The sequence below is a fragment of the Rhodococcus huquni genome (assembly GCF_055231055.1).
Genome location: NZ_JBUYWE010000010.1, coordinates 1 through 56,688, shown reverse-complemented (window position 1 = coordinate 56,688; position 56,688 = coordinate 1). Strand labels below are relative to the sequence as shown.

General features: G+C 64.2%; 52 protein-coding genes and 1 tRNA gene (1 of these 53 only partly in view). 22 read left to right on the top strand and 31 right to left on the bottom strand.

Annotated elements, in window-relative coordinates; translation table 11 throughout:
* Positions 1 to 157 carry the end of an alpha/beta fold hydrolase gene (locus ACZI8R_RS17275; protein ID WP_463380887.1) on the top strand. The gene continues 695 nt to the left of window position 1, outside the view, so only the last 157 of its 852 coding nucleotides appear in the window; its start codon lies off the left edge, out of view; it ends in the stop codon at positions 155 to 157.
* A 166-nt stretch (positions 158 to 323) separates the two neighbouring features.
* Here the strand turns inward: ACZI8R_RS17275 and ACZI8R_RS17270 are convergent, their stop codons facing one another.
* The 4 genes from ACZI8R_RS17270 to ACZI8R_RS17255 form a co-directional block, all read right to left on the bottom strand.
* A complete protein-coding gene (locus tag ACZI8R_RS17270; protein WP_463380886.1) occupies positions 324 to 1,463 on the bottom strand; it encodes a patatin-like phospholipase family protein in 1,140 nt (379 codons plus the stop codon).
* Between the two features lie 26 nt (positions 1,464 to 1,489).
* On the bottom strand, positions 1,490 to 2,113 hold the full coding sequence (locus tag ACZI8R_RS17265; protein WP_463380885.1) for a TetR/AcrR family transcriptional regulator: 624 nt from the start codon (positions 2,111 to 2,113) through the stop codon (positions 1,490 to 1,492).
* 5 nt (positions 2,114 to 2,118) lie between these two features.
* Entirely contained in the window at positions 2,119 to 3,597 is a 1,479-nt protein-coding gene (locus tag ACZI8R_RS17260; protein WP_463380884.1) for an MFS transporter, read from the bottom strand.
* Positions 3,598 to 3,733: 136 nt separating this feature from the next.
* Positions 3,734 to 4,597 (bottom strand): GntR family transcriptional regulator, encoded by an 864-nt coding sequence (locus ACZI8R_RS17255; protein WP_463380883.1) that lies wholly within the window; start codon positions 4,595 to 4,597, stop codon positions 3,734 to 3,736.
* A gap of 96 nt (positions 4,598 to 4,693) precedes the next feature.
* On the opposite strand from ACZI8R_RS17255, the gene ACZI8R_RS17250 reads away from it, so the two are divergent.
* Together ACZI8R_RS17250 and ACZI8R_RS17245 are read left to right on the top strand one after the other, a co-directional pair.
* Positions 4,694 to 5,905: an FAD-dependent monooxygenase gene (locus ACZI8R_RS17250; protein WP_463380882.1), complete on the top strand. Its 1,212-nt coding sequence runs from the start codon at positions 4,694 to 4,696 to the stop codon at positions 5,903 to 5,905.
* A 53-nt stretch (positions 5,906 to 5,958) separates the two neighbouring features.
* On the top strand, positions 5,959 to 6,882 hold the full coding sequence (locus tag ACZI8R_RS17245) for an SDR family oxidoreductase (protein WP_463380881.1): 924 nt from the start codon (positions 5,959 to 5,961) through the stop codon (positions 6,880 to 6,882).
* 24 nt (positions 6,883 to 6,906) lie between these two features.
* Here the strand turns inward: ACZI8R_RS17245 and ACZI8R_RS17240 are convergent, their stop codons facing one another.
* Positions 6,907 to 7,263 (bottom strand): hypothetical protein, encoded by a 357-nt coding sequence (locus ACZI8R_RS17240; protein ID WP_463380880.1) that lies wholly within the window; start codon positions 7,261 to 7,263, stop codon positions 6,907 to 6,909.
* Positions 7,264 to 7,613: 350 nt separating this feature from the next.
* Here ACZI8R_RS17240 and ACZI8R_RS17235 point away from each other — a divergent pair, with 350 nt between their 5' ends.
* Complete coding sequence (locus ACZI8R_RS17235) at positions 7,614 to 7,859, top strand: hypothetical protein (protein WP_463380879.1); 246 nt, start codon at positions 7,614 to 7,616, stop codon at positions 7,857 to 7,859.
* A 2-nt stretch (positions 7,860 to 7,861) separates the two neighbouring features.
* Here the strand turns inward: ACZI8R_RS17235 and ACZI8R_RS17230 are convergent, their stop codons facing one another.
* Positions 7,862 to 8,488, bottom strand: a complete 627-nt coding sequence (locus ACZI8R_RS17230) for a TetR/AcrR family transcriptional regulator (protein ID WP_463380878.1) — start codon at positions 8,486 to 8,488, stop codon at positions 7,862 to 7,864.
* A 3-nt stretch (positions 8,489 to 8,491) separates the two neighbouring features.
* Entirely contained in the window at positions 8,492 to 9,253 is a 762-nt protein-coding gene (locus ACZI8R_RS17225) for an acetoacetate decarboxylase (RefSeq protein ID WP_463380877.1), read from the bottom strand.
* A 114-nt stretch (positions 9,254 to 9,367) separates the two neighbouring features.
* Between ACZI8R_RS17225 and ACZI8R_RS17220 the strand changes: the two genes are divergently transcribed.
* The gene (locus tag ACZI8R_RS17220) at positions 9,368 to 10,231 is read left to right on the top strand and encodes a 3-hydroxyacyl-CoA dehydrogenase family protein (RefSeq protein ID WP_463380876.1); all 864 of its coding nucleotides are present in this window, start codon (positions 9,368 to 9,370) and stop codon (positions 10,229 to 10,231) included.
* 4 nt (positions 10,232 to 10,235) lie between these two features.
* On the opposite strand, the gene ACZI8R_RS17215 is transcribed toward ACZI8R_RS17220, so the two are convergent.
* Positions 10,236 to 10,769 (bottom strand): GNAT family N-acetyltransferase, encoded by a 534-nt coding sequence (locus ACZI8R_RS17215; RefSeq protein ID WP_463380875.1) that lies wholly within the window; start codon positions 10,767 to 10,769, stop codon positions 10,236 to 10,238.
* Between the two features lie 268 nt (positions 10,770 to 11,037).
* On the opposite strand from ACZI8R_RS17215, the gene ACZI8R_RS17210 reads away from it, so the two are divergent.
* The 3 genes from ACZI8R_RS17210 (at position 11,038) to ACZI8R_RS17200 (ending at position 14,359) form a co-directional block, all read left to right on the top strand.
* The gene (locus ACZI8R_RS17210; RefSeq protein WP_463380874.1) at positions 11,038 to 12,309 is read left to right on the top strand and encodes a YncE family protein; all 1,272 of its coding nucleotides are present in this window, start codon (positions 11,038 to 11,040) and stop codon (positions 12,307 to 12,309) included.
* A gap of 129 nt (positions 12,310 to 12,438) precedes the next feature.
* Positions 12,439 to 13,824, top strand: coding sequence for a GntP family permease (locus ACZI8R_RS17205; protein WP_463380873.1), 1,386 nt, complete (start codon positions 12,439 to 12,441; stop codon positions 13,822 to 13,824).
* Positions 13,825 to 13,855: 31 nt separating this feature from the next.
* Positions 13,856 to 14,359: a gluconokinase gene (locus ACZI8R_RS17200; RefSeq protein WP_463380872.1), complete on the top strand. Its 504-nt coding sequence runs from the start codon at positions 13,856 to 13,858 to the stop codon at positions 14,357 to 14,359.
* On the opposite strand, the gene ACZI8R_RS17195 is transcribed toward ACZI8R_RS17200, so the two are convergent.
* Positions 14,360 to 15,079, bottom strand: a complete 720-nt coding sequence (locus ACZI8R_RS17195) for a FadR/GntR family transcriptional regulator (protein WP_463380871.1) — start codon at positions 15,077 to 15,079, stop codon at positions 14,360 to 14,362.
* Positions 15,080 to 15,144: 65 nt separating this feature from the next.
* Positions 15,145 to 15,789, bottom strand: a complete 645-nt coding sequence (locus ACZI8R_RS17190) for a GntR family transcriptional regulator (RefSeq protein WP_463380870.1) — start codon at positions 15,787 to 15,789, stop codon at positions 15,145 to 15,147.
* A gap of 208 nt (positions 15,790 to 15,997) precedes the next feature.
* Between ACZI8R_RS17190 and ACZI8R_RS17185 the strand changes: the two genes are divergently transcribed.
* On the top strand, positions 15,998 to 17,212 hold the full coding sequence (locus tag ACZI8R_RS17185) for a lytic polysaccharide monooxygenase (protein WP_463380869.1): 1,215 nt from the start codon (positions 15,998 to 16,000) through the stop codon (positions 17,210 to 17,212).
* A gap of 77 nt (positions 17,213 to 17,289) precedes the next feature.
* Here the strand turns inward: ACZI8R_RS17185 and ACZI8R_RS17180 are convergent, their stop codons facing one another.
* The 3 genes from ACZI8R_RS17180 to ACZI8R_RS17170 all read right to left on the bottom strand — a co-directional run bounded on the left by ACZI8R_RS17180 (position 17,290) and on the right by ACZI8R_RS17170 (position 19,853).
* On the bottom strand, positions 17,290 to 17,922 hold the full coding sequence (locus ACZI8R_RS17180; RefSeq protein WP_463380868.1) for a hypothetical protein: 633 nt from the start codon (positions 17,920 to 17,922) through the stop codon (positions 17,290 to 17,292).
* A gap of 36 nt (positions 17,923 to 17,958) precedes the next feature.
* A complete protein-coding gene (locus ACZI8R_RS17175) occupies positions 17,959 to 18,204 on the bottom strand; it encodes a hypothetical protein (protein WP_463380867.1) in 246 nt (81 codons plus the stop codon).
* Positions 18,205 to 18,269: 65 nt separating this feature from the next.
* On the bottom strand, positions 18,270 to 19,853 hold the full coding sequence (locus ACZI8R_RS17170) for an FAD-dependent oxidoreductase (protein ID WP_463380866.1): 1,584 nt from the start codon (positions 19,851 to 19,853) through the stop codon (positions 18,270 to 18,272).
* A 118-nt stretch (positions 19,854 to 19,971) separates the two neighbouring features.
* On the opposite strand from ACZI8R_RS17170, the gene ACZI8R_RS17165 reads away from it, so the two are divergent.
* From ACZI8R_RS17165 to ACZI8R_RS17145, 5 genes are all read left to right on the top strand, one after another.
* Entirely contained in the window at positions 19,972 to 20,553 is a 582-nt protein-coding gene (locus ACZI8R_RS17165) for a TetR/AcrR family transcriptional regulator (RefSeq protein ID WP_463380865.1), read from the top strand.
* Positions 20,554 to 20,725: 172 nt separating this feature from the next.
* A complete protein-coding gene (locus ACZI8R_RS17160; protein WP_463380864.1) occupies positions 20,726 to 21,472 on the top strand; it encodes a sigma-70 family RNA polymerase sigma factor in 747 nt (248 codons plus the stop codon).
* 105 nt (positions 21,473 to 21,577) lie between these two features.
* A complete protein-coding gene (locus ACZI8R_RS17155; RefSeq protein WP_463380863.1) occupies positions 21,578 to 22,792 on the top strand; it encodes an acyl-CoA dehydrogenase family protein in 1,215 nt (404 codons plus the stop codon).
* Positions 22,789 to 23,814, top strand: coding sequence for a phosphotransferase family protein (locus tag ACZI8R_RS17150; protein WP_463380862.1), 1,026 nt, complete (start codon positions 22,789 to 22,791; stop codon positions 23,812 to 23,814). The genes ACZI8R_RS17155 and ACZI8R_RS17150 overlap by 4 nt, the downstream gene beginning before the upstream one ends.
* A 224-nt stretch (positions 23,815 to 24,038) precedes the next feature.
* Complete coding sequence (locus ACZI8R_RS17145; RefSeq protein WP_463380861.1) at positions 24,039 to 24,953, top strand: hypothetical protein; 915 nt, start codon at positions 24,039 to 24,041, stop codon at positions 24,951 to 24,953.
* Positions 24,954 to 25,024: 71 nt separating this feature from the next.
* On the opposite strand, the gene ACZI8R_RS17140 is transcribed toward ACZI8R_RS17145, so the two are convergent.
* Positions 25,025 to 25,095: transfer RNA gene (locus ACZI8R_RS17140), tRNA-Gly, on the bottom strand.
* A gap of 73 nt (positions 25,096 to 25,168) precedes the next feature.
* Positions 25,169 to 25,528 carry a VOC family protein gene (locus ACZI8R_RS17135; RefSeq protein ID WP_463380860.1) on the bottom strand — a complete coding sequence of 120 codons (360 nt, stop codon included), beginning with the start codon at positions 25,526 to 25,528 and terminating at the stop codon, positions 25,169 to 25,171.
* Positions 25,529 to 25,567: 39 nt separating this feature from the next.
* On the opposite strand from ACZI8R_RS17135, the gene dcd reads away from it, so the two are divergent.
* Complete coding sequence (gene dcd, locus ACZI8R_RS17130) at positions 25,568 to 26,137, top strand: dCTP deaminase (RefSeq protein WP_463380859.1); 570 nt, start codon at positions 25,568 to 25,570, stop codon at positions 26,135 to 26,137.
* On the opposite strand, the gene ACZI8R_RS17125 is transcribed toward dcd, so the two are convergent.
* A complete protein-coding gene (locus tag ACZI8R_RS17125) occupies positions 26,134 to 26,988 on the bottom strand; it encodes a DUF559 domain-containing protein (protein ID WP_463380858.1) in 855 nt (284 codons plus the stop codon). The genes dcd and ACZI8R_RS17125 overlap by 4 nt on opposite strands.
* 164 nt (positions 26,989 to 27,152) lie before the next feature.
* On the opposite strand from ACZI8R_RS17125, the gene ACZI8R_RS17120 reads away from it, so the two are divergent.
* A complete protein-coding gene (locus ACZI8R_RS17120) occupies positions 27,153 to 27,872 on the top strand; it encodes an alpha/beta hydrolase (protein WP_463380857.1) in 720 nt (239 codons plus the stop codon).
* On the opposite strand, the gene ACZI8R_RS17115 is transcribed toward ACZI8R_RS17120, so the two are convergent.
* From ACZI8R_RS17115 to ACZI8R_RS17105, 3 genes are all read right to left on the bottom strand, one after another.
* Positions 27,873 to 33,359: an ATP-binding protein gene (locus tag ACZI8R_RS17115; RefSeq protein WP_463380856.1), complete on the bottom strand. Its 5,487-nt coding sequence runs from the start codon at positions 33,357 to 33,359 to the stop codon at positions 27,873 to 27,875. It abuts the gene before it with no gap.
* A 480-nt stretch (positions 33,360 to 33,839) separates the two neighbouring features.
* Positions 33,840 to 33,962, bottom strand: coding sequence for a hypothetical protein (locus ACZI8R_RS17110; RefSeq protein ID WP_463380855.1), 123 nt, complete (start codon positions 33,960 to 33,962; stop codon positions 33,840 to 33,842).
* A 239-nt stretch (positions 33,963 to 34,201) separates the two neighbouring features.
* Positions 34,202 to 35,596 (bottom strand): WS/DGAT/MGAT family O-acyltransferase, encoded by a 1,395-nt coding sequence (locus tag ACZI8R_RS17105; protein ID WP_463380854.1) that lies wholly within the window; start codon positions 35,594 to 35,596, stop codon positions 34,202 to 34,204.
* Between the two features lie 436 nt (positions 35,597 to 36,032).
* On the opposite strand from ACZI8R_RS17105, the gene ACZI8R_RS17100 reads away from it, so the two are divergent.
* Positions 36,033 to 36,371: a hypothetical protein gene (locus ACZI8R_RS17100; RefSeq protein ID WP_463380853.1), complete on the top strand. Its 339-nt coding sequence runs from the start codon at positions 36,033 to 36,035 to the stop codon at positions 36,369 to 36,371.
* Positions 36,372 to 36,374: 3 nt separating this feature from the next.
* Here the strand turns inward: ACZI8R_RS17100 and ACZI8R_RS17095 are convergent, their stop codons facing one another.
* From ACZI8R_RS17095 to aztB, 6 genes are all read right to left on the bottom strand, one after another.
* Complete coding sequence (locus tag ACZI8R_RS17095) at positions 36,375 to 38,714, bottom strand: glycoside hydrolase family 65 protein (RefSeq protein ID WP_463380852.1); 2,340 nt, start codon at positions 38,712 to 38,714, stop codon at positions 36,375 to 36,377.
* Positions 38,704 to 39,453, bottom strand: coding sequence for an HAD family hydrolase (locus tag ACZI8R_RS17090; RefSeq protein ID WP_463380982.1), 750 nt, complete (start codon positions 39,451 to 39,453; stop codon positions 38,704 to 38,706). The genes ACZI8R_RS17095 and ACZI8R_RS17090 overlap by 11 nt, the downstream gene beginning before the upstream one ends.
* 134 nt (positions 39,454 to 39,587) lie before the next feature.
* Entirely contained in the window at positions 39,588 to 40,757 is a 1,170-nt protein-coding gene (gene aztD / locus ACZI8R_RS17085) for a zinc metallochaperone AztD (RefSeq protein WP_463380851.1), read from the bottom strand.
* Positions 40,758 to 40,827: 70 nt separating this feature from the next.
* Positions 40,828 to 41,742 (bottom strand): zinc ABC transporter substrate-binding protein AztC, encoded by a 915-nt coding sequence (aztC, locus tag ACZI8R_RS17080; protein ID WP_463380850.1) that lies wholly within the window; start codon positions 41,740 to 41,742, stop codon positions 40,828 to 40,830.
* Entirely contained in the window at positions 41,739 to 43,025 is a 1,287-nt protein-coding gene (locus ACZI8R_RS17075) for a YncE family protein (RefSeq protein ID WP_463380849.1), read from the bottom strand. Before ACZI8R_RS17075 ends, aztC begins: the two co-directional genes overlap by 4 nt.
* A 32-nt stretch (positions 43,026 to 43,057) precedes the next feature.
* Positions 43,058 to 43,885, bottom strand: coding sequence for a zinc ABC transporter permease AztB (aztB, locus tag ACZI8R_RS17070; RefSeq protein ID WP_463380848.1), 828 nt, complete (start codon positions 43,883 to 43,885; stop codon positions 43,058 to 43,060).
* A 19-nt stretch (positions 43,886 to 43,904) separates the two neighbouring features.
* Here aztB and aztA point away from each other — a divergent pair, with 19 nt between their 5' ends.
* Positions 43,905 to 44,624: a zinc ABC transporter ATP-binding protein AztA gene (aztA, locus tag ACZI8R_RS17065; RefSeq protein ID WP_463380847.1), complete on the top strand. Its 720-nt coding sequence runs from the start codon at positions 43,905 to 43,907 to the stop codon at positions 44,622 to 44,624.
* Positions 44,625 to 44,769: 145 nt separating this feature from the next.
* On the opposite strand, the gene ACZI8R_RS17060 is transcribed toward aztA, so the two are convergent.
* A complete protein-coding gene (locus tag ACZI8R_RS17060; protein ID WP_463380846.1) occupies positions 44,770 to 45,288 on the bottom strand; it encodes an arsenate reductase/protein-tyrosine-phosphatase family protein in 519 nt (172 codons plus the stop codon).
* Positions 45,289 to 45,414: 126 nt separating this feature from the next.
* On the opposite strand from ACZI8R_RS17060, the gene ACZI8R_RS17055 reads away from it, so the two are divergent.
* Positions 45,415 to 46,737 carry a UDP-glucose dehydrogenase family protein gene (locus tag ACZI8R_RS17055; protein WP_463380845.1) on the top strand — a complete coding sequence of 441 codons (1,323 nt, stop codon included), beginning with the start codon at positions 45,415 to 45,417 and terminating at the stop codon, positions 46,735 to 46,737.
* A gap of 127 nt (positions 46,738 to 46,864) precedes the next feature.
* Entirely contained in the window at positions 46,865 to 48,169 is a 1,305-nt protein-coding gene (locus ACZI8R_RS17050) for an Hsp70 family protein (RefSeq protein ID WP_463380844.1), read from the top strand.
* Positions 48,170 to 48,173: 4 nt separating this feature from the next.
* Here the strand turns inward: ACZI8R_RS17050 and ACZI8R_RS17045 are convergent, their stop codons facing one another.
* A complete protein-coding gene (locus ACZI8R_RS17045) occupies positions 48,174 to 49,433 on the bottom strand; it encodes a YibE/F family protein (RefSeq protein WP_463380843.1) in 1,260 nt (419 codons plus the stop codon).
* Between the two features lie 622 nt (positions 49,434 to 50,055).
* Here ACZI8R_RS17045 and ACZI8R_RS17040 point away from each other — a divergent pair.
* Entirely contained in the window at positions 50,056 to 50,556 is a 501-nt protein-coding gene (locus tag ACZI8R_RS17040; protein ID WP_463380842.1) for a hypothetical protein, read from the top strand.
* A 2-nt stretch (positions 50,557 to 50,558) separates the two neighbouring features.
* Entirely contained in the window at positions 50,559 to 51,710 is a 1,152-nt protein-coding gene (locus ACZI8R_RS17035) for an MAB_1171c family putative transporter (protein WP_463380841.1), read from the top strand.
* Here the strand turns inward: ACZI8R_RS17035 and ACZI8R_RS17030 are convergent.
* From ACZI8R_RS17030 to ACZI8R_RS17015, 4 genes are read right to left on the bottom strand one after another with little or no spacing between them, the layout of a single operon-like run.
* A complete protein-coding gene (locus ACZI8R_RS17030; protein WP_463380840.1) occupies positions 51,686 to 52,102 on the bottom strand; it encodes a hypothetical protein in 417 nt (138 codons plus the stop codon). The genes ACZI8R_RS17035 and ACZI8R_RS17030 overlap by 25 nt on opposite strands.
* A complete protein-coding gene (locus ACZI8R_RS17025; RefSeq protein ID WP_463380839.1) occupies positions 52,099 to 52,809 on the bottom strand; it encodes a helix-turn-helix domain-containing protein in 711 nt (236 codons plus the stop codon). Before ACZI8R_RS17025 ends, ACZI8R_RS17030 begins: the two co-directional genes overlap by 4 nt.
* Positions 52,810 to 52,866: 57 nt before the next feature.
* Positions 52,867 to 54,147 carry a pyridoxal phosphate-dependent aminotransferase gene (locus ACZI8R_RS17020; protein ID WP_463380838.1) on the bottom strand — a complete coding sequence of 427 codons (1,281 nt, stop codon included), beginning with the start codon at positions 54,145 to 54,147 and terminating at the stop codon, positions 52,867 to 52,869.
* 57 nt (positions 54,148 to 54,204) lie between these two features.
* Positions 54,205 to 56,505 (bottom strand): FHA domain-containing protein, encoded by a 2,301-nt coding sequence (locus tag ACZI8R_RS17015; RefSeq protein WP_463380837.1) that lies wholly within the window; start codon positions 56,503 to 56,505, stop codon positions 54,205 to 54,207.
* Positions 56,506 to 56,688: the final 183 nt, after the last annotated feature.

The following is a 56,688-nucleotide window of genomic DNA, read 5'->3' as shown; positions in this document are numbered from 1 at the left end:
AGTGGTGGGCGACGCGACTGCCGACCAGCTCGGTCCAGTCGCCGATCACCTCACGAGCAGAGTGATACCCGACAGCGGGCACATCATTCCGCTCGACAAGCCCCGTGAACTGCTGGGGCTTCTCATCCCGTTCCTCGAAGGATCGCCGATCGAGTGATCTGCTGCGACCTTCCGTCGAGACCTCTGCGTGAGTAGCGTCGACAGATCCGTTTCCGTGGGATTCGCTGTTTCACTGGAAGACAGATCAGCTGATCTCATCTGGACCATACGATCGTGTGACGCCGCTAGTGCGGCGGCGCTTACCGTAGTTCGTCGACGTGCGCCTAATGCGCATGCCGCCCGTCGGCACGGCCCAGTGCCGCCGCGGGTGCCGTGAATGCCGGGTCGAAGAAGAGGAAGCTGAGCAGGTCTCCTCGATCGACGTCTTCCGCCCCGATCAACCGGGCCAGCATGCTCAGTTGGGGGTTCCGCAGCCGCCGCAGCCCGCGATATCGATCGAGGAACGCCTCGTGCGCCAGGACGGCGAGTGTGTCCGACTCCTCGAGCGGCGGGCCGGCGAACTCGACGTCGATGTGCCGAAACCGGGCGCTTTCGGGACCGTTGCGTGCCTGCGCATTCCGGGACTCGAGGCGATGTAGATCTTCGACCATTCGGTCGGCGAGCATGGCCCGCAGAATGACGCTTGCGGCATCGAACAGATCCGGCTCTCCTGTCCCGGCGCGTTGCTCGGACGGCAATCCCGTCGGCCAATACGGCGGTCTTGTGGCGACCACGCCCAGCTTGTCGACACCCATCTGGACTGCAGGTTTGAGCGGCATGTTCAGTCGCAGGCCGCCATCGACATACCAGCCCGCCCACGCCTGCGGGCTGTCGATCCGTATCGGCCGGAACAGTCCTGGGACGGCCGCGGATGCGAACACGTGTTCGGGGCGTAGTTCGGTCTCCACGTAACTGATGTTGCGGTTCGCGTCGTACGGCGGCAGTTCCACCGAGGAGTGTTTGTCGACGAACACGACTGTGCCCCCGGTGGCGACGGAGGTGGCGGCGACAGCCACAGCTGCGATGAGCCCGCTCTCGACGTTCTCGTGCACCTGCTCGAACGAGACCATGTCGGTGATCGTCTCGGACATGCGGGTGGTGTCGAGCAGGCTCGGTATTCGCACGCTCAATCCGGCTAGTTGCCCCAAGTATCTCAGGCTGCCGTGGATGCTGCTGCTGCTGACGACACCGAATACGTCATCGAGTCGGATCGAATCCCACAGTGTCACCACGTGTTCGGCAGCATGGTCGAAACCGAGCTGGGCGTTCGCGGCAAGGCCGATCACGTTCAGTGCACCGGCGCTGGTGCCGACCAATACTGTCGGCGGACGACCGAGGCGGGGTAGCAACGACGTGACGGCTCCGGCCTCGTAAGCGCCGCGAGCACCACCACCTGCGACCACAAGTCCCACACGCTCGGCCATCGCCCGACGATACGCCTTCGGGCTGCCTATCGGTGGGTCAGTTCGGACAGGATCTGAGCAACGTATTCGGTGCTCATCGGGTCCGCGGCGAGATGTTCCGCGCCGGGACGCAATCCAGCGACCATGATCGCCATGGTCCTGCGCCATCCGGTATCGGTCACCCCACGTGTCGTCGAAATGACGCCACGGACGGACCAGAAGACGAGATCGAGGTCGGCCTCTGCCGCATCGTCGCGGATGCGGTCGTGCATCTTGGCGCGTGCCAGGAGTTCGAACAGGATGCGCCGATACTCGTCCCGCAGCACTGCGGTCTCGTCGTCGTGCCACATGCGCGAAAGGCAGCCACGGTTCGACGCGAGGATGGCGCCGGTCGCATAGAGCACCGTTTCCAGGCCCTCGCCGCCGGCCACCTCGAGCCCCTCCTCGGCTGCGGCTACGAAGTCTTCCAGTACCTGGCGGACGAGCTCGCTGACCAGCGCATCTTTGGTGGGGAACCGTCGGTAGAGGGTTCCGATGCCGACACCGGCGGTATGCGCGATCTCGTCGACGCCGACGTCGAGGCCACGTTCGGTGAACAGGGTCGCTGCCGCGTCGAGAAGCCTCTGCCGGTTTTCTGCGGCGTCGCGTCGCAGCGTCTTGCTCGTGTTCACGTCCGTCATTGTTCCGACTCGTCGCCGACCAGAGTTCCGCCGGCCACCAGCGCGAGTTCGGGGTGTCGCAGTTCGGCCGATTCTTCGAGATGTGTGGTGTCGTCACGCTTCAGTGCCGGGATGAACAAGGCTGCGACGGCGCCGAGACCGACTGCGGCGCCCAGCATCATGAACCCGTTGGTGTAGCCGGATTCCTGCGGCATACCCGTAGAGGACGCGCCCGCGGTGACGACGCTGGCCATGATGGCGGCACCCAACGCGCCGCCGATCGTGCGGATGTTCGCGTTCATGCCGCTCGCGACGCCGGTCTGCTCAGCGGGTACGGCCGCCACCACCACGTTCGACATCGCGGAGAACGCCAGACCGAAGCCGATTCCGACCAACGAGGTTGCAACGTAGATATCCAGCTTCGTGTCATGCAGAAAAGCCACCACGAAGTATCCGGCGGCGCCGACCACCGACCCGGCGATCAACAGGTTTCGCGATCCGAACCGCTCGGCGAGGCGACCGGAGACGAGTCCGAGCACGAACATCCCCACGCTCACGGGAAGCAGCATCAGTCCGGATTCGGTGACCGAAGCGCCGAACCCGTAGCCGGCAGCGGAGGGTGATTGCAGGAACTGCGGAATGAAGCCGAACGCGGCGTACATGCCGACACCCATCAACAGTGCCAGCAGGTTGGCTGCCCAGACGCTCCGAATCCGCATCATCTTCATGTCGATCAACGGGTTGCTCGAACGCGATTCTGCGACAACCCACATCACCACGATGACTACGGCGGCCACTATCAGTCCGATGACGGCAGGCGAACCCCATCCCCACGTGGGTGCCTGGCTGACTCCGAGGAGCAGCGCCACGAGCCATCCGGAGAACAGTAGACCGGTCAGCCAGTTGATCTTGCCCGGGGTGCGAACCCGCGACTCGGGCACGAAGATCTGCGCGGCGACGCCCGCCAGGACGACCATGATCATGGGAATCCAGAACAACCAGTGAAAGCCGAGGACGCTGACGATGGGGCCCGCGAGAACGACGCCGAGGCCGGCTCCGACGGCGGTCAGTGCGGCGATGGTGCCCACGGCGCCCGTCACCTTGTCCTCGGGAAACTCGTCGCGGATGATGCCGAAGGCCAATGGCAGGACACCGCCGCCGATGCCCTGAATCACACGGGCCGCGATCATCACCCCGAGTGACGTGGCGACGGCTGCCAAGAGCGAGCCCACCGCCAGAGCGGCGAGCGCGATGACGAACACGCGCTTCTTGCCGTACATGTCACCGAGGCGTCCGATGATCGGGGTGAAGATCGATGCCGAGAGCAAGTAGGCGGTCAGCACCCAGGTGACGTTTGTCTGTGTCGTGCCCAAACCCTCTTCCAGGGTGGGCAGGACCGGCATGACCAACGACTGCAACAGGGCAAAGGCCCCGACACCGACAGTGAGGACCGAGAAGGTCAATTGATGATGCGTCCGCCGTGCAGCGGTGTTCATAAAATCTCCAATAAATGAATAAGCGGAGCGATCGCTCCGCATGGAGAAACGTATCACCGGAGTTGGTGGTCCCGCTCGTCGAGAGACAGGGATCACCCCTGCGAGCGGCGAGCGAGTCCAGGGACTCCTCAACCGCTCACAGGGGGCCGATGCCGTCGATGAAACGCCGTACTCCGGATTTCAGGAGGGTGTCCGGGTCGTACGGGTAGCCGGCTTCCATGATCCGATTCAGATTGGGGAACTTGTCGCGTGGAGCGAGACGCCTCAGTTCCACAGTTCTCGTGTCCATCCACTCGTCGCTGGTGAGTCCGGTCGCAGCGCGGTCGGCGAGTTCCGGCTCCAGGGTCGCGCCGATGCCGCGGATGAAGTTGAGCAGGCACAGGTAGTCGGTGAAGGCCTGCTGTGGATCGATGCCGGCGGCATGCAGGTTTCCGAGAATGAACTCGGACAGGGGCATCGCGTTCGGTATCTCAGCGGGCCTCGTCAAGGACAGTGCAGTCGCGAACCAGGGATGCTCCACCATCACGCGCCACATCGCGTGGGCTCCCGCTTCCAGGTCGATGCGCCAGTCGCCTGATGAGCGCGGCAGAGCGATCTCTCCCATCACTCGGTCGAGCATCGCGATCTCGAGGTCGTCGCGGCTGGGGACGTAGCGGTACACCGCCATCGTCGGAATGCTCAGAGCCGCTGCGAGTCTGCGCATCGATACCGCTGACAACGACTCTGCGTCGGCGATTGCGATCGCAACCGTCACCACGCCGTCCGCGGTCAGTACGGCGGGATCCGCGCCGTCGGGTGCCAGTACGACACTCCCGCTACCGGGCTTCGACTCGATCAATTTCGCGTCCTGTAACAGTGCGAGTACCCGGCTCGCGGTGGCCATGGCGACGTTGTGGTCGCGCATGATCGCCCGCGTCGACGGCACGGCGTCGCCCGGGCGCAACTGCCCCTCGGCGATGCGGAGACGCAGCACCTCGGCGATCTGCTCTGCACGAGACATCGGAATCTCCTTCGCCCGGGTGCACCAGAGCACTTTTAACAAAAATGCATGTGAACACCGTATCGCAGAGCGATTTGTACGGCGTACTTTCGCCCTATGAAACCTTTGAAGATTCTCATCAGCGGCGCCTCGATCGCCGGACCTGCGGCCGCTGTGCTCCTCGCCCGCCAGGGGCACGCGGTGACCGTCGTCGAGCGGGCGCCGTCGCTTCGGCCCGGCGGACAGACCGTCGACCTCCGCGGCGCGGGACGCACCGTTGTCGAACGGCTCGGTCTCGCCGCGAGCATCGACGCGCGCCTTCTCGATCAGCGCGGAATCGCGACGGTCGACGCGAACGGCAAACGCCGTAGCGGGCTTCCGGTGGAAGCGTTCGACGGGAACGGCATCGTCTCGACTCACGAGATCTTGCGTGGCGATCTCGCCGAGATCCTGGTTGGAGCAATTCCGGACTCCGTCGAGTTCATCTGGAACGACACCGTAGTTGCGATCGACGACTCCGACGACGGCGCCGTCGTCTCCTTCGAGACCTCTGCCGACCGCCGCTTCGACCTCGTGATCGGCGCCGACGGGCTCAGCTCGGCGGTGCGTCGTGCCGCGTTCGGGCCCGACGACCGGCACCTGCATCCGATCGGGCTGCGGTATGCGTGGTTCACCGCAACCATCGACGACGACCTCGACGGCTGGTATCTGATGCACACAGCGCCGGGTGGGCGCGTGGTCTCGGCGCGGCCGTCGCGCACCGACGGGACTGTGAAGGCATCGTTGGCCGTCCGGGGGAGTGATCCGGTGCCACTCCGTGACAAGGAAAGTCAGTGGCAGATGCTCGCCGACGCCTTCGGTGGAGTCGGCTGGGTGGCACCACAACTACTGTCGCAGATGCGCGACGCCGACGACTGGGCGTACGCGGATCTCGCGCAGGTGAAGATGGACCGCTTCACGAAGGGCCGGGTGGCGCTGTTGGGGGACGCGGGCTACTGCCCGACCCCACTGACAGGGCTGGGCACCACGCTTGCTCTCGTCGGTGCGTACGTGCTGGCGGGCGAGTTGGGGAGGTCGTCGGGTGACATCGATCCCGCACTTGCCGAGTACGAGCGCATCATGAAGCCGTTCATCACGCACACACAGCAGTTGCCGCCCGGGGGTGCGGCCGGCTACGCGCCCACGAGTCGAGCAGCGATAGCGCTGAGTCGGTTCTCGTACTGGTCGATGAACCGTTGGCCCGTCCGGAATCTCATGGCGGCACAGTTCGCGAAGGCGGACGGTATCGACCTACCCGACTACGAGGACGAAATGCACTTCAGTTCCTGACTCGTTTCTCGCGGTCACCTGCGGTGTTGTTCTGCATTTGCCAGACTCGGGGAATGACGGACCCATCGAAACCAGGCCGATTGCATGGACGTGTGGCCGTTGTCGCCGGCGCGACTCGCGGGGCTGGTCGCGGTATCGCCGCGGGCTTGGCCGAGGAGGGTGCGACGGTGGTGTGCACGGGGCGCAGTAGTCGCGACGGCGATCCTTCCATCACCTCCGACTACGCGCGCGGCGAGTGCATCGAGGAAACCGCCGAGTTGGTGAACGGCCTCGGCGGAACGGGTATCGCGATCCAGGTCGATCACCTGGACTCGGACCAGGTCCGGCGCCTTGCGGAGCAGATCGACGCCGACTTCGGCAGTATCGATGTTCTGGTGAACGACATCTGGGGTGCAGAAGTACTCAAAGGGCCGCCGTCCACGTGGAACACGCCGATCTGGCAGCACGACCTGGATACTGGTTTGCGCATCCTTCGGTCAGCGATCGACACGCACCTCATCACTTCCCACCACTTGTTGCCGCTGCTCATTCGACGTCCGGGTGGGCTACTGGCCGAAATCACGGATGGAACTGCGGAATTCAATGCCGAGAACTATCGGATCTCCGTGTACTACGACCTCGCCAAGGTTGCGGTCAATCGGCTGGCCTTCTCGCAAGGACACGAACTCGCACCGCACGGGTCGACGGCTGTCGCGGTGACGCCCGGATGGTTGCGGTCGGAGATGATGCTGGACAACTTCGGTGTCACAGAATCCAATTGGCGTGATGCGCTGGATGGCTCCGTCGAGGGATTCCCGGCCGCACCGGAGGGATTCGCCGGGTCCGAGTCGCCTCGGTACGTCGGCCGTGGCATCGCTGCGCTGGCAGTGGATCAGAATCGAGACCGTTGGAATCAACAATCGGTCAGTTCGGCCGATCTGGCGCGAGAATACGACCTCACCGACGTCGACGGCACGCGACCCGACTGTTGGGCGTAGTCGCGTGCCGACGGATGATCGCTTCTATCCCCAATGCGCTTCGTCGGGTATGCCCGTGTCGAAGATGTCGTAGAACCACTGACCGGGCATCAGCTGGTTCATGTTGTGCCAGTTGTTCCACGGGTCCTGCTGGTAGTAGCGCTCGATCCCGGTCCCGTCGTCGTAGCAAGCGATGTTCGAGGTGCCGAACGGGCTCCAGTAGGTCTTCTTGTCGTCCCTGGGAAACTCGACCGGTGTTCTGAACTGGTGGCTGCACGGCGTGATCACCGGGTCGTACACGGTCGGCTGCGCTGCGGCGGACGGCGCGAACCCGAGAAGGCCTCCGGACAGTGCTGCCGCTGTGCCGGTTGCAGCGAGTGCGCGGCGGACGGTGATACGCATATATGGCTCCCTTCGGCTGAAACTGATTCGACGGTTACGTCGATAGTCGCCGCGCGATCGTTACCCGGTTTGCCCCGCGGGCCGGCAATTCAGTCGGGAAACGCCCGGGACGAGAGAAGGCATCACATTCGTTGTTTCACACGGACTGCGACCGTTCGTGAATTGGAGGCACGAAGCAGTGAGCCCTGGTAAAAGGGGCTTTTCATGCTCGAGCAGCTGCGAAAATGCGGCGTGGGACGAATGTCGATGATGTCCGAATCGTGGGATCGAGTCGGCGGCGGGTCGAACGACCCGCCGGTATTGTGCGCCTACGTGCAGAAACGTAGACGTCAGGATCGGGGACCGAACAGATGTGGGTAGCTGCCGCCGTTGTCTTGATTATCGCCGCATCCGTGGCGATGTGGAAACGCAAATACGCCATGACGATTCCTTTGTTCATGGTGGCGGCCCTTGCGACAGCCGTCGCGACGGCCATGAGTTCACCCGGTGTGCCATCGGCGATCGTGGGGATCACGATTGTCGCGATTCTGTTGAGCCTCGGAATCGTTGGGGCGAAGAGGCATGACAAGGCCCCTGAAATGGTGAGCAGTCGCTGACTTCAGGCGTCCGGACGGGACAGGCCGGTGAGAACGCCGAGAACTGCTGCCCTTCGTACTTCGTCAGGGTGGTCGTAGGTAACACTCTGTCCGGCAGCGCCAACGTGGGCGGCGATCACTGCATGAGTGAAGGTTTCTTCTGCGATGGTCACAACGCGGCCGGCCTGAGCTACCGCCTCCAACAGTGGTGGCTGCAAAAGGGATCGGAGCTGGTCGGCGTGCTGCCGAAGTAGTTCGGCGACGTCGGGCCGGTGGTAGGCCTGGCTGACGAAGACGGCCCGGATCGCGAACCATGCCGCATCGACCGGCAGCGCAGCGAGGACCTCTTCTACGCTTTCTTCCAGAGTTCCCCCTGGTGCCCCACCGTTCACTCTGGCCAACGCCTCTTGCATGCGCTCGGCGATCTGAATGCTGTGCTCTTCGTAGAGTGCGAAGAACAATTCGTCGACGGTACTGAAGTTCGAATAGAAGGCACCGCGTGTGAATCCGGCCCGGGCGCAAATGGCTTCGACGCTGACGTTGGTCGACCGATTCTCTTCGAATGCCGCAGCCGCCGCCGCGACGAGTTGCGCACGTGTTGCGGTCCGGCGGCGGGTGGGGCGACTCGATGGCCCCGGTTCGACAGTCATTCGTTACTCCGTGTGGGAGGCACCGGCGTTGGCGAGGTAGTCGTAGACGGGCTCCACCGGTGCAAGGGTGAGATCAGTGATCACATGGCTGGCAGAGACTACTTCGAGCACCGGGAGATCTGCCATGGGGGCCATGACATGCTCGAACAGTTGCAACCGAGCCGGGCCGGTCCACGCTTCTTTCACGGTGATGTCCGTAATTTGGGTTCGGACGAGATGTGAACGAATGATCCCTTGGCTGAAGACATCCGGGACGATCTTGACCATGAACGTCGGGGCAGCGATCTGTGCCTTCGCCTCGTCGAGATCCATCGCCTGCCACTTGTAGGGCATCGTCGCAGTCGCCACGCGTTCCGAACCGCGGTCGAGGGTGCCGACGAGCGCGCTCGTATCGACAGTCAATCGCGGCGTTCCGGCAACCTTGGGAAATGCGCTGATCTCACGGCCGGCCACGGTCGCGGCGAAGTTGTCGAGGTACATCGAGGGCAGGTACTCGCCGTGCTCGCCCTCGAACTCGACAGCGACGGCCTGTCCGGACTCGGTGTACGGACCGTACCCGTCCACCTCGCCCATCTTCATCACCTCGAACCGGACCAGCGGGTCGGTGATGGTCAGGGGTTTCGGGACGAGGGCGCGAAGCGCATCCGGATCGGTGCGGTAGACGACGTTGAAGTACTCCCGGTCGGTGAACCGGGTAGCGCGCAGGGGGTACACCGGCACATCGAGGGGTGTCAGTCCCTGACGAAGCACATCGGACTCTTCCATTCGGATTCCCTCCACTCGGTATCGGCAATTACGATACAATATGTATTGAATACAGTATGTATCGAACCAAGGTGAGGGTGCAACCCTGCACCGGACGACCGAAGGGATCTGCTCATGTCATTCACGCTTCCTCGGAATGTTCAGGACCGACCGGTCGCAGTGATCGGCGGCGGAACCCTCGGGCGTCGGATTGCCCTGATGTTCGCCACCCGTGGCGGCACCGTGCGTCTCTTCGACCTCGATGCCGATGTGCGAAAAGAAGCCGTGGATTACGTGGAGAAGACGCTCGACGACGTGGTCGCCGAGCGGGACGGCGCAAAGAAGGGCACGGTCGAACCGGCGGACACGACAGAGTCAGCCGTCGCCGATGCATGGCTGGTCATCGAGGCGGTCCCCGAAAACCTCGACTTGAAGCGAAAGATCTTCGGTGAGCTGGACGGCCTCGTTGGTGCCGACACCATTCTCGCGAGCAACTCGTCCTCGTACGCGTCGAGTGAATTCATCGACAACGTGGAGCACACCGAGCGGGTACTGAACATGCACTTCTACATGCCACCCGTGCAAAATGCCGTGGACCTGATGAGCGACGGGCACACCGATGAGGCCATCATCGAGTTCCTCCGTCACGAGCTGCCCGAGTACGGCGTCCACCCGTTCGAGGCGCGTAAGAAGTCGACCGGGTTCATCTTCAACCGCATCTGGGCTGCGATCAAGCGTGAATCTCTTGCGGTCGTGGAGGAGGGCGTCGCGACTCCCGAAGACGTCGACCAGATGTTCATGATCAACGTCGGCAGCTCGTTCGGACCATTTCAAATGATGGATCAGGTCGGTCTGGACGTCGTCCTCGACATCGAGAATCACTACGCCGAAGAGAACCCACATCTTCCCGAGGGGCCCCGGCGTCTACTGAAGACCTATGTCGATGACGGGAACCTCGGCGTCAAGACCGGCAAGGGCTTCTACGACCACTACAAGTGACCGTTCAGGGCTGCGCGGAGGGCGTCATTGTGACGAACCTGGCTGTGCCGTCCTCGATTCGAATGCTCTCTTGCTCGAACCCTGCCTTGATCAAGACCTGGATCGAGGCAGGGTTCGACAGTTCGACGTCGGCGTATACCGTGTGGACTTCCGGTGCGGTGAAGGCGAAGGCTGTCAGGCTGCGGGTGGCTTCGGAGGCGTAACCGCACCCGCGTCGAGACGGCACGATGCCGTATCCGATTTCGATGGCTCCGTCGGTGGGTGGCCACTGTAGGCCGATCGAGCCGACGACCAAGCCACTTGCACGTTCCACGATTTGGCGGTGGCCGTACGCGCCGAGCCAAGCCGGAAACTCGGAGAAGAGGCCTGCGACGACGCAATCACCCTCGGCGGGAAAGTCCTCGGCCCAATGTGAGAGCCGGTCATCGTCGAGCACGGCTGTGACCTCGCTCGAGGTCCACGACCGCAGTACGAGGCGGTGTGTAGTCAGGTCAGTATCGCCTGCCGCGGAAGATGACGACACGTCGTTGTCAGTCATGTTCGTCAACCTCCGTTGTTGTGATCGTGTGCGTCGCACGTCCCGCGACGCTAGCAACGCGCAGTCACACCGGCCAATCATTTTTGGGCAAGGCGCCAACGGCACAGCGGGAATCGTCACGATCAGTGCGTAGTTTTTGGTAACTGCCACGAATACCGGGATTTGCACCCGCGTGGTCGGAACCGTCGAATAGGTTGCCGGTGTTTACCTCGGCGCCCGCCAGGCGTTCGTTTCCCCGCATTTGTCCCCGTACCAAGGAGGTTCGTTCATGGTGAGGCGTGCCATCGGCTCCAGCCCGAGATCCCGGAACATGGTGTCTGCACTCGTGGCGGCAGTGGCATTCACTGCACTGTCCGGCACCGCTGCTGCCGATCCGGCGAGCGCTGCCGGCGACGGCCTCAGAGAGGTTCTGTTCGTCGGGAACAATTGGGAAGGCACTGCGGACGTCATCGAGGCGACGGGGTCGTACGGCAAAGTCGGTCGCATCAACGCGATCCCGGACAAGGACGAGCGTCTGGCCGAGATCTATTCGAACCCGATCAAGCTTGCTTTTTTTCTGGGGATTCGGCAGACGGTGGGTGAAGGTCACGACCAGTACATAGACGATCTGTACTCGACGAACGACGGGCGTTCGATCGTTCTGTCGCGACCCAGCTTTGCCGATGTGGTCTCGATCGACACCGCAACGGGTCAGATCAACTGGCGCTTCCCTGTTTCCGGTTCCCGTGCAGACCACATGGCCATGGCTCCAGACGGGTCCACGGTCGCGGTGTCGGCATCGACCAGCAATACAGTGCACGTGATCGACGTTGCGACCGGCACCGAACGGGGACAGTTCGCCACCGGGGACAAGCCGCACGAGAATTTCTATACCCGAGACGGCAAGTACATCTGGAACATGGCAATCGGTGAGGTGAACACGCCCCTCGATGCGCCGTTCCTGGATTTCACCAAAGGTGATCGATACATCACGGTTGCCGACACCGCGACGTTCGAACGGGTTCGCAAGATCGACATGCGAGAACGGCTCGACGCGTTCGGTCGTAAGGACCTCTCCGATTCGGTGCGACCCGTCGCGTTCACACCGCAGGAGGACAAGCTGTACTTCCAGGTGTCGTTCTTCAACGGGTTCGTCGAGTACGATATTCCGAGCGACAAGATCACGCGGATCAAGGAACTCCCCAAGAATCCGGAGACGGATCCCGCTCGTTCTTCTTGGGTCAACGACTCGCGTCACCATGGCCTGTCGATGAGTCCGGACGGGGACAAGCTCTGTGTCGCAGGAACAATGGATGACTACGCGACCGTCGTCGACCGTCGGACCCTCGACGAGGGGCCGCTCGTTCCGGTCAGCAAGCCGTATTGGGCGACCGTCAACGGCGACGGAACCGATTGCATCGTGTCCGAGAGCGGTTCTGATTCCGTGTCGGCGATCAGCTTCTCGACAGGGGAGGCAGTGGCAAATATTCCGGTCGGCGATCATCCCCAGCGCGTGCGGCTCGGTGTCGTCCCATCTGCGTGGAGTGGGACGCCGAACTGAATCGCCTCCAGTCGAGTGCCCGATCGGTAATACATACGATGTATTAGATTGATCGCTTGCAATCGTATGATTTATGGGCCACAGTGATCCCGGTCACCACCTGGCCGCATCGACTGGAGCACTGAAGACATGACCAGCACCGCACTGCTCGCTGCCGCGGGCGAACCGGGTCAGGAAGCGCGTTTGATCACCTCGGCAGTGGTCGGCGTAGCCGTGATCATCGGTTTGATCACCTGGCTGAAATTGCACCCGTTCGTATCGCTCGCGATCGGCGCCGTCGGTGTCGGGATTGCTGCGGGACTGGGTGCAGCCGACTCGGTCGCCTCCTTCGTGGACGGCTTCGGCTCCACCATGGGGAGCGTCGGCATCCTCATCGGATTCGGTGCGATGTTCGGCAAGCTGCTCGCCGATTCGGGTGGCGCGGACCGCGTCGTCGACACGTTGGTCGGACACTCCGGGCCTCGGACGCTGCCGTGGATGATGGCCCTGGTCGGCGCGGTCATTGGACTGCCGATGTTCTTCGAGATCGGCCTCGTACTGCTGATGCCGGTGATCATTCTCGTGGCTCGTCGATCCGGGCTGTCCCTGATCCGGATCGCAATTCCGACGCTGGCCGGGCTCTCCGCGATGCACGGACTCGTTCCGCCGCATCCCGGTCCGTTGGTGGCTGTCGACGCCCTCGACGCCAACCTCGGCCTGACCTTGGGGTTCGGCGTCCTCGTCGCAATTCCGACCGTGATCGTCGCGGGCCCGCTGTTCGGAAAACTTGCTGCCCGTTGGGTCGACGTTCCCGTGCCCGAGCTGTACCTCACCGCCGAGGACACCGACGGCGAGGCGCAGCGACAGCGACCGGGCTTCGCGTCCACGCTTGTCGCGATTCTGCTGCCGGTAGTCCTCATGCTCGGCAAAGCGATCGCCGACGTGGTCACGCCCGATTCGGCGGGACCGGCAAAGTCCACGCTGGATTTCCTCGGCACCCCCGTGGTCGCGCTGGGTCTGGCGCTCCTGGTAGGAATGGTCCTCCTCGGCCGCGGCGGCGGGATGGACCGCAAGGCGATCGCCGGATCGCTCGAGAGTGCGCTCCCTCCCATCGCAGGAATTCTGCTCATCGTGGGAGCGGGCGGCGGATTCAAACAGGTACTCATCGACACCGGTATCGCCGACGTGATCGCGGATTCGATCAAGGGCAGCGCGCTTCCCGTCCTCTTCCTGGCATGGCTTGTGGCAGTACTGATTCGCGTTGCGACCGGTTCGGCAACCGTGGCGACCGTGACCGCGTCCGGAATCCTCGCTCCGGTGGCCGCAGAACTCACGTCGACCCATGTCTCGCTAATGGTGCTGGCGATCGGCGCGGGCTCACTGTTCCTCTCCCACGTCAACGACGCCGGATTCTGGCTCGTGAAGGAGTACCTCGGGGTCAGTGTGGTGCAGAACCTCAAGACGTGGTCGCTGATGGAGTGCGTGATTTCCGTGACCGGACTCGCGGGCGTGCTCGCGTTGAGCCTGGTGGTCTGAGGCCGGGATGACGAACAACGAAGGTGGCCACATGCCAGTGCTCGTGCTGATGGGGGTCTCCGGCTCCGGGAAATCCACGGTGGCCGGCATCATCGCGGGGCGCCTGGGGTGGGACCTGCAAGAAGGGGATGCGCTGCACCCGCGCGCGAACCTGGAGAAGATGACGGCCGGGCTGCCACTCGACGACGAGGACCGCTGGCCGTGGCTCGGGCTGATCGCCGGCTGGATCACTGCCCACACCGAGGCCGGCAGGCCCGGAATCATCACCTGTTCGGCACTGAAACGTAGCTACCGCGATGCCCTTCGGTGCGATGGTGTCGTGTTCGTTCATCTCGCCGGTGCGACTTCTCAGATCAGGGAGCGTCTGACTGCGCGGCTGGATCACTACATGCCGACGTCATTGCTCGAATCACAATTCGCGGCACTCGAACCGATCGAACCGGACGAGAACGCGATCGTCGTGGACGTGGGCGGCTCGCCCACCGAGGTTGCAGCCGAGATCATGGCGAAACTCGAGCAGCATCGCGCGTCCTGATCAGGACTGGCCGTCTCGCAATCCGTCAACGGCGGCAGCGGATTCGGTGACGATCTCGCGCATTGCGGCTTCTGCTTCGTCGCCGTCGCCGGCCTGAATCGCAGACGCGACGACGCCGTGCAGTCGGAGCGCCTCGGGCTCCGCGACGTGCGGCATCAGGGAATGGCGGGTGCGGCCCTCGAGGATCTCGACCACGATATCGCCCATCGCCCGCAGCATCGAATTTCCGGACGCGGCGAGCAACGTGCGGTGGAAGTCGGAGTCGTGCTGCAGGTATGCGGCGGTGTCGGCGGCGCGAGAGGTGGACGACATGCCGATCACAGCCGAGGTGAGTGCACCGCACTGTTCCGGCGTTGCGCGAGCTGCGGCGAGTCGGGCAGCCAGAGGCTCTATCCCCGAACGCAATTCGCTCAGTGATGACAATTGCTCGAAACGTCGTGGTCCCGCCAGATTCCAGCGGATCACATGCGGGTCGAGGGAGTTCCAGCAGTCTTGTTCCCGCACCGTGATGCCGACTCGGCGGCGCACCTCGATCATGCCCAGCGACTCCAGGACCCGGACCGCTTCGCGGACGACCGTGCGCGAGACGTCGAAACGCTGCACGACGTCGTCCGCGGAAATCGTCGTGCCGGGTGCAATGTCACCGGACACGATGTCCTGCCCGAGCCGATCGAGAGTCGTCTCGTGCAGCTGAGAATACGAACGTTCGTCGCGAACCACCCCACGATGGTCTCACGGTGGGTGCCGCTTCGAGAGGAACGGGAGGGTGCGGGGCAGGCCGATACTTACATCAGCTTTCGGATCGAATCCTCGAATTCGGTGACGTGTCGAGCGGTGATGCGGCCGGCCTGCTCGGCACGTCCACCGACGATGGCGTCTATGAGCTCGGTGTGAGCATCCATATGTAGTGCCGCAGAGGGGATTCGGCCGAGAAAGGTGCACCAGATGCGCCTGGCGTGGGCGTCGAGGCGGGTCAGAATCTGTGCCAGGAACGGGTTGCCCGAGGCGCTGTAGATCGCCCGATGGATGCGCATGTCCATGGCGATGAGTAGTCGCTCGTCGCCTTCGATCGTTCCGGCTTCCTCTGCCAACTCGGCGAGTGACCGGCGAGCGGCGGGAGAGGCGACCTCTGCTGCTCGTGTGGCAGCCAGGGGTTCGAGTTGAATTCTGATGTCCGAGATCTGTCGGAGTGCAGTGATGTCGACCGTGGTGGAAAAGGTGCCGCGTCGTGGATACGAGATCACCAGTCTGTCCTGTTCGAGACGCTTGAGGGCTTCGCGCACAGGGGTTCGACCGGTGCCGAGCTCGGCCGCAATCTGCACGTCGTTGATCGGCTCGTTCGGGGCGATTTCCAACAACGCCAAGCGGTCGCGGAGGATCTCGTACGTCATGTCCGCGGCCGTCTCGTGCTCAGGCTCTATCGAGGCCATCATTTGCTCCCTCGGCATCGATATATCAGTGATCCATTACTAGTACATGAAGTGGTGACCTGGTGCAACGAGCACCGTCGCCGGTGCGATCCTGCTCACATTGCATGACTAATATATCAGTTGTCGCTATCTTATGTATGTATCCGCACTCGATCGTGCGGACCAACCATCCAGCCCTCACAAGGGGCTCGAACATTAGGGGACAGACATGGGAGCCAACTCACGTATCGACGTGAAGAAGATCGGTATGGCATCGGCGCTTGCGGCAGCGATCGCTGTCGGAGGAGGTGGTCTGGCAGAGGCCGACCCCACCTCCGAGGAACGCGCGCCCCGAGCCACCACTTCCGCTGACGCCAACACGTTTGCGGCTCAGACTCGGCACGGATTCGTCGGCAACAACGAATCGGACGTCACGGCACGAGCGGCAATGAAGGAAAATACCGATCTGGGGGCGGTTCAGTGGGAACCGCAGAGTCTCGAGGCACCGAAGGGCTTTCCGCAGGCAGGCCCGGTTGACGGCAAGATTGCGTCCGCCGGCACCGCTATCGGAGCGAATCTCGACGAGCAGTCTCCGACACGGTGGGTGAAGAACAGGGTGAACTCGGGTGACATCAACGTGGGCTGGAACTTCACGGCGCCCCACAACACCTCGAAGTGGCACTACTACATCACGAAGAACGGGTGGGATCAGAATGCACCGCTGAGTCGCGCAGAGCTGGAGCCGCTCGCGACCGTCGAACATGATGGCTCGCATGCGTCGAACAACCCGACGCACCGCATTTCACTGCCGGCTGATCACACGGGATACCACGTAGTCCTAGCGGTCTGGGACGTTGCCGACACTACGAATGCCTTCTACAACGTCATTGACCTGGACATTCAGAACGGTGGGGCGCCGGACAACCCGGACGTGCCCGAGAACCCGGACGTGCCGGAGAACCCGGACGAGGGGCAGCCCGACAACCCGGAGGCCCCAGCGGCGCCTACGGCTCCGACGCACCTGCACTCGATGGGGACGACCTCCTCGAGCGTCGACCTCATGTGGTTCGAGTCGACGGACGACGTCGGCGTCGAGCATTACGAGATTTCACGCTCCACGAGTGGGGGTGCTTTCGAGTCGATTGCCAATGCCGACGGACTCACGTTCCTCGATTCGGGCCTCGCGGCGAACACGGAGTACCGGTACAAGGTCGTGGCGCACGACGCAGACGGAAACGTGTCCGAGGACAGCAATGTTCTGACAGTGACCACGCAGCCAGGGGAGACGGCACCTGACGCTGCTCCCGCCTGGGACCCCAACGCGCGGTACAGCATCGGTGACCGTGTCACCCACAACGGCAACACCTACGAAGCGCTCCAGGCGCACCAGGGATACGGCGATCCGAACTGGATCACCGCGCCTGCGTTGTGGAAGAAGCTCTGACCTGACATGAGTGAGAGGGAGGGTGCGGGGCATTCATGCCCCGCACCCTCCCTCTCTGTGTGTTGTGAAGCCGGCCGTCAGAGTGCATCCCATGCGGCCGCTGCGCAGTAGCCGGCGGTGCCTCCGCCCACGCCCGCCGCAGTCAGGCAGGCGATGTAGCCGGGCAGGCTTCCGAAGGAGCACACCGCTGTCGCTGCCGCGATGACCCATGCAGGAATGCCTGCGCTTGCGAGACAATCGTTGAGGGCAGAGACTGCGTCTCCGACGCCCTTCGGCTGGACCTGCGAGTCATCCGCCGAGAAGTCGTCGTCCGTGGTGAGTTCACCGTTCTGCCACACCTTGGCATGCCCCGAGTTCTTGTCCGTCTCGGTGAAGTGGGCTTCCGTGTAGTCGGCAACCTTCCCGTCTTCGATGACGGCCATCACGTTGCTGTACTCCGAACCGGCGTCGGTCAGCGGGATCATGACGAGAGTCCGGCCGGCGTCGTTCACCGTGCTGGTGGACCCCTCGAGATCGAGTTGGTCTTCCTTGGCCTGAAGCTCGAGATCGCCGGACTCGATGGCCTTTTCGACGATACCCTGGTTGTCGGAACTGGTTGCTTCGGTGGTTGATTCAGCCGACGGTGCCGCTATGGCGGCCGGAGCGAATCCGATCCCTGTCGCCATCGTGGCGAGAACAGCGGTCGAGGCGATGATGGTGCGCAAGCGCATGGGTGTCCTTCGATCGTTGGGAGCTGTCCGAGCGTCCTACTTGCGATGGATGGTGCCTCGAACGCTGACCAACCCGCCGATGACGACGGTAGCGATTACGGCGATGCCGAGGCCTATTCCCGCGTAACCGAGCCAACCCGTTGCCGATTCAGGGAAGCCGCGGTCCGAGACGGCTGTTGCCACCAGGTACACAACGAGTGCGGCGACGAAGGTGAGGCCCGCCACCCCCGCAATGCGTGACGTCTTCGGCTGTCGATTGGTTCGATCGTCTGAGGTATCCATCCCCGGTAGGAGAACATCTTCGAGCCGCGAGTGGGAACCCATGTAACTGGGCGTCATTCGAAAGTTCACTTCCGTGTTCGGCGCCTAGGATGGCAAGCGGTCAGCTCCAGCGCAGCGCTCAGAGATTGGGTTGGAGAAGCTGGAGCATGGGTGGTGCGCCATGCGATGTACCCATCGGGTCGCACGAGCGTGGCGCCGTCGGCCTCGACGCCGTACGCGACCGGAAAGGTCTCGGGCTCCGACATCTTCACTTCGGAGCCGATGTGGACGAAACGGACGGAAACTCCCAGGCTTTCCGCAACGTCGGTTGCGGCACTTGCCCACCGGGCATCCTCGGACAGCAGCACCCACCCGCGTTCGAACAGGTCGAGTGTCGAGCGCTCCTGCTGGTCGAAGGTGATCCACAGATGTGGTGCGCGGGTGCCGGGCTGACCGACCCATTGGTCTGGGCGCTGTGCGGGCGGGAGGTCCGCGTCCGCCCCCAGGACGGCTGCCGAGCGGTAGAGCTGCCCGAGTTCGATTGCGGCGTCGTCGAGTACGGGAACATTCGATTCGTGAGTGGTGAGGTAGGCCTTGTAGTCGGCACGGGCGAAGAGCTGGTCGTGTCGTAGGTCGGCGATGGGCCGGCGCTCGGCGTCGTAGGTGTCCAGCAGTTGCGGTGCGGACTCCCCGGATAGGACTGCTGCCAGTTTCCAGGCCAGATTGTGGGCGTCGTCGATTCCGGTGTTGGCCCCGAAACCTCCTCGATTCGGGGGCAATTGGTGGGCCGCGTCGCCGGCAAGGAAGACTCGTCCGGCCGAGAAGGAGTCGGCGATCGATGCGGCAAGTTCCCAACGGCCGGTGGTGACCAGTTCGATCGGGATGTCGGTGCGGCCGATCGCCCGCTGCACGATCCGGATCTGTTCGTCCGCGTCGCGATCGATGTCGTCGCTGAGCATGAGTACCCATCGGCCGTCGGAATAGGTCGTCAGGAATGCCTGCAGGCCCGGCTGCTCGATCTCGAACTGCACGACGCCGTGCTCGAGGTACTCGTCCAGCGGTGCGCGGAACAAGATGCTGCGCTGGACCGACAGTGGTCCGACCCCGTGGCGGTCGATGCCGAGTGACTTGCGTACGGGGCTGAGGGCGCCGTCCGCGGCCACCACGTACCGGGCGTCCAGTCGGTATTCGTGGCCGTCTTCGCGTCGGCGCAACAAGGCCGTCACGCCGTCGCTGTCCTGGGTCAGGTTGACCAGTTCGGTGCCCGATCGCAATTGTGCGCCCAGTTCCTGAGCCCGCTCGCGCAGAATGGGTTCGAGTCGATCCTGAGTGATGGCGATCGCGTGAACGGGTGAGTCGTCGGCCCCGTATGCGCCCTTGCCGCCGGGGCTCCACGGGTATTCCTCGTGCCAGGTGCCGGTGAGGCTCTCGACCCGTGCTCGACGAGGGGGCTTCATGCCCTGAAGTGAGGCGGGGACCTCGACGCCGGCCTGCCGGAAGTGCTCGACAGTACGAGTCGTGAAGCCGATGGCTCGCGGATGGTCCGAGCTGCCGTGGTGCTTGTCGATCACGACGGCCGGTATTCCTTGCCGCGCAAGGAATACCGCAGCGGAAAGGCCCACAAGGCTTCCGCCGACGATCAGTACTGGGGTGGTCTCGTTGTGGTTCATCTCGGCGCCTCTCCGTTGGTTCAGGCTTCTCTGACTTCTCCCAGGAAAGCACAACTGAATCAATAAGACAACTGAGTAAAGATAATGATCGAGTTCAGTAGTTTGTTAGAGTGGTGAGATGACTGAGCCGCAGGGACGCCGGGAGCGCAAGAATGCACAGACGCGTCGGGCGCTGTCCGACGCTGCGTTGCGACTGTTCATGGAGAACGGATATGACAAGGTCAGCGTCAAGGAGATCGCCGACGCGGTGGACGTCTCGGCGCCGACGGTGTTCAAGCACTTTCCGGACGGCAAGGACGCGCTGATCTTCGACGACGGTGTCGAACGACGTGAAAGCCTGCTGTGTGCGGTGCGCGAACGTGCCGCCGGAACGTCCGTGCTGGCCGCACTGCGTGAGTTCATGGCCGGTCGCGGGCCGTTCGTGTCGGATCCAACGCCGGAGATGCGCAAGCGCACCGATCTCATCATGAACACGCCGGCCCTGCGCGACTACTCGCGCAAACTGTGGATTCGATGCGAAGCGCCTCTGGCGGCCGCTGTAGCCGCCGAGCTCGGTCGCGACGTCGACGACCTCACCGCCCGCGCCGTTGCCAGGTACGTCCTCGAGATCCCGCAGTTCCTCGGCGACGAGTCCGACCCCCATGCCGCCCTCGACGTGGTCTTCGATCTACTCGAAAACGGCATTCGCGGCGGTCTCTGAATGGCGATGAAACTAGTTGAAGAATCTACTGGCGAGTAGTGGTTTTACTTTTCGATGGAAGCTGTAACGCTAAGTGCGAGACTGGTTCTGCGCTATCGAGCAGTGTGTGGCACGGTAGGTATCGTGAGGTCGGCACTCGACTTCGATTACCTTGCGACTGCAGATAGGAGTGATGACCGGTGAGGTGTTCGGTCGCCTGGTCTCGGTGGTACTGCGTGCTGGCTGTCCAGTGATCGAAGAGCCTGAAGAGCGTTGGGACGACATATCATTTGCTCAGGCCGAGCGACCGGACTCGGATGTCTCGATAGTTGGGTCTGCGGCGCGTGCCTCGATGCTGGTCGAGCGGATTGGCGACGGAGATCGAGACGCTTTCGACGACTTCTATCGGCTGACCGCAGTGAAAGTCTTGGCAATGATCGTGCGACTACTGGGTGACCGCACGCAGGCGCACGAAGTGCATCAGGAAGTCTTCCTGGAAGTGTGGCGCCGGGCCGACCGATACGAACCCGGGCGCGGAAGTGCTCTCGGCTGGGTGATGACTCTTGCTCGTCGACGCGCGGTGGACCGAATCCGCTCCGAACGCGCACGCAGTGAGAGGGAGACGGCGTACGCGGCACGGGCCGAACGGCCGCGTAGTGACGAGGTCTTCGACACCGTCTCGAAGCACATCACCTGTCAGTCCGTTGTTTCCATCCTGCATGGCCTGACTGTGGTCCAGAGAGAGTGCGTCTTCCTGGTCTACTACCACGGGTTGAGTCGACCGGAGGTGGCCGCGCGACTCGAAGTCTCACTACCAGCAGTCAATTCGCGGATTCACGGTGCGGTCACGAAGCTGCGGTCGAGTGTGGGAGCCGACGCGACTCAACTCTTCCGGGCAGCTTCGGATACGCAACCGGCTCGGACCGGCGCCGGCCTGTAGGAGCCCGGGCGCGGCGAGTCAGGCCTCTTGACGGCTGGTGGAGGGTGTGCGACCGTACGAGCCAGTACCGAGCGATCGATCGGTCGGCATTTGTGGAGGTAGATCATGGCGGTGGATTTGTCCTATGCGCCCGAGGTGCAGGATCTCGTGGAGCGAACCGATGTATTCGTGCGGGACGTGGTCGTGCCGATCGAGGACGAGCACGATGGTGACATCGCCGCTGCCGGCGGGGACAGGTTGCGCGTCGAACTGCAGACCGAGGCAAAGCGTCGGGGACTTCTCGCGCCGCACGCACCGGCGGAGTTCGGTGGCCTGGGGCTGAACATGAGCGATCGGTCCCCGGTGTTCGAAGCTGCGGGCTACTCGCTGTTCGGCCCGGCCGCGATGAACATCGCGGCACCCGACGAAGGGAACGTGCATCTTCTTGCGCACGTCGCGAGCCCCGAACAGAAGGAAGAGTTTCTGGCCCCGCTCGCACGCGGCGAGGTGCGCTCGTCGTTCGCGATGACAGAGCCCGCGCCGGGTGCTGGATCCGATCCCTCCGCACTCACCACTCGCGCGGAGAAGGTGCCCGGCGGCTGGAAGATCAACGGTCACAAGTGGTTCATCACCGGTGCGGACGGTGCCGGCTTCTTCATCGTCATGGCGCGCACGTCCGGAGCGCCGGGAGACCGCGGTGGCGCCACGATGTTCCTGGCTCCTGCCTTGGCTCCGGGCATTCGCGTCGACCGGCACATCACCACCCTCGATCGCGCGATGATCGGCGGTCACTGCGAGGTGTTCTTCGACGACCTGTTCGTGGCCGACGACGCGGTACTCGGCGCCGTCGACGAGGGCTTCGCCTATGCGCAGGTGCGGTTGGGCCCCGCTCGCATGACACACGTGATGCGGTGGCTGGGTGCGGCTCGTCGCGGCCACGACGTTGCCGTGAATTATGTGGCTCGCCGCGACGGCTTCTCGTCGCGACTCGGTGATCTGGGGATGGTTCAGAAGATGGTTGCCGACAACGAGATCGACATCGCGGCCACGCGCGCCCTGCTGACGCGCGCGTGTTGGGAACTCGATCAGGGTGAGCCCGCATCGAACTCGACGGCCATCGCGAAGACGTTCGGTTCCGAGGCGATCTTCCGGATCGTCGATCGTTCGATTCAGATGTGCGGCGGCATGGGTGTTTCGTCCGACCTGCCTCTTGCGCGACTGTCCCGTGAGGTTCGGCCGTTCCGGGTGTATGACGGACCGTCAGAGGTCCACCGCTGGGCGCTCGCCAAGCGGGTCGTCGGCAAGGCCAAGCGGGCCGCGCGTGAGCAGGAGCAGGCATGATCGCGAACAAGTTCGATGGGCTGGACCTAACTGCGCTGCAACGCTTCTTCGATGACAAGGGCGTGTCGACCCAGGGTCAACTGCATGCGCGACTGATCTCCGGTGGCAAGTCCAACCTCACCTACGAGATCTTCGACGACGTCTCACGCTGGGTGCTGCGACGGCCCCCGACCGCCGGGCTGACGCCATCGGCGCACGACGTCGCCCGGGAATACCGGGTGTGCGAGGCACTGCAGGGCTCGGCGGTTCCGGTGGCGCCGACGGTCGCCCTATGCGAGGACGAGTCGGTGATGGGAGCTCCCTTCGCGGTCACCGGGTTCGTGGAAGGGCCAGTGATCCGCACGGTCGACGATCTCGATCGACTCTCCAACGATGAGGTCGACTCGTGTGTAGGGGAATTGGTGCGGGTGCTTGCAGCGCTGCACGACATCGATCACCGTGCGGTGGGGCTGGAGTCCTTCGGTCGACCGGACGGTTACCTGTCGCGGCAGGTGGCGTTGTGGGCTCGGCAGTGGAGTCGGGTCAAGACCCGCGAACTGTCGGACCTCGAGCGTCTGCACGACCTACTGCAGAACAACTTGCCGACGAACTCGCAGGTTGCGATCGTGCATGGCGATTACCGGATCGACAACACGCTGGTGGCCGCCGACGATCCCGGCCGGGTGGTCGCGGTGGTGGACTGGGAATTGTCGACGCTGGGTGACCCGCTGGCCGATCTTGCCCAGATGTGTGTGTATCGGAACCCTGCTCTCGACCTCATCCTCGGTGAGCCTGCGGCGTGGACGAGCGACCGGCTACCGTCCGCCGATGCCATCGCCGGGATGTATTCGGCGGAGGCGGGCAGGGACCTCGGAAACTGGGGTTTCTACCTGGGGCTCGCCCACTTCAAGCTTGCTGTGATCGCCGAGGGAATCACGCACCGTCATCTCGCCGGCGCCACGACGGGAGACGGCTTCGCGAACGCCTGCGAGGCCGTGCCTCCTCTCGTCGCTGCAGGATTGTCCGCAATGGAAGGGAACTGATGACTCCCACTGCATTGATTACCGGGGCGGGAGTCTACAAAGCCGCACACACGACCTGAGAATTGCAAACACCGAGTGTCGAGCGAACTCTGGGCAGTCCGGGCAAGAGGGATGCGTGGGTGGAGGCCTGTTCGTCGAGGCCTTGACAGTGGGTCGTTCGCGGCGCTTGACTGAAATGCGAGTTTCGTGTTGATTCGCTCGATGGTTCTCTGAGAGGCCGACTTATGCGCGGAGTACGGCTAGTGGGCCCAAGGCGTCGACGCGGAGCAACCCCTCATCGCAGAACCATCTCGGTATTGACACTGGCTGGAGTGTGCGTCGTCTCCTTGGCAGCTGGTCAGCTCGCGGGCACCCAGGCAGTCAGCGCCGAGCCAGCGGCGGACACCGGGTTCGCGATCCCCTTCGTCGGGGCGCCCGGCTTCGAGGGCTCGGCTCCGACTCAGGTGACCAGTCCTGGGCAACTCAACCAGCCGATCGGTCAGCAGGCGGCGGACGAGATCGCCGGACAGATAGGGCTCGACAAGGCTGACGTTTTGTCCGCACAGCAGTCTCGCGAACTCACCACCGGCGGCGGAGTCGGCGGCAGCGGCGATGCCGCCGAGGTGATCAATGCATGTCTCCAGATTCTCACCAATACGAACGGGCGCCCCCTCTACTCCACCGTTGATGGCCACTCCACGCCGTCGGTATTGGCTAGCTACGGGCTCTTCGTCGACCCCAGCGGGATGCTGGAAAGCCCAGCCAATGCTGACGCGCCGACGCGGCAGGTGAACTCCATGATCGCTCCTGGCGGATTTGTCGGCACATGGATGAGGAACAACGGGGCGGAACGAACGATGATCGCGCTCTACCGATCGGCATACACGGTGCAGGCGGTCTATGGTTTTGCGGCGCAACAGATGTCGGGCACAGCTCAACTGGTGACCAACACCAAGGGAAATGTGAGTTCACAGGTAGGCATGTCGATGGCGCCGCCGCTCTGGATAGTGAACTTCGCTCTGCTCTACGTGGTGGATCCCGCCATCGCAGCTGCGATGCCCGCCTACTGGACTCCCATACCTACGCAAGTTGCCGACGCCATCAAGTCGAGCCCCACCGGTCAGGTTCCCTACAACGAGTATGCGTCCCACTTCCGGTGATTCGATTTCGATCGACCGGGGCCGTATTGGATCACGTGGTTTGGAGAGAGAAGCGACGAGAGAGAAGAGAGAGCCGATGACGGGAATCGAACCCGCGTATTCAGCTTGGGAAGCTGATGTTCTACCATTGAACTACATCGGCATGCATGATATTGGGCGCCCGTAAGCAGGCCCAACACCCTGCGGCCGCAACATTATCAGACGTCCAAGAGCTATCATTCCAAGGGCGCGCGGCTGCTGAGGACGCAGAATTCGTTGCCCTCCGGGTCAGCAAGAACAATCCATGAAACGTCGCCTTGACCGACGTCGGCGTGCGTGGCGCCCAACTCCAGTAGTCGACTGACTTCGACGATCTGGTCGTCCGGGCGGAAGTCCAGATGGAGCCGGTTGAACGTCTTCTTCTCGTCCGGGACTCCGATGAACAGCAGTTCCGGTTGCGCGCCGTTCGGTGGTCGAACGACCACGTCGCCGTCGTCGTCTTCGTCGGCCGCCCAGCCGAGGGCACGCGCCCACCAATGCCCGAGCATGCGCGGATCGAGCGAGTTCACGACGAGTTGTTCCCACTGGAGACCCATGCCGGAACGCTACCGCCGCAGACCCGCTAACCTCTACCCGTGCTGCTCTCCGATCGTGACATCCGTGCCGAACTCGACTCCGGACGCCTGGGGATCGAGCCGTACGACCCGACGTTGGTGCAGCCGTCATCGGTCGACGTGCGCTTGGACGGCCTCTTTCGGGTCTTCAACAACACCAAGTACACGCACATCGACCCAGCTCAGCGGCAAGACGAGCTGACTTCGCTCGTCGAGCCCGGCGAAGGCGAACCGTTCGTACTGCACCCCGGTGAGTTCGTTCTGGGCTCCACACTCGAGGTGTGCTCACTGCCGGACGATCTCGCGGGTCGTCTCGAAGGCAAGTCCAGCCTCGGCCGTCTCGGGTTGCTCACGCACTCGACGGCCGGCTTCATCGACCCCGGCTTCAACGGTCACATCACGCTCGAGCTGTCCAACGTCGCCAACCTCCCGATCACGCTGTGGCCGGGCATGAAGATCGGCCAGCTGTGCCTGCTTCGCCTGTCCAGCGCCGCCGAGCACCCTTACGGAAGCTCCTCGGTGGGCTCCAAGTACCAGGGGCAGCGCGGCCCGACGCCGTCGAAGGCCTACCTCAACTTCGTCCGCGACTAACTCGCAGCAAGAGACTTCCTCCTACGCCGCACCACAGCGATGATCTCGTCCACCACCCGGTCCAGCGTGCCGTTCACCGTGGCCGCCGAATAGCGCAGCACCAGCCACCCGCCGAGGACGAGCTCGTTCTGCCTGCGCCGATCATTGGTGAAGGTACGGGCATCACTGTGAAACTCACGCCCGTCGATCTCGACCACCACCCGCGCTCGGTAGTCCACCAGGTCCCCGTAGTAGGGCCCGATCGGTGCGTTGATCTCCATGAAGAACCCGCGTGCGGTCAATCCCCGCGCCACCATGCGCTCCGGCTCCGACGCGGTGAACGGGCACGCCGTCCGAGGCTGCCGGCGCATCCCGGTGACGCCGTGCATACCCCCGGCTTCGTCGCAGCGCCGGCGTAAGGCAACGGACGACAACTTGCCACTGAGCCCTCCGTCGACGGCCCGTTCCATGTCCGGCCGCGTCAGGACCACAGAGATGTCGATGCAAGCCTGTGCCATCGAGACCACCGGAAGTCCGTACAGGTGGTCGGCGACTCCGACGTCGGACCGGCGATGCAGCACGAGCCAATCAGGACACCTGATCTGTGCAGACAACGGAACGGTGGCCTCTACCTTCGCTGGCTCCTCCGGCAGTAGGCCCCATAGCCAGGCAGCCGTGGTGTGACTGAGAATCGCCCGCGACTTCCACACGGTCACGGCCCTGCACCTCGTCAGGTACGTGGGTTCTTCGACCGAGTAGACCGCCGGGAGCACGCGGTGGAGGGCTCCGTTCTTGGTCCGATGGACGATCGCACTGCGTGTCAGCCCGGACGCGAGCAGCTGGGCACGCGTGTACACCTCGAATTCCCCCACCCCTCAGACAATGGCCGAACCGCCGCACCGGCGGAAGCCCCGCACCGTCGGATGTGGATGGAACGTGCCGGAGTGCACACAAATCTGCATAACGAACGGGATCCCGCCGCAAAACGCGATTTGTGTGCACTGAGGATCGTTCGGAACGCGTCTAGGCTGTCGGCGTGGTCGAGCAGTTCGTGACAGTGCCCAAATCGGGCGACTCTGCGTTGTTGTATATCCCCAACGAGGTGGCTTGGGGTCAGCCGATCGAGCTCGTCTACTACCTCCACGGCCGTACGGGAACGTGCGAGGTGATGAACGAGCGCCATCACCTGCGTGACGCACTGCTCGCCGCCGGATACGCGGTGGCCTGCCCGCAGTTGCACGGTGACCAGTGGGGAAATCGCCTGGCGCAGGACGACCTTGTCGCGCTGGACGAATGGATCTCCGCAAGATGGCCGGTGAAGCGGCGATTCGTGGTCGGCGAGTCCATGGGCGCCGCGGCTGCTGCGAACATGGTGCGCCTCGGTGAACTCTCGGTGGACGCGGTCGCATTCATCGCGCCGTCACTGTCCATCCAAGCGGTGTGGGATCGCGACGACGAGGCGAGAGCATCGCTGATCGGCGCGTTCGACGTGAATCCGGACGGCACGGATCTGTCCGACAAGACCCGCGAATGGGACGTCACACGGCACGACTCGGCGGAGTACGCGGGGCTCGAAGCGATGGTGTTCGCTTCACCAGACGACCCCATCGCGAACATCTCTGTCGTGACGGGGCCGTGGGTGGATGCTGTCCGCGAAGCGGCAGCGAAAGTGCAGTTCGTCGAGGTGTCAGGCGACCACGTCTCGGACGATCATTTTCGTCCTAACGACGTGGTCGCCTACTTCGATTCTTTCTGATCAGCTCGTTTCGAGCGTGCGGCCCATTCCGCGCGCCACGGCTGCCGCGATGCTGGGACGTAGTTCGGCTGCCGGGACGATGTGGTGCACCGACCCGACTTCGCGAGCACGCTCGATGTTGTGGATGGCCTCGAACTCCTTGGCCACCTCGCCGAGCTTCGCGGAGCGGGCGGCAACCCGCTGCTCCTGAAGTTCGACGCCGAGACGAGCCTGCTCACTCTCGTCGCCTGCTGCGGCCAGCGCTGCCTCGAGTTCCTTGACGGCCGGGTCAGCCTTGGTGCGGGCGTTTACCTCACGGGTGAATACGACTGCGGCTGCGGGGGCGCCACCGAGAACCGACGCGAAGGAGCCTTCTACTGCAAGGACTTCCATGTTGTCGTTGAGTGCTCCGGAGAACACCACGAACGCACCACCGTGGTAGCGGGAGACGACACAGAACACGATCGGACCGTCGAAGTTGACGATGGCCCTACCGATTTCGGCACCGTACTCGAGCTGGATGTTGCGCAACGATTCCGGTGATCCGTCGAATCCGGACAGGTTGGCGAGTACGACGACGGGGCGGTTTCCGCTCGCCGCATTGATCGCGCGTGCCGTCTTCTTCGACGAGTGCGGGAACAGCGTTCCGGACGTCCACTGGTCCGGGCCGTCCGCTGGGAAACGGCCCTTGCGGGGGATGGCTCGTGATTCGATACCGATCACGCTGACGGGATTGCCGTCCAAGTGGGCATCGAACACCACGGATGTGTCGGCGCCGGCCATGTCCGCCCAACGCTCGAGAACGCCGTGATCCTGATCGACGACAGACCGCATGACGGTACGAATGTCGAACGGCTTCTTGCGTTCCGGGTTGGTCTCCGAGGAGAAGATGTCGCCGACGGTGGTGAAGTCGCTCGACGGGTGCACGTGCGGGTAGGTCCGCACGTCTCGGTCGATCGGGTCCGTCGTGTCGGCCTTGCGAGGGAATCGCTCACCGGGCGCGAGGTAGGCGTGCTCGTAGTGCGCGAACAGAACATTGCATGCCGCAGTGAGATTGGGTGCCCAATACTGAGCTTGACCGTTCGGCCCCATCACGCGGTCGTAGCCGCCGATGCCGAAGTTGTCCTCTGCGGACACGCCACCGGAGTAGTCGAGAGACTGCTTTCCGGTGAGCACCATCGCACTGTCCGGTGTCATCACGAGGATGCCCTTGGTGTGCGTGAGCATGGTCGCCTCGGCGTTCCAGTACGGCTGCGCGCCGACGTTGATGCCCGCGACGACGACGTTGATCTCGCCTCCGCCCTGCGTGAACGTGACGATCCGGCGCAGTGCGCGTGACACCCAGTCCATGTTCTCGGTGCCGCTGTCCATCGAGATGGTGGCGCCGGACGAGAGCGCGAACCACTCGACCGGGGCGCCGATCTTCTCGGCCATGTCGATTGCGGCGACGACGCGCGAGCACTCGGCCTCGGCAACCGTGCCGAGAGCCTTGGTCGGATCACCGAACAGGGCAACGCGTGTCATGCCCTCGGGATACCGCTCGGTGGGAGTGGTGACGAGGCCGACGACGATGCCCGCCTTGTTCTTTCCATACGGACGTTCGACCGGAACCAAGATGCCGAGGGCATCGAAGTCGTATTCCACGAACGTGCCGTCGCGCCCGGCAAGCTGAGGAATCAGCTCGTAGGGGTAGACCGTTCCGCGAGCACGCGAACGCTTCACCTTCTGGGTGTACTCGTCCAGGGGCTGCATGGGTTCGGTGGGCGGCTCGGTGATGTCGACGACCACACCCGCACCGGACCGGTACGTGAACCGCATTGCGACCTCGCGAGGTTCGCTGTCCGGGGTCTCGCGCAGCCGCGCCATGATGATGATCTGCTCGAGGCCCGCGCCCACGGTGAGGCGTGCTGCGTTGTGGGCGACGATGTCGATCTGATCGGCAGCAATGTCGAGAACGGGCCATGCGTAGAGCACGACACGGTTCGCGTCGAGTCGACGACTGCTCCCGCGACGAGCCTGTTCGCGACGAATTCCGTCGAGGCAGGCAGCGAGGGTTCGCTCGATCGCCGGCATCGCGACGATGTCTCCCGACTCGTCGTACTGCGGGCTGACGTCGCGGATCTCGGCCAGCGCGATGAGACGCTCGTCGTCCGTGTTGTCCTTGCCCACGAGGCGGTAGAGATAGGTATCGGGTGCGGCGGGGAGCCTTGTGCCGGTGAAGTTCTTGAATCGCCACAGGTCGAGACGCTGGCCGGTGAGAGGATGCATGTCGCGAATCGACAGATCCTCCTCGAGACCGCCCGCGCCGGGACGGAACGTGAACTGGTGTTCTCCCGATTCGGATACGCCGAGCACCGTCACGGTGAACCGTCGAGTTGCCGCGATCTTCTGGCCGGCAGAGATCTTCGCCAACAGGGCGGCGGACATCTCGTCGGCGTCGGCAGGGGCGTCCGGCCACGAAAGGTACAGGTCGGCAACGAGACTGAGCTTGTCCGCCGTGTCGGGGGTGAGGTTTGCGATGCCGGTCAGCGTGGTGTCGAGCGAGTCGAAATCGCTGATCGTGGACACGAGATGAAGCTGCTGACCCTGCAACTCGAAGTTGCCTGTCACGAAGGGCTTCTCGTCCTGCTCGAACGTCTTGACGTCCAGCAGTGTCCGGATCCGGTAATAGCGACGCGTCGTCGCCTCGAGGAGTGCGCACAGATCCGATCCGCCCTTGGAGATGCGCTGTGCCAGAAGGGTGTTGAGCGGCTCGGGCACCGCAGCGAGGGCCTCGACGCGTTCGACGTAGTCGGCGGCGTCAGGCTGCTCGGACAGGTAGGCGAGGCTCCCGCGGACGCCGTCGTAGACCTTCTGGCGAGCGTCCTGGATGTGCGGCTCCTCGAAGAACCGGTACCGCAGGTTGCGGGCCACGTCACCGATCACGGGGTAGCGAACCTGGGTTGCGAGGATGAGGCGATCGAGAACGTCGGAGAGCTCGTGCGATCCCTCGGGTGTGGTGCTCTTGGCGAGCCACCGCTCGAGCAGTGACGCGACGACCGGGATCTGGTTGTCCATGCGCTGCTGCGCGAGGAACAACCGGTAGACGGCTTCCTCGACCTCGGGCGTGCGCTCGAGTTCGGTCACCTCGTAGTGGGTGAGTGCCTGAGAGAGCTTGGTACGGAACCCTTCCGGGAGCCCTTCACGCTCGGCGTCGAGCGAGTGCAGGTACGAGTGGAAGTGCTCGCGGGGGCTGTGGACACCCTCGGGCGAACGCTCTTCGTCCGGTGCCGGACGATTACGGGACAGCTCGCACACGTCCGCGAAGATGGTGAGAAGGCCGAGTTCGGCCTTCACGAGACCGCAGTCGTTGGCGGGCTGCTGATCGCACAGCGCGTCGTATTCCGCGAGCAGAGCGCTCGCGCGGTTGGCGCTCACGTCGTAGCCGGTGATCATCGCGCCGAGCGACCGGAGGCGGTCGAGGGCATCGTCGAGTACATCCGGGCTGGCCACCGGGGTGGGCAGATCGAACTCGACACGTGGAATGTGCGAAGTGGTCGTCTCCTCGGCGACCCGATCGACCCGCAGCAGCGGAGCGCCCGCATCGACCTGCGCGTTGACGGTGCCGAGGATCTCGCGAACGGTGCCCGCATAGGGGGCGCGGATCGCGGTCTCCATTTTCATGGATTCGAGAACGACCAGGGTTGCGCCGGCCTCGACCTCGTCGCCGACGGCTACCGGTACCGCGACCACCACGGCCGGGGCGGGTGCACGCACGACGCCCGCTTCGTCCTGGCTGACCTGGTGGCTGGTGCCGTCGACCTCGACGAGATATCCGGTGGGGCCGGCCACGGTGACGATCTGGTAGCGGCGGCCACCGATGGTCAGTCGGGACTTGAACTCACCGAGCGTGTCGCGTTCGACCTCGACCGGACCGCTGTCGCCGTCGACGAGGTAGTGATGGGGGCCGATCTGCCCGACCTTCAGCTTGTACGCCTGCCCCTGGTAGGTGAGCTCCACGGCGCGGCCGATGGTGTGGTTGGCCCGTGGGCGCCCGCCCCGGGCCGAGGCGAGGAACGAGGTGCGCTCGAGCGCTTCCTCGGAGTCGTACACCTCGATCGCCCCCGCGATCAGTGCCACGTTGGCGACCTTGCTCGGCTCCGTGCGTTCCCCGGCTCCCGAACGATCGAGCCAACCGGTGTCGGCGCTCGCCGAGATCACCTCGTCACGATCGAGCAGGTCCAGCAGGAACGACTTGGTAGTGGTGCCGCCGTCGAGGACGACGGTGGTCTCCCGCAGGGCGTTGCGCAGTCGCGCCAGAGCCTCGGAGCGATCGCGACCCCACGCGATGATCTTGGCGACCATGGAGTCGTACTCGGGCGGGATGACATCCCCGGATGCGATACCGGTATCGACGCGAATGCCCGAACCGAGCGGAAACTCGAGCAACTGCACGGTGCCGGGGGCGGGGGCGAACCCGTTGTCCGCGTCTTCCGCATTGAGGCGGGCCTCGACCGCGTGGCCGAACTCCGACGGGCAGTCGCCGACGAGCGGGTCGCCTCCGGCCACCTGAATCTGCAGCTTCACCAGATCCAAACCGGTGGTGGCCTCGGTGATGGGGTGCTCGACCTGCAGGCGGGTATTGACCTCGAGGAACGTGAAGATCTTCTGCTCGGGCTGGTACAGGTACTCGACGGTGGCGGCGCCGCAGTATTGCGCGGCACGCACCAGGTCCGCGGACACGGTGCGCAGGTGGTCGGACTGCTCCTTGGTCAGCAGCGGGGAGCTGGACTCCTCGATGACCTTCTGGTTCCTGCGCTGGATGGAACAGTCGCGGACACCGGGCGCCCATACGTTGCCGTGCGCGTCGGCGATGACCTGAACCTCCACGTGCCGGGCGTCGGTGACCAGACGCTCGAGGAACACCACCGGATCGCCGAACGATCGCAGCGCCTCACCCTGAGTGCGTTCCAGAGCGAGTTCGAGTTCGTCCTCGACCCACACCTTGCGGATACCACGACCGCCGCCGCCGCTCCTGGCCTTGATGATCAGCGGGTATCCGATGGCCTGTGCATGCCGGCGGGCATCGGCGCGGGTGTCGACCGGACCACCACTCCACGGCGCGACGGGGACGGACACCTTCTCCGCAAGCAGTTTCGCCTCGACCTTGTCACCGAGCAGACGCATCGCCTCGGCGGACGGGCCGATGAACGTGATGCCCAGACCGGTCACCAACTCGGCGAACGCGGGGTCCTCGGCGACGAAGCCCCAGCCCACCCACACGGCGTCCGCGCGGGTCTCGATCAGGGCTCGCTCGAGCTCCTCGTGATCGAGGTACGGGTTGCCGGCCGTCTCGCGCAGGCACACCGTGTCGTCGGCCTGGCGAACGAACATCGCGCGACGCTCGGCCTCCGTGTGGAGCGCGATCGTGGTGATGTCGTGGTCGTGCTCCGCATTGAGCTCACGCACCGCCCGAATGAGCCGCACCGCCGATTCACCACGATTGACCACTGCAATCCGCTTGAACATCCACTGCCACCGTTCTCGTATATTCACTGTCGGGCACGCGCACAGGCGTACACCCCGACCACAACCGACTAGTTGATCAGATTGACCGCGCACGCCGTCCGGAGACGTATGCACGGCGGCACGACGTATGTCGTGCAGGCCGCAAGGAAAGTTACCGATTGTCGATCTGTACCGGATCGGAACGCTCGACTTCCCACCCTGATGTTCGGTCCCCTTGCGCACCGCTGCTCATATGCAAGCATGCAGTATTTTTTCGGCGTTGTCATGTCGGTGACGCCTAGAGAAAGTCGCACTCAATTGTGTACCTACACAAAAAGATTCGAGAAGCTATATGTGGACGGCAGTACCGATCGAGGGCTACTGTCGGGTAGGTTTTATTGCTACTGGTGAGTAGTTATTCACGGACAGCCCACTGCATTCGAGGTGGAAACGAGACGAGCCCCCAGGCTTTGCCGGGGGCTCGTCTCGTTGTAGGTGGAGTCAGGCGTTGGTGGATTTCGATGCGCCGAGTAGTGCGTAGAAGAAGTTCTTGATGGCGACGAACTTCTCGTTGGTGAGGTCGATCGCCTCACGCAGCGACGTGTCGAGTGCGGTGTCGGACATGGTTGTTCCTCCCTCTGGTGTGGAGCACGGCCGTGCCGTCACAAAATCGCACCTGCGCGGTCTCCTGGCCAGCGTTCGAATTTGCGTGTGCGGGTGACAATTTGGAAGTTCAACTAACTGGTGGATAGCGGCGAGTGAGATTCGACGTACCTACCAGCGCAATCGGGCGTCGGGTGATGTGAAGTCGAACCGGCTTCCGTGATCCGACCGCCGACAACATGTGTCGAAGATCACGCGATTCAGATGCCGAACGCGCTCTCCAGTGCCGCGAGTTCGGCGCTCAAACGCGCAGGGAACGACTGAACATCGGGAACACTCCGGCGGCACGCGGTGACTCCGAACGAAATCATGTCGTCGCTGCTGGTGGAGGTGATGTTCAGGGCCTGTCCGTGCATCGGAATGGACATGGGGTGCAGCGCATCGAGTCGCGCACCGTTCCAGTATTGGGGGTTGCTGGGGCCGGCCACATTGGAAATCACCACGTTGAAGGGCGGCCTCGGCAGCGGATTGTGGCCGAAGAACATGTTGGCACCGGCAGGTGCTGCACCCAGGGCGCTCATGGCCAGCACCTGGGTAGGACTCATCGCGCGCAGCGAGTCCTTGCCTTCCTTCATGCAGGTCCGGATGCTGCTCAGTCGTTCCCCTGGATCGGACAGATGGGTGCCGAGGTCGCACATCAGGACGCCCACGGCATTGCCGTCCTCGGCCCCGGTTCGGCCATGGAGCGACACCGGAACCATCGCGACGAGTGCCTCGTCCGGCAGGGCGGAGCGATCCGACAGGTACGAGCGCAGAGCGCCGGAGGACATCGCGAGTACGACGTCGTTGATGGTTGCGTCTGCGTACTTGGCCACGAGTCGCAGACGTTCGAGCGGCCACGCCCGCGCCGAGAAGTCCCTCGCCCTCGAGACTCGGACGTTGAACATCGTGGTCGGCGCCGACACCGACATGGCTCCGCCGCGTTCACGGACCGCACGGGAGACCGTGTCGGCGAGCGCCGGGACGGTGCCTGCCACCTCCCCGAGGAGGCTGCGCCCGGTGCGAAAGGCCGCACCCGGCAGGTCGACCACTCGGCTACCGAGCTGCTCGGGCGCGACGGCTTCCAGCTGTGGTCTGTTCTGCCACGGAGCCCGCATGCTTCGCTGCTCGGAGTCCTCGCTGAGCGACTCACGCAACACCTTCATGGCCGTCACCCCGTCCATGACCGAGTGGTGAATCTTGGTGTAGATCGCGAACCGGCCGTCAGCGAGACCCTCGATGAAGTGCATCTCCCACAGGGGGCGAGTGCGATCGAGGGGCGTGCTGTGCAGGCGCGCGCACAGGTTCATCAGCTCGCGATCGCCGCCGGGAGTGGGGAGTGCGTTCTTGTGAAAGTGGTGGTCGAGATCGACGGGGGAGCTGGAGTCCCATGCCCACTGACCGAGTGTCGCCAAGGTTCGTCGTGGCCGTTTCGCGAATCGCTGGGAGACGTTCTCGGGCTCGTCCTCGACATGTGCCTCGAGGAGGGCGCGGACGTCCCGCGCGTCGGCGCCTTCGGGAGGTTGGAAGATCTGGATCCCACCGACGTGCAGCGGATGCTCGTGTGCCTCGCCGAGGAGGAACATCGAATCGAGTGGTGACATCGGCAGCAGCATGCGGCAGATCCTCTCCGGCGTTCACGCATCCCCCCGGATGCGCGTATCGACGGTCGGTCGGATGGGGTGACGACCCTGATCGGCGCCACGCGGCGCTGCGAGACGGTGTCGGAATGGGAACGATCAGGTGTCAGAGTCAATTAGTACTACGCCGGTTTGTGATCTGCCACTAGACAAATGTCCAGTCAAGACCTGGGTATCGACCGTATTTCACGAGAATAATTGAAGCCGAAATCTACTGTGGCATACACATTCTCAAAGGATGTAAAGCAGTAGCGCGTTTCGGTTGTCCCCCGGTTGGGGGACAACGGTGTGGTCCCGAGAGTCGGTGCGGATGGGGGAGTGCTCACGGAGCGTCATGTCCGATAGTGGATTCACACGACGAACGACACACATGATCGTTCGGAAAAAAGTCACTCGGACAGAAGGTTTCGAAATGCACAACGTTACCGACATCAGGATCGCTCGAAATCGCGCGCCGCGTCAGGTGCTGTTCGTCGGGGCGCCGGCCACCAGTGCCGAAGCCACTCGCTGGGCGATGGTGCGTGGCTGGCTTCAAGCCGAAGGGATTCTGCCCGTCCGGCAGATACACGGCGAGATTCTCTGCGTGATTGCGAGCGAGGATGTCCTCGACGGAATGTGCTCGGCAGTGGAGGCGGCAGCGGTCCAGCACGCTCGGAAGCTCGGAGCGCCGTGTGTCGGAATTCACGACTCCAATGCGATCTGGGATCTCACCGCGCCGGCGCGGACCGCACGGCAGATGGTCGGGGCGTGACTCTCAGCCGCGCCGGGCGGGTGCACGGCCGGGTGGCTGGCGCACCTCGGGGATCTGCTCGAGCGCCGGGATCCCGTGGGTGACCGGAGTGGAATCGAGAGTGAAAGGTTCACCGTGATGCGACAGCAGGATCGGATCGCCGCCCTCGAGTGTGTACGTCGCGGTGTGCTGATGAATTTCGACCGCGATGCAGCTGCCGCGCACGAGCATGTGAAACGCCAGACGATTGAGCTGTTCCGGAATGCGCGGTGCGAAACTGATGTTGCCGCCGTGATCGCGCATGCCACCGAAACCGGCGACACACCCCAGCCACGAGCCCGCCAATGACGCCACGTGCAGCCCGTTGGAGACGTTCGAATGCAGATCGTGGAGGTCGGTGAGCGCAGCCTCCGAGAGATAGTCGTAGGCGAGCTGCAGGTCGCCGATCTCTGCGGCGACGATCGACTGAACGCACGCGGACAGTGACGAATCGCGAACGGTGATCGCCTCGTAGTAGAGGAAGTCCGCCAACTTCTGGTCGTCGGTGAAGGCGTCTCCGCGCAGGTAGAGCGCCATGACCAGGTCGGCCTGCTTGACCACCCGTTTGCGGTAGAGATCGAAGTACGGATAGTTCAGCAGCAGCGGGTACGTCTCCGGCGGCGTTCCTTCGAAGTCCCAGTCGGCGTGGTGGGTGAAGCCGTCCGATTGCTGGTGGACACCCAATCCGTCGTCGAACGGGACCCTCATATGTTCGGCGGCGTCGCGCCACAACGCCGTCTCCTCGTCGTCGACACCGAGGTCGCGGGCGAGGTCGGGATGCTTCGTGCACACCGTCGCGGCGTCCACCAGATTCTGCTGGGCCATCAGATTGGTGAACACGTTGTTGTCCGCGACGGCTGTGTACTCGTCCGGCCCGGTCACGCCGTCGATACGGAATTCGCCCTGAGAGTTGTGATGCCCGAGAGAGCACCACAACCGGGCGGTCTCCACGAGGAGTTCGATCCCGTAGTCGACCTCGAACTCGGTGTCCTCGGTGGCGGCCAGGTACCGCGCAGTCGCTGCCGCGACGTCTGCATTCACGTGGAACGCTGCCGTGCCGGCGGGCCAGTAACCCGAACACTCCTGGCCGTTGATCGAGCGCCAGGGGAACGCGGCGCCCCGCTGTCCGAGTTGGCGTGCACGTTCCTTCGCCGTGTCCAGCGTCGAGTGTCGCCAGCGCAATGCGTCGCGGGCAGCATCGGGCATCGTGTAGGTGAGAACGGGCAATACGTATGTCTCGGTGTCCCAGAAGGCGTGACCGTCGTAGCCCGGCCCTGTCAGTCCTTTCGCGGGAATGGCGCGCGATTCACCGCGAGCACCGGCCTGGAGCACATGGAAAAGGCCGAAACGCACCGCTTGCTGCAGTTCCGCGTCGCCTTCGATCTCCACGTCGGCCGCGGCCCAGAAGTTGTCGAGGTACTGGCGCTGACGCTCGAGGAGTGTGTCCCAGCCGGTCTCCATGGCGCCGGCCAGTGCTCCGTCCACCTGTGCCCGCAATGCAGGCACCGACCGCCGCGCTGACCAGCCGTACGCCAGATACTTGGTGACGCGCAAGGTCTTGCCGGCTGGAACGTCGACCGCCACGGTCAGTCTGGCCAGGTCTTCCTCGGTCTCGATGCTGCAGCGAGCATCCTTGGGCAGTTCGATCTCGTGATCCATACCCGCGGCCATGTACAAGTTGGACGAACGAGTGTGATGGGCGAGTACTGCGCGATAGCCGCTGGCCACGGCGAAGTCGGCGACGAGCGGATTGTCGAGCGCCGCCGCCACCCTTGGATCGTCCGACTTGGTCGGCAGCGGTTCGTTGGCCAGTAGGTCGGATTGGAGAACGAGTTCGAGTTCGCCGTCGAGAGGTTCGACCTCGTAGCGAATCGCCGCTACGGCACGCGAGGAAAAGGACACCAGCCGTTCGGATCGGATCCGCACCCGTCGTCCCGTGGGCGAGACCCACTCGGTGGTCCGCCGGAGCGTGCCGGATCGAAAATCCAGGACGCGCTCGTGGTGGGGGGCCTCGCCGTATCGCATGTCGAGGGGCTCGTCCTCGATCAGCAGTCTGATGATGTTTCCGTCGGTGACGCTGACGACGGTCTGCCCGTCCTCCGGGTACCCGTACCCGGCTTCGGCGTACGGAAGCTCGCGCTGTTCGTAGAAACCGTTCAAGTAGGTGCCGGCGAGGCCGCGCGGCTCACCCTCCTCGAAACTTCCACGAATACCGATGTGGCCGTTCGAGAGGGCGAAGGTCGACTCCGTTCGGTGCAGTGCTTCGAGGTCGAGACCACGCCACCGCAGTTCCCATGGTGATATTTCGTAGCCTTCAGCGTCCATGCGCACCGGCCTGAGGTCCGGTCAGCAGGTCTGCGAGATCGGTGACGACGACATCCGCGCCGTGCTCGCGCAGGGCATCCGGATGGTCCGCTCTGTCGACTCCCACCACGAACCCGAACTTGCCGGCCCGGCCGGCTTCCACTCCGGACAGTGCGTCCTCGAAAACGGCGGCGTCCTCCGGAGGCACCGCGAGCGCTTCTGCTCCAGCCAGGAACGAATCGGGCGCGGGCTTGCCGCGCAGGCCTCGGTCGGTGATGACCACGCCGTCGATCCGGATGTGCACGTATCGGCTGAGGTCTGCGGCGTCGAGGACCGACTTTCCGTTGGCCGACGAGGTGACCACAGCGATCTTCAGTCCGTGCTCGTACGCGGCCTGGATGTACTTCACCGAGCCGGGGTACGGATTGACGCCTTCCTTCTCGATCACCTTCAGCAGCAGCTCGTTCTTGCGATTGCCGATTCCGTTGACGGTGTCGTCGGACGGGGGATCGTCCGCCGCGCCTTCCGGAAGGGCGATGCCGCGGGACTGGAGAAAGGTGCGAACGCCGTCGGCGCGGGGACGACCGTCGACGTGATCCTGGTAGTCCTCGTCGCTGAAAGGCTGAAATCCGTCACCGTCGCGTCGGCGCAGAAAATCGTCGAATGTCTGTTTCCATGCTTTCCGATGCAGCACCGCAGTGCCGGTCAGCACACCGTCCAAGTCGAACAGACACGCCGAGATGTTGCCGGGAAGTCCCATCACCCCTCTGACGGTACAACCGAACCCCCTGGATTCGTGGCGGATGAGTAGTCGCGTGTTGTGAGAGTTCCCAAGCTGGCGCGTTTCGGTTGTGGAGCGCTCGGTGCGCTCCACAACCGAAACCCGGTCCGTTGCTAGCCGGTAACGCCGGTCAACTCGTTGGGAGTCTCGGGGAGTTCGGCTTTCGCTGTCACCTTCTTCGACGCGAGATCGACCGAGTGAATCGCTTTGGTTGCCGGATCGGTGACGTATGCGGTGTCGCCCTGAACGAAGAGGGTGGGACGAGGATCCTGCCAGGTTTCCGATTCGGACCAGGGGGCGACGACGGGGATCGTTGCCGTCACAGCCTTGGTGCTCGGGTCGATCACGTGCACGGCACCATCCGTACCGAGGACCAGTGCTTCTCCGTCCGGCCCTCGGCCCAGCGACCTGAAGCTGTAGCTGGTGCCGAGGTCGACGAGCGAGATCTGGTTCGTCTCGGTGTCGATCAGGGACACTCGTTCGGGCCGCTCCAGATCCGCGTCCGGGTCCGTCTTGTAGTCGCCCAGCAGGACGGGGGAGTTCTCGGAACCGGCCTGGTTGCCGATTCTTCCGTACGGATCCGGTGCGGAGATTTTCGTGACGACCCCGTCCTTCACGACGAGGGCGCCGTTCTCGCATCCGAACGACACGGCCTCGCCGGCTGCCACGGCTTCACCGTGCACACCGGGGCATTCCTCGCTTCGAGCGGTCTCGTGTCCGTGTTCGTCCAGTACGACGACGCCCTGGCGTTCGTCCTCGTTGCCCAGGGTCGTGAGAAGGGTGTTGTCCGAGAGTTCCACCGCGACACCGTGGTGCGCCTCGGCGGTGACGTGCTCACGCGTTTCGGGCTGCCCGTCGCTCAGTGCGGTGGGATCGAAGATGGTCACTTTGCCGGTGCCGTCGTCGAACAGGACCGTCTTGCCGTCGTGACGGACCACGTGGCCCGGTGTGTCGGCGGCGAAGCGCACATCGGTCAGCGCCGGCTCGGCGGTGTCGAGCGCCTCGAACGCGTTGCCTGTGCTGACGAGTACGTGCCTGCCGTCGCCTGCCGGATTCAGGCGGACGAATCCATCGATGTCCTCGATGGTGTCCACGACCTCCAGGGTGTCGGCGTCGAGGACCATGACGCCGTCGTCGTAACTGGCGGTGAGTCGTGGCCCGGCTGCGTCAGTCGACTTCGTGTCGGTGGCGGCGTCATTCGATGAGCAGCCGACGAGTAGTGCGGCCGACGCGCTCAGCGCGACTGCGGCCGTGAGTATGCGGTTTCCGTGTGGTGTCTTCACGAGCGAGAAGACAACCCTTATTGCAAACGATTGTCAAAGCTAATAATGCGCATCTCCGCATGTCGAAGGCTCACCGAAGCGCCTCGGTGATGCGCTCGGAGTTGGATTCCATCATCTCCAGGTACGTGGCTGCGCCGGATCCGTCCTCGCCCAAAGACTCGCTGAACAGTCCCACCACCTCGACGTCCGTCCCGGATTCCTTCGCCAGAGCCTCTGCCAGCTTCGAGGGTTGCGACGAGTCGACGAAGATCGCAGGGACACCCGAATCGCGCACCGCGTGGGACAGGTCGGCCAGATCCGCAGAACTCGGCGAGGCCAAGGTCGTGCCGCTCGGGACCACGGCTCCGATCACCTCGAAGTCGAATCGTTCTGCGAGATAGCCGAACACGTGATGATTGGTGATCAGCGTGCGCCTGGGTTCGGGAATGGACTCGAAGCGCGCGGCCATCGTCGACGTGAGTTGCGCAATTCGGTCGGCGTAACTCTTCGCCCGCGCGTCGATCGCGGACGTGTCTACGCCCTCGACGTGCATGGTGACCGCATCCCGAATCAGCCCGACCGCGCGCGCCACCCGGTCGGGGTCCGTCCAGAAATGCGGGTCCGGCGTACCCGCGCCGTCACCGCCGCCGAAGGAGATCGGCTCGACGTCGGGTGCCACCTCCAGCACCGGGACGTTCTCGGACCGGGCAGCGTCGACCGTTTTCGCAATGCCTTCTTCTAGGCCGAGTCCGTTGGAGATCACCAGGTCTGCGGAGGCGATCCGGGCCGATTCCGCCGCGGAGATCTCGAACGAGTGCGGATCCGCGTTCGGCGGCATGAGCACCCGCACCTCAGCGGCGTCGCCGACGATGTTCTCGGTGATGTCGCCGAGAATGTTCGTGGTCACGACGACGGTCGGGCGGTCCGTGCTCATGTCCACCGAACATCCCGTGGTGGCGAGCACCGCGCCGGTCAGAAGCGCGGCGAGGGCGATCGAGCGCTTCATTCGCCCACCACGCTCATCGAGCCGACGGTGAATCCGGCGTCGAGGGTGCGGGCGATGCGCGCGTTGTCGCGATAGTCGATCTCCTGCACTCGCGATCCGGCCGGGTCGCTCACGTATGCACGCTTGCCGGACACCAGAATCGACGGCTTCGGCTGCGACGCGTCACTCCAATCGAACGGCTCGGCCAGGGCCGGTGTGGATGCGGTCTCGGCACCGGTGGCGATGTCGTAGGTGCGGAACGAGCCGTCGGCGAGAACGGCGAACGCCGTTTTGCCGTCACCGGAGAGATTCACGTCGAGAGCACGATCCGGTGTGCGGATGTGAGTCCAGCCGCGTGCCACCGTGTCGAACACGAGAACCCCGTCGTTGGTCGCGGCCGGTCCGGCAGTTGCGACGAGAATCGGCACGGAATCTTGCTCGCGGAATGTGGTGGGTCGGGATTCGGGTGTGATGCCGTCGGGGTAGGGGACCTTCTCGGACGTCCACTCGGTGCCATCGGTGCCGTCGGTGGAGGCAATGAACACCCCGTCGTCGCACGCGACCACCGCGTACTTGTCGAACGCGGCCGCGCCATGCATCCGGGGGCACGGAGTGTCGAACGACTGTGTGATCTCGCCCTCGGTGTTGCGGAGTTCGAAGGATTCGGGGCGAGTGTCTTCGGGGTTTTCGCTGGACCGCGAGACCAGAAAGTGGTCGTCGACCGGAATCACGACTCCGTGCTGCGGTGCGTTCGCCGTGATCGAGAATTCGGGGTCGGAGTTACCGTCCGACAGTTCGTCGAACGTGTTGACCGTTGCCGTGCCGTCGCCGTCGAAGAAGGTGGCGACCTTGCGATCGCCGGCGACTACGTGCGCCGGTTTCGTGCCGTCGATTCGGCCGAGTTCGGTGGGTTCCTTGGTGTAGGAGTGCGTGTGATCACCGTGGTCGATGGTCCACGAGCCCGGTTCGAGGACGTGGGTGACGTCGCCCTTTCCGTTCACGGCGTACACGTATCGGTCGTTGACCGTGGTGAGTTTCGCAGCGCCCTCGAGGTCGAAGGAGTGGAGCGATTCTTCGGAGGTGAGGTCGACGATGTCGACTCGCCCCGAATCGGCATCGGCGAGGACGAGGCGTGGTTGAGGTCCGTCCACCTCCGTCGACCCGGATTCGGCGGCGAGGTCGCTGCCTGCGGCGGAGGATCCCCCGGCAGGGTCTTTCGATTCTTCGTGCGATCCGCAGGCGGTGAGTGTCAGGGAAGCGGTCGCGGCCACAGCGGCGACTCGAAAGAAGGTGGACTGGCGCACAGGTTCTCCGTCTTTGAAGGAAACGATAATCATTATCGTAAACGGAGGCGCCTTCGGGCAGCGCGCCCGGCACCGACGACGAAGAACTGCGCCACCGCCGTCCCGGCGATCGTCGCACCCGCGGCCGTGTCGCCGTACCACGACGTCACGAGGCCGATGAAGGTCGCCGACCAGCCGAACAGCACCGCAAGTGTCATGGTTGCGGCAATCGAACGACCGAACAGATATGCAGTGGCAGAGGGTGCGATCAGGAGTCCGAACACCAGGAGGGTGCCCACGACTCGGAACGACGCGACCACCGCCAGGACGACCAGTGCGAGTAGTGCGATATGGGCGAACCTCGGGCGGAGGCCGAGCGTGTGCGCCTTTCGTTCGTCGAAGACCAGGGCTACGAACGGGCGATAGCAGGCCACGGACACCCCGGCTGCAAGGACGACCGCTCCCGCGAGCCACCACAGATCGTCGACGGTGGCAGAGAGGACGTCGCCGAACAGGAAGCCGGTGAGGTCTACCGCGAACGAACTCGATCGGGACACGATCACCACACCGAGGGCGAGCATTCCGGCGAACAGGAGTCCGATTCCGGTGTCCTCGGAGAGCTCCGAATCTTTTGACACCCACGCGATTCCGGCGATCATCATGATCGCGCTGATGGCGGCTCCGGCTACCAGGTTCGCGCCTACCAGGTAGGAGACGGCGATTCCGGGGAGCATGCCGTGAGACACGGCGTCACTCATGAACGCCATTCCGCGCAGGACGACCCAGGTGCCGACGAGGGCGCACAGGATCGAGACGAGCATGCCCGAGAGCAGGGCCCTGCGGACGAACGAAACGGTGAACGGGTCGAGTAGCCACTGCACGGTGCTAACCTAATTGACGATGATTGTCATAAGCGAATTGACCGTGCGATACGGCGCGGACACGGCGCTGCGCGGCGTGAATGCGAGGTTTGCGCCCGGAACCGTCACGGCGCTCGTGGGGCACAACGGTTCAGGCAAGTCGACGCTTCTGCAGGTACTCGCGGGGGTCGCCGCGCCCGGTTCCGGTTCGGTCGCGGGGGTGCCGACGTCGGTGGCCTACGTTCCGCAGCGCAGCGCGGTTGGTTCCCGGTTGCCGCTGTCCGTGCAGGAAGTGGTGGCAATGGGAGTGTGGGGGCGGGCAGGTCTGTTCCGGCGGGTGTCGTCCGCGGATCGACGTGCGGTCGATGCGGCGCTCGACCGGCTCGGGCTCGTTGCGCTGCGGCGTCGACGGCTCGCGACGCTCTCCGGTGGGCAATGTCAACGCGCGCTACTGGCCCAGGCAGTCGTACAGCGAGGTGATCTCGTGCTCCTCGACGAGCCGAGTGCGGGGCTCGATATGGAGGCTGCTGCGGTGATCGACGAGGTGATCGGGGAGGAGGCTGCGCGCGGCGCGACGGTCGTCGTTGCGACCCACGACCTGCCGGGCGCTGCGCGGGCGGACCAGGTCATCACACTTGAACGCGGTTCAGTTCGTCAGGCGCCTGCAAGCAGCGAAACCGGTTGGTATCGCCCGAATGTGGCGGCCGCCCACGGCCCGGTCGAGTCCCGCAGTCGAGCGTTACACAAATTAGACATGTGAAATTCGTGCATCTCGGCGAGGTTGGGTCTAGTGTGGGGAACGCACGTCCAGCCAACCCCCCCGGCTGGTTGCGCCGGCCCCGCCAACCCACCCCCCCGGTTTGGCGGGGCCACTCTAATTTCAGGGGCAGGCCGACCCGTATCCGCTACGAACGCACCGAGCGGGTCAATGCACCCGTCAACTCGGCGATCTCGGAACCCACCGTCAGGTAGGTCTCCTCGTCCTTGCCCGACGGGTCGGCGATGTCCTCGGGACCTTCGGAAGCCGTGAACTTGGTTCGGGCGGCATCGAGCGCCGAGACCGTGCCGGCTCCCGAATCCTCCGCGAGACGCGCGGCTTCTTTGAGTGTGAACGCCTTCTTCGACTGCGTCGGGGCGAGCTTCAGGACCTCGTCGCGCTCGCTCTCCGTCATCGTCAAGATCAGATCAGCATCTCCGGCGATCTCCGCGGTGAGGCTTCTGGCGCTGAAGTCGGTGGGGTCTCCACCGAGTCCCTCCAAGACAGCAGCCGCAGTCTTCTCCATGGGCTGACCAGCCTTGGCCTTCGTTCCCGCACTCGATGCAACGAGATCGGCCGTGCCGATTTCTTCGGCATAGGCCGCGGTGATGCGTTCGGCCGTCGCGGAGCGGCTGACGTTTTCGGTGCAGACGAAAAGAACATGCATGACCGAAAGCATAAGGTCTCGAAATCCGAGCGCCGAACAGGCACCTCACCTGTTGTACACGTGTTGTTGGTTCCACACACCGACGAGGTATCCGTGGTGATCACTTCCCGGGATTATCAAGGTGACATGCGCTGCACCGTGTTTGGAACCGGATACCTGGGGGCGACCCACGCGGCCTGTATGGCCGAGCTCGGTCACGATGTTCTGGGCGTCGACATAGACCCCGGCAAAGTGGCGAAGCTCTCGTCCGGTGAAGTTCCTTTCTATGAGCCCGGCCTCGCCGAGGTGCTCCGCCGCAACATCGATGCAGGTCGATTGCGGTTCACCACGTCGTACGACGAAGCGGCCGCATTTGCGGACCTGCACTTCGTCGGCGTCGGCACTCCGCAGAAAAAGGGCGAATACGCCGCGGATCTGCGCCACGTGCACTCGGTGATCGACACCTTGGCCCCGCTGCTCGACGGACCGGCCGTGATCGTCGGCAAGTCCACCGTGCCGGTGGGTACTGCCGCCGACCTGGGTGTTCGCATCCGCCGACAGGCGCCTGCCGGTGACGACGTCGAAGTGGTGTGGAATCCCGAGTTCCTGCGCGAAGGATTCGCCGTCGAGGACACGTTGCGCCCGGATCGGCTGGTGCTCGGGATCGACCGCGACCGCCCGGGGCGCGCCGAATCGCAGCTCCGCGAGCTGTATGCGGACCTGCTCGACAACGACGTCCCCTTTCTCGTGACGGATCTGGCGACCGCGGAACTGGTGAAGGTGTCTGCGAACGCCTTCCTGGCGACCAAGATCTCGTTCATCAACGCAATATCCGAAGTGTGCGAGGCGACGGGCGCCGACGTCACCGAACTCGCCGACGCTCTCGGCTACGACGCCCGCATCGGTCGTCGATTCCTGAATGCCGGACTCGGGTTCGGCGGCGGCTGCCTGCCCAAGGACATCAGAGCCTTCATGGCACGTGCCGGTGAACTCGGCGCGAACCAGGCTCTGCACTTCCTGCGCGAGGTGGACAGCATCAACATGCGTCGTCGCACCCGCATGGTCGAACTGGCCGCACAGGCCTGCGGCGGTTCGCTGCTCGGTGCGAACGTCGCGGTTCTCGGGGCCGCCTTCAAGCCGGAGTCGGACGACGTGCGTGACTCGCCGGCGCTCAACGTCGCGGGCATGATGCAGCTTCACGGCGCGGTGGTCAGCGTCTACGACCCCAAGGCTCTGGACAACGCTCGACGGTTGTTTCCCACCCTCGATTACGCCACGTCCGTCACGGAGGCCTGCGAGAACGCCGACGCCATCCTCCTGCTCACGGAGTGGAAGGAATTCGTGAATCTGGAGCCGGGTGATCTCTCGGACGTCGTCGGCCGCAAGGTGATGGTCGATGGCCGCAACTGCCTGGACGCACAGGCATGGCGGGATGCGGGTTGGGACTACCGAGGACTCGGGCGCGGGTGACCTGCGCCACCCGAGTGCCTGGTAGATCGTCTGCGCAGCGCTGATTCTCGGAGATTTCGGTAGGCTCTCGAATCACAGGGTGGGGGGATTCGAACATCGGACCCATGTAATGGCGATTGAGGGGCCCATGAGTTCGGTTCTCGGTGTATCGGTGGGGGCGAGCGCTGTGCGTTTGGTGCGCCCAGATATCAGTGACCGAGACGGTGTTCTGTCGCAGTCGGTCGATGCCCGACGTCCGGAAGAATTGGCCGCCGAATCGATCGGTGTCGTTCTGACCGGCGATGCGAACCCAGGGCGGGTGCATCACACGGGCGTCGCCTACCGGGACGACGTACAGGCGGGGGCCGTGCACGCTGCGATGGCTCGCCAGCAGCTTCGAAGCTATCGCCTGGTGCCGGAAGTTCGGGCCACCCTGCACGCACTGGAACAATCCGGTGTTCTCGAGTCTGCCGAAGTTCCGATGATCTACGACCTGGGTAGTTCGGGACTCACCATCAGCGTCGTCGATCGGGCCAGCGGGGACGTCCTCGAATCGCTTCGGACCGACACCGTGGGCGGCGACATGTTCGATCGTCTAGTCCGAGACAACCAGGTGTCGGCTGGCCGGCTTCGTTCCCCGCGCACGGAAGCGGAGTCACGCGAACTCGATGCGCAGTGCCGGGCCGCCAAAGAACAGTTGTCGCGCGGCGGTGCGGTGTGCGTGCCGGGCGACAGCGGTCTGCTCCTGCTGTCGCGCTCGGTGTTCGACTCGCTCGTCACAGTTGTGGTCGAATCGTCCGCTCGCCTCGCACGTGAGGTGATTGCGCGTTCTCCACGTGTTCCCGATCTTGTCGTTCTGGTCGGCGGCGGGGCCCACATCCCATTGGTGCGTTCGGTGATCGAGGCGTGGATCGCCTTGCCCACTGTGGTGCCGGATACTCCGGAACTGGTGTCCGCCCGTGGCGCCGGACTGTTGGTTCGTTCGGAGTCGGCTGAGCAGGTGACGCCGACCGACGACTCGGCGTCGTCCGATTCGTCTTCGCCCGAGCCGGACTGGGCCGCGTTGATCGACGGGCCATCCGCCGGCAGCGAAGCACGCGCACGTAAGCGAAAGATGGGTGCCGTTGCCGCAAGCACAGCAGTGTTGGGAATCCTGGGAATCGGGGTTGCCGTCGGTAGCGCGATGACGCCCGGGGCGACAGTGGGCGAGGCGGTTCCGGCCGCTCCGATCGTCGCTCCGCCCAGCAGCACCACGATCGCGCCGCCACCCCCACCGCCGCCTGCGCCCGAGATCAGCGAAGCGGCGCCCACGCAGCCTCGAACCCCGCGGAGTGTCGAGATGCCGGAACCGGCTCCGCCCCCGCCACCGCCGCCGGGCCCGGTCTTTCCGGGGCTACCCCCGATCCAGTTGCCGCCGCTGCAGTTGCCGGAGTTTCCGCGCTTTCCCGGCTGATCGTTCAGCGTGAGTGGCGTCCACCGCTGCGAACAGGAGTCGGTGCGCTCCCGAGAGGACGGGCGAGCAACACGGCAATTCCCGTCGTCAACGGGACAGACAACGCCAGTGCAATGCCACCCACTGCGGACCTGGTGATCTCCGTTGCCACCGCGTCGCTCGTCAGCACGTCCTGGATCGAACGCCCCGACACGCTGAACAGCAGCAGCAACGGCAACGCGCCGCCGGCGTAGGCGAGGACAAGCGTGTAGACGGTACTGGCGATGTGGTCGCGACCCACCCGCATCGCGGACGCGAAAATGTTGCGACGGTTGGCATCCGGATCGAGTTCTGCCAGTTCGAATGCGGACGATGCCTGAGTGATCGTCACGTCGTTGAGGACACCCAACGAACCGATGATGAAGCCCGCCAACAAGAGTCCGGTGATGCTCACCGTGCCGATATATGCCTGCACATCGGTGTTCTGTTCTTCGGAAAGGCCGGTCAGTCGGGTGAGGCCAATGGCGGCATACGACAACACTGCGGCCAGGAACATCGACGCGAGCGTCCCGAGTAGGGCCGAGCTGGTGCGTAGCGAGACGCCGTGCGCCAGATACAGCACCGCATACAAGATGATTGCACCGCCGACGAGTGCGACGGGTATCGCGGGCTTGCCGTCCAGCAGTGCGGGGAGCATGAACACGACGAGGACGGCGAAGGCGACGACGATGCCCACCAGCGCCCGTAGCCCGCGCCAACGGGCGACGGCGATGACGACCGCGGCGAAGACGAGTGTGATCAGAGCCAGCGGCATGCCGCGCGAGTAGTCCTCGAAAGAGTACTGGATCGCGCCGGTGGTGTCCGGTTGGCGAAGCATCCGAATGTCGTCACCCACCTGCAGGCTTGGCTGCCCGGGGTTCGGGATGATCTCGAGAAGGGTTCGCATCCCCGAGTCGTCGCCCGATTCGATGTCGACGATGCTGCGTTCGCACTGGTACGTATCGGTCTCGGGCGGCACCGGGTTGCCGGTGAACGCTCGACCGGCGGACACACTGCCGCACGCGCCGGGCTCGTGAGCGGTGACGGTTCCGGATTCGCTGACAACAGAGTCGCCCAGTGGCAGCTTGGTCTGGATCTGCTCGGTGCTCGGCCACAACAGTGCTGCACCCACGGCCACTGCCGCCGCGATGATGCCGAGGAGGGTGATGACGACGGTGGCGGCAGCCGTTCCGAGTGGTGCCCGTCCGCCGTGGCCATGCCCGTGTCCGTGACCGTGCGTTGTCATCGGCGAGTGTCTTCGGAGTAATTCGTGTGTGTGAGCACCACGACAGAGTAGTCACGGCGAAATCGGTGGGCCGACCGAGTGAACCTCGAGGTTGCCGCATCGCACGGGTATAGCTCTTGTATCGCTTACATATCGCCAATGTGATTAAATATCCTGGCAACGTCGAACATGCGCCCACGAAGCGCTCGACGGCAGGGCCGCGCAGTCTGAATCGGGTTGGGCTCGAGTGTCTGCTTTGGCAGATCGATCCGGAGGGGGATCGATCTGAGGGCTGAGATTCGGTGCACAAGGGCACAGCGGAACGGACTGCGAAGTTCGCAACGAGGGGTGGATTTCGCGTCGAGTGATAGGCCGAGCTGGGTGGCGGGGTACAGGGGGGGTTGACCCCGCCACCAACCTGGCGACCACAGGGGGGGGAGGGTCGTCAGGTGCTCGTGGGCACCGAAGTGCCGAGAACCAATTTACATACACATCGTGTGCATTCGTCAACTGGGTGGGCGAAATCGCAACCGTGTCGTTGCCGGGATTGCGATCACAGACGCCGATATCTCGACCCGTACCGAGACGCAAAGGGCACCGGTGCGCCCGAGGGCATAGAATGCCACCGTTCAGGAGGTGAACGGTGAAGCGGCAATTCCGCGAAAACGAAGTCGGGCGAGCGCTGGAACGGATGAATCTTCCGTCCGCTGTGACCCGTGATTCCGTTGTGGCCGGTGTGGTCGCGCGACGAGGCCGTCCCATCAGGTTGGTTCCGGTGCCGCATCGCGTGTTGCGAGGTAATCACTTCGGAATGTGGCTGGCCCGAGTTTCCGACGACGTCATCGTCTTCACCGACGACACCTCCGACATGCACGCCACTCACATCGTGTGCCACGAGATCGCCCACATGGAGCTTCATCACGATCGCGAACCGGTCGGTGACACCACACTCGATCCGGCCCAGCTGCGTGATCTCGCGCCCAGTGTCGGGTCCTCGGAGATCGTCAGTGCCTTCGGCAGGTCGAATTACTCCTCCAAGCAGGAGTACGACGCGGAGCTCCTCGCGACGCACATCATGGCGCGGGTGAACCGCCGCGGCGGCAACGGCGACGAACGGGCCGCACGCATTCTTGGAAGCTTCTGAGCATGACCGCGTTACCCCCGCTGGTCACCGGCATCCTCCTGTTCGTGGTGTGGGGCACCACAGCTCTCCGGCTGATCTTCACCCGGCGCGGTGTGGTCAACACCCGGCAGAACGTATTTCTGATCCTGGCGTCGATCACCGTCCTGATGTCGAAGTCGTGGGTGCATCAGCCTCTCGACGAGACCTTCGGCTTCGGGACCGCCCGCCACTTCGGTAACGCGATCATCATGTTGTCGTTCGCGTCTCTGCTCAGTCTTGCCGTGGCGTGGGCGTGGGGGCCCGACAAGTGGCCGCGAATACACGTGGTGTCCATGGCGTTGTCCGCGCTCCTCGGGATCGCCTTGTTGATGTTGAGCGCGCCTGCACGCGCCGCCGGGGAACGCATCGAGGAGTCGGGCGGATGGCAGTACGCCGGGTACTTCGTGGTCTACGCGATCCCGTCGCTGACCGTCTGCGGGACCATCATCGTGGTGGCAACGAAGAGCCTGCGCCGGACGACCGATCGTTCCGAGCGGTGGATGTTCGGTGTGCTGATCGGTATCGGCGCGGTGTCCGGAATCGACACCGCCTCCATGGCGGTGGCGGCAGTCATGAGCGCCCTTGGTGTGACGAACGGATTCACGGAGTTCCGGACCGAGATCAACGGTGTGACAACGATGTTCATCCTGGTCGGCATGTGTCTCGTCGCGGTGCGGCCCGCGATCCGCACCGCGATGGGTGCGTTCGAACTCGACCGGCCCTCGAGGCAGCGCAGGCTGCTGTCGCCGATGTGGCGCACGCTCACCGACGCGGTCCCCGAGGTTGTGCTCGAACTGCGACCGGCAGACCGGAGTGCGCTGCCCTCGCGGATGGCTCTGCATCGCATGTGCGTCGAGATACGTGATGCGATGTTGGTGGTCGACGAGTATCCGCAGTTCGGCCGTGTTCCACCGCTCGGTGAGGATCACGACCTGAGCATCGCGGTCGGTCTGCATCTGGGCGCCATCGCCCGCGCAGGTGGCGAGCCGGCGGAGCCCGAGCGTGAGCGGATCGCCTCCTACTCGGTGGACCTGCGAAGTGAGGCCGGTGAGCTCGCTCGAATCGCCCGCCACTGGGTGCGGGCAGGCCGAATTGCCCGCGAGTGGGTGGCTTACCGCGAATCCGTGCCGAACTGACCGGGAAGGTTCTGTAGCAACGGGATCATCCGTTCCATCGCTTCGACCGACAGCTGCTGCGCGTCCGGGGTTCCGCGCATGGACATGTGGTTGACGCCGGCGTCGCGGACCGCGAGCTTGAACCGAATCAACGTGTCGTAGTCGTGGTAATCGGAGTCCGAGAGGTACTGCACCGGCGCGTGGAACCAGGCCGCAAGTGCCGAAAGGACCTCAGGCTCGCCGTACGGGTCGTCACCGTCGCGCAGCGCCTGCACGGACTCGATGCTCACCGGCCGACCGAGAATCCTCGCCAGCGACTCCGCCACCTCTGAGGTGGTGGGCTCCGGCGCTCCGTCCTCGTGCGCAAGTGCGAACAACCGGTTGAGGCGGACGGAGAGTGGGGTGGTGCTCATGCGCTGATCTCCGAGCTCGCATCGGTATCGGGTGTGGGGTACGCGAGGGACTTCTCCCAGCGTTGGTGGAAGCGCTCGCGGGTCTGCTCGTCGAGATCATGGTGTCGTCCGGACAGGAAGCGGCGATACCAGGCCTCTTCTTGCTCAGCAGGGTCGGCGAATTCGGGTGGTGCCTCGAGCAGTGCCCCGAACGCGAACTCGACGAGGGGCTGCCGGGGGCCGGTGGGGCCGCCGTTGACCTCGAGGAGACGGGTCACGTACGCACCGGTGATCTTGGAGACGACTCGATTCAGATCCTCGGCTGCCTCTGACAGTCCGGCCACGTCGGGGTTGGCCTCCGCGAGACGGTTGACCTTCGAGTGCGGGCCGAGAATCTCGATGATGGTCTCGAGATCGAGCGGAATCTGGGACGGGCCGAGCGCCGGCGGTGGAGGCGTGACCATGTTCGGGGCCGGGTCTTCACCTTCCACCGGGGTCGGGACGCCACCCTCGAGGGTGCGGGCGGCGCTACCCGGAACCCAACGCAGCGCGATATCGAGCTTGCGGAGGGTTTCGATGCTCGGATCAGGACCTGTTCCGTTCTCGGCGCGGGTCTGTGCAGCGTCCGAAGGTCCGCCGGCAGCGGTCACCTCGTCCTGGGTCAGGTTGAGCATTCGCCGTCGCTTGTAGACGAACTGCCCGAACCTGGCTCGGGTGTCGCTGGCCATGATGATCCCCCCAAAAGAGATAGCAAAGCGATGTTCGTATCGCTTTCTGTCTCGATCCTACTGCTTGTAGCTCGTGAGGAAGTTGCCGAACCTCTCGATTGCCACCGCGAGGTCGCGAGCCCAGGGGAGGGTGACGATTCGAATGTGGTCGTGATCGGGCCAATTGAATCCGGTGCCCTGGACGACGAGGATCTTCTCCTGCAGGAGAAGATCCTGCACCAGCTTCTCGTCGTCGTGGATCTCGTAGACCTCGGGATCGAGGCGCGGGAACGCATACAGTGCGCCGCGGGGCTTCACACACGAGACACCCGGAATCATGTTGAGCCGCTCCCACGCGACATCGCGCTGCTCGAGCAGTCGGCCGCCGGGCAGGATCAGGTCTTCGATGCTCTGATGGCCGCCGAGTGCGACCTGGATCGCGTGCTGACCGGGCACGTTCGGGCAGAGGCGGGTGGAGGCGAGCAGGTCGATGCCTTCGAGGAAGCCCTTCGCGTGATCCTTGGGTCCGGTGATCGCCATCCAGCCGGCGCGGTAACCGGCGACGCGGTATGCCTTCGACAAACCGTTGAACGTGAGGCACAGGAGGTCGGGTGCCAGCGTGGCCAGCGAGGTGTGCTTCGCATCGTCGTAGAGGATCTTGTCGTAGATCTCGTCGGCCAGCAGCAGCAACTGATGCTTGCGAGCCAGGTCCACCAACTGCTGCAGCACCTCGGTCGAGTACACCGCGCCGGTGGGGTTGTTCGGGTTGATGACCAGCAAGGCCTTGGTCTTGTCGGTGATCTTCGACTCGATGTCCGCGACGTCGGGGTTCCAGTCGTTGCCCTCGTCGCACAGGTAGTGGACGGGCGTACCACCGGACAGGCTGGTCATGGCCGTCCACAGCGGGTAGTCCGGCGCCGGGATGAGCACCTCGTCACCGTTGTCGAGCAGTGCCTGCATCGTGATGGTGATGAGCTCGGAGACCCCGTTGCCCAGGTAGATGTCGTCGACGTCCAGTTCGGGGAACCCGGGGACAAGCTCGTATCGGGTCGCGATGGCGCGGCGCGCGGAGAAGATGCCCTTGGACTCCGAGTAACCCTGCGCATACGGCAGAGCGGCGATCATGTCGCGCATGATCACGTCGGGTGCATCGAAGCCGAACGGTGCCGGGTTGCCGATGTTGAGCTTGAGGATGCGGTGACCCTCGGCCTCGAGACGGGCGGCATGCGCGTGTACGGGTCCGCGAATTTCGTACAGCACGTTCTGAAGCTTGCTCGACTGCTCCAACGCACGCTGCGGCTGACGACGGTGAAAATGCTCCGGAGTGCTCACGGCGTTCATCTTCCCATCCATGCGCAACCCGATTAGAGGTCAGCCCCTGTGAGTGGTTGACGAGTCTCTGCCCTCGTTGACCACTCACAGGGCGCGGAGCGCCCGTAGCCGGAGCCTGCTGTACGTGAAGAGTGCAAGCACCGAGCTGATGAGCACCAGCACGGCGATGCTGAGCAGCCACCACGACGCGGCGTGCTGCCACAGCGTGTCCGGCTCCGTGCCGGTGGCATTCGTGACCAGGTCGACCGTCGAGGCAGCGGCCGAGAAGCCCCAACGCGAGGGGAAGAGCCACGCGAACTGTTCGAGTACGGCACGGCCGGTGATCGTGATCAACCCGCCGCACATCACCAGTTGCGCCATGATCGTGACCACGAGCATCGGCAGCACCTGCTCGTTCGAGCGCGCCACCGACGACAACGCGAGTCCGACGAGCACGCACGAGCAGGTGGTGACGGCGATGTCCACGATCAGTTCGAGGGATCCGGAGGGAATGACGCTTCCGCGTCCGGGGAATCCCTTACCGATGAAGACGATCACGACCATGATCACCGACTGCACGATGGCAGCGCCGCAGAACACCACGATCTTGGCTGTCAGGTAGGCCGACGGCAGCAGCCCCGCAGCCCGTTCGCGGTGGTAGACCATGCGTTCGCCGACCAGATCGCGGATGGTCAGCGAACAGCCCATGAAGGCGGCGCCGAGAATCAGCACGACCAGGATCTGCGTCAGTTCGCCGGACACGTCGTCGCCGGACGGCCCGAAGCCGCTGTCGCCCGGGACGAGCAGAGCCAGCCCGCCCAACACGAACGGCAGGAGCGACAAGAAGATCAGGTAGCCCCGGTCGGCGCGAATCAATCGAACCTGGCGCCTTGCGACGGTGCTCAACTGTTTGCGCCGAGACGTGTGTGCGGGACGGCCCAGAGGACCGGGCGGGCTCGCCGGCGGCGGCGCCGATTCCGGACGGGTGGCACGGTACTCGGCGAACACTCCGTCCGGGTCCGCGGCGACGCGGGCGAAGATGTCCGCCCAGTCGGTGCTTCCGAGCGCGGCCCCGACACGGTCGGGTGGGCCGACGTACGCGGTCTTGCCGCCGGGTGCGAGAAGTAGGACCTGGTCGCACATCTCGAGATACGACAACGAGTGCGTGACGATGACGACGACGCGGCCCGAATCGGCGAGGCGGCGCAGCGTCGCCATGATCTGCCGGTCGAGTGCCGGGTCCAGTCCCGACGTCGGCTCGTCGAGGATGAGGAGAGACGGGCCCGTGAGCAGTTCCAACGCGACGGACGCGCGTTTGCGCTGGCCGCCGGAAAGACGGTCGACGCGAGTGTCGGCGTGCTCGGTCAGCTGCAATTCGTCCAGCACCCCCGCGATCACCTCTTCGCGGTCGGCCCGGGTGGTGTCGGGTGGCAGTCTCAGCTCGGCGGCATATCCGAGCGCCCGCCTGACGGTCAGCTGCCTGTGGACGACATCGTCCTGGGGCACCATTCCGATGCGGGAGCGCAGCACCGAGTAGTCGGTGTGCACGCTGCGCCCCTCGAATTCGACGACTCCGTCCGTGGGTTTGCCCGAACCCGAGATGATGGTGGCTACCGTGGTTTTTCCCGCGCCGGAGGGTCCGATCACGGCGGTGAGACTGCCCGGTCCGGCATCGAAGGTGACGTCTTCGAGCAGGCGCCGATCGCCGTCGATGGTGAGCCCGACTCCCTCCACCCGCAGGCCGCCCGCTGTCGGAATCGCCGTCTGCCGCAGAACGAGTCGGCCGTCCTGCACCATCAGATCCGTGTTGCCGATGGTGACCACGTCGTTCTCGGTCAGACGTGCTCGCGAGACCCGGGTGTCGTCGACGAACGTTCCGTTGGCACTTCCCAAGTCGTCGATCTCGAGGGCACCGGGCACGCTGTGGACGATCGCGTGATGACGCGAGGCGAGCACATCCGCGACGACGATGTCGCTGTCGGGCGACCGTCCGATCGTGCGAGAGCCTGCCGGGACCGACTCGTGCGGTGTCGGTTCCGAAGCGTCGACGCTGATCGTCGACTCGTCCCATCGACCGCCCACGGCCAGCCGCGTCGCGTCCGGATCCTCGACCGAGATGCGCAGGACCGGCCCGTCGGTGGCATCGCCGAGGCGGACGCGGAGCGCACCGTCGACCGGGATCTTCTCTCGGCGCTCACCGTCGATGTAGATACCGTTCTTGCTGTCGGCATCGACGAGCAGCCATCCGTCGTCCCAGGTGATCCGGGCATGTTCGCGGGACACCAGGGGGTTGGCGATGGTGATCTCCAACTGGGGATCGCGGCCTACGCGCACCGGCGTACCTGGACCGAACCTGGATCGTCCCTGTTCGGTCTCGACCACGACCCACAGGTCGTCCATGGCCATCGCCTCCGGACTTCATCGTCCCATGTATGGCCTCCGGCCTGTGAGTGGTTAGCGAGCTTCGGTTCATGCGGTCGTCGCAACATTCCTGATCGAATGAAGGGATGTGGATGGTGGCGAGGACGTATGGGCAGCGGAGGGTGAGCAGTGAAGCGCGGGCTCGGTTCTGGGTGTCGTGGGTCGAGG

Excerpts from the sequence above, each read along its gene's own strand:
- ACZI8R_RS17270 (WP_463380886.1), bottom strand. The coding sequence starts at position 1,463 with ATGGCCGAGCGTGTGGGACTTGTGGTCGCAGGTGGTGGTGCTCGCGGC.
- ACZI8R_RS17260 (WP_463380884.1), bottom strand. The coding sequence starts at position 3,597 with ATGAACACCGCTGCACGGCGGACGCATCATCAATTGACCTTCTCGGTC.
- ACZI8R_RS17255 (WP_463380883.1), bottom strand. The coding sequence starts at position 4,597 with ATGTCTCGTGCAGAGCAGATCGCCGAGGTGCTGCGTCTCCGCATCGCC.
- ACZI8R_RS17250 (WP_463380882.1), top strand. The coding sequence starts at position 4,694 with ATGAAACCTTTGAAGATTCTCATCAGCGGCGCCTCGATCGCCGGACCT.
- ACZI8R_RS17245 (WP_463380881.1), top strand. The coding sequence starts at position 5,959 with ATGACGGACCCATCGAAACCAGGCCGATTGCATGGACGTGTGGCCGTT.
- ACZI8R_RS17240 (WP_463380880.1), bottom strand. The coding sequence starts at position 7,263 with ATGCGTATCACCGTCCGCCGCGCACTCGCTGCAACCGGCACAGCGGCA.
- ACZI8R_RS17235 (WP_463380879.1), top strand. The coding sequence starts at position 7,614 with ATGTGGGTAGCTGCCGCCGTTGTCTTGATTATCGCCGCATCCGTGGCG.
- ACZI8R_RS17230 (WP_463380878.1), bottom strand. The coding sequence starts at position 8,488 with ATGACTGTCGAACCGGGGCCATCGAGTCGCCCCACCCGCCGCCGGACC.
- ACZI8R_RS17225 (WP_463380877.1), bottom strand. The coding sequence starts at position 9,253 with ATGGAAGAGTCCGATGTGCTTCGTCAGGGACTGACACCCCTCGATGTG.
- ACZI8R_RS17220 (WP_463380876.1), top strand. The coding sequence starts at position 9,368 with ATGTCATTCACGCTTCCTCGGAATGTTCAGGACCGACCGGTCGCAGTG.
- ACZI8R_RS17215 (WP_463380875.1), bottom strand. The coding sequence starts at position 10,769 with ATGACTGACAACGACGTGTCGTCATCTTCCGCGGCAGGCGATACTGAC.
- ACZI8R_RS17210 (WP_463380874.1), top strand. The coding sequence starts at position 11,038 with ATGGTGAGGCGTGCCATCGGCTCCAGCCCGAGATCCCGGAACATGGTG.
- ACZI8R_RS17205 (WP_463380873.1), top strand. The coding sequence starts at position 12,439 with ATGACCAGCACCGCACTGCTCGCTGCCGCGGGCGAACCGGGTCAGGAA.
- ACZI8R_RS17200 (WP_463380872.1), top strand. The coding sequence starts at position 13,856 with ATGCCAGTGCTCGTGCTGATGGGGGTCTCCGGCTCCGGGAAATCCACG.
- ACZI8R_RS17190 (WP_463380870.1), bottom strand. The coding sequence starts at position 15,789 with ATGGCCTCGATAGAGCCTGAGCACGAGACGGCCGCGGACATGACGTAC.
- ACZI8R_RS17185 (WP_463380869.1), top strand. The coding sequence starts at position 15,998 with ATGGGAGCCAACTCACGTATCGACGTGAAGAAGATCGGTATGGCATCG.
- ACZI8R_RS17180 (WP_463380868.1), bottom strand. The coding sequence starts at position 17,922 with ATGCGCTTGCGCACCATCATCGCCTCGACCGCTGTTCTCGCCACGATG.
- ACZI8R_RS17175 (WP_463380867.1), bottom strand. The coding sequence starts at position 18,204 with ATGGATACCTCAGACGATCGAACCAATCGACAGCCGAAGACGTCACGC.
- ACZI8R_RS17170 (WP_463380866.1), bottom strand. The coding sequence starts at position 19,853 with ATGAACCACAACGAGACCACCCCAGTACTGATCGTCGGCGGAAGCCTT.
- ACZI8R_RS17165 (WP_463380865.1), top strand. The coding sequence starts at position 19,972 with ATGACTGAGCCGCAGGGACGCCGGGAGCGCAAGAATGCACAGACGCGT.
- ACZI8R_RS17160 (WP_463380864.1), top strand. The coding sequence starts at position 20,726 with ATGACCGGTGAGGTGTTCGGTCGCCTGGTCTCGGTGGTACTGCGTGCT.
- ACZI8R_RS17155 (WP_463380863.1), top strand. The coding sequence starts at position 21,578 with ATGGCGGTGGATTTGTCCTATGCGCCCGAGGTGCAGGATCTCGTGGAG.
- ACZI8R_RS17150 (WP_463380862.1), top strand. The coding sequence starts at position 22,789 with ATGATCGCGAACAAGTTCGATGGGCTGGACCTAACTGCGCTGCAACGC.
- ACZI8R_RS17145 (WP_463380861.1), top strand. The coding sequence starts at position 24,039 with ATGCGCGGAGTACGGCTAGTGGGCCCAAGGCGTCGACGCGGAGCAACC.
- ACZI8R_RS17135 (WP_463380860.1), bottom strand. The coding sequence starts at position 25,528 with ATGGGTCTCCAGTGGGAACAACTCGTCGTGAACTCGCTCGATCCGCGC.
- ACZI8R_RS17115 (WP_463380856.1), bottom strand. The coding sequence starts at position 33,359 with ATGTTCAAGCGGATTGCAGTGGTCAATCGTGGTGAATCGGCGGTGCGG.
- ACZI8R_RS17110 (WP_463380855.1), bottom strand. The coding sequence starts at position 33,962 with ATGTCCGACACCGCACTCGACACGTCGCTGCGTGAGGCGATCGACCTC.
- ACZI8R_RS17105 (WP_463380854.1), bottom strand. The coding sequence starts at position 35,596 with ATGCTGCTGCCGATGTCACCACTCGATTCGATGTTCCTCCTCGGCGAG.
- ACZI8R_RS17100 (WP_463380853.1), top strand. The coding sequence starts at position 36,033 with ATGCACAACGTTACCGACATCAGGATCGCTCGAAATCGCGCGCCGCGT.
- ACZI8R_RS17095 (WP_463380852.1), bottom strand. The coding sequence starts at position 38,714 with ATGGACGCTGAAGGCTACGAAATATCACCATGGGAACTGCGGTGGCGT.
- ACZI8R_RS17090 (WP_463380982.1), bottom strand. The coding sequence starts at position 39,453 with ATGGGACTTCCCGGCAACATCTCGGCGTGTCTGTTCGACTTGGACGGT.
- aztC (WP_463380850.1), bottom strand. The coding sequence starts at position 41,742 with ATGAAGCGCTCGATCGCCCTCGCCGCGCTTCTGACCGGCGCGGTGCTC.
- aztA (WP_463380847.1), top strand. The coding sequence starts at position 43,905 with ATGATTGTCATAAGCGAATTGACCGTGCGATACGGCGCGGACACGGCG.
- ACZI8R_RS17060 (WP_463380846.1), bottom strand. The coding sequence starts at position 45,288 with ATGCATGTTCTTTTCGTCTGCACCGAAAACGTCAGCCGCTCCGCGACG.
- ACZI8R_RS17055 (WP_463380845.1), top strand. The coding sequence starts at position 45,415 with ATGCGCTGCACCGTGTTTGGAACCGGATACCTGGGGGCGACCCACGCG.
- ACZI8R_RS17050 (WP_463380844.1), top strand. The coding sequence starts at position 46,865 with ATGAGTTCGGTTCTCGGTGTATCGGTGGGGGCGAGCGCTGTGCGTTTG.
- ACZI8R_RS17045 (WP_463380843.1), bottom strand. The coding sequence starts at position 49,433 with ATGACAACGCACGGTCACGGACACGGGCATGGCCACGGCGGACGGGCA.
- ACZI8R_RS17035 (WP_463380841.1), top strand. The coding sequence starts at position 50,559 with ATGACCGCGTTACCCCCGCTGGTCACCGGCATCCTCCTGTTCGTGGTG.
- ACZI8R_RS17030 (WP_463380840.1), bottom strand. The coding sequence starts at position 52,102 with ATGAGCACCACCCCACTCTCCGTCCGCCTCAACCGGTTGTTCGCACTT.
- ACZI8R_RS17025 (WP_463380839.1), bottom strand. The coding sequence starts at position 52,809 with ATGGCCAGCGACACCCGAGCCAGGTTCGGGCAGTTCGTCTACAAGCGA.
- ACZI8R_RS17015 (WP_463380837.1), bottom strand. The coding sequence starts at position 56,505 with ATGGCCATGGACGACCTGTGGGTCGTGGTCGAGACCGAACAGGGACGA.